Source organism: Pseudomonas sp. OV546, assembly GCF_900116845.1.
Taxonomy (GTDB): Bacteria; Pseudomonadota; Gammaproteobacteria; order Pseudomonadales; family Pseudomonadaceae; genus Aquipseudomonas; species Aquipseudomonas petroselini.
In genome coordinates this window covers 342551-396448 of the sequence record NZ_FPCE01000002.1, presented here as the reverse complement: position 1 = coordinate 396448, position 53898 = coordinate 342551, and the positions used below count along the sequence as shown (strand labels likewise).

Here is a 53898-nt window from a genome sequence, read left to right as displayed (position 1 = left end):
CTTCTGATATACACGTTGTGTAAATGGTTGAAGGATTTACGCATGAGCCCCTCTCGCGCCTCGAAATAATGGTGGTTTGCTGCTGAGTTGTGATTTCGTTACAGAAGGATTTTCAGGGGCGGCAATTATGAAGAAGAGGTGTGGAGTCCCATTTATGCGTAGGAGTCTGTGTAGCGTTGTGTGCGAGGAATACGTGATGGGTGAGATTCCATGGTTATTTCATACGAAATAGGCACAGTTCCGAGTTCAAGTTTTTTTAGTTTGTATTGATGTGTCGAAATGAAGTGCGAGCAACCAGCGCGACTGCTTTATAATCGCAACCCCTGATAACAGGACTTAAGGCTGATACAGCATGCTCGCCATTTTCCTTGCGACGCTCACCATCACCGCGCCGGTGTTTGCCATGCTGTTTCTCGGTGTGTTGCTCAAGCGCCTCAACTGGATCAACGACAACTTTATCCACACCGCCTCGTCCCTGGTGTTCAATGTCACTATGCCGGCGTTGCTGTTCCTCGGCATCCTGCATGCTGACCTGCATTCGGCGCTCAAACCGGGTTTGCTGATCTACTTTGCCGTCGCCACGCTGCTCAGCTTTGCCTTGGCTTGGGGCTGGGCGATTTTCCGTTGCAAGCGTGAAGACCGTGGCATCTATACCCAGGGCGCGTTTCGCGGCAATAACGGCGTGATCGGCCTGGCACTCGCGGCCAGTATGTACGGCGACTACGGTATCTCTCTCGGCGCGATCCTCGCCGCGCTGGTGATCCTGTTCTACAACACGTTGTCCACCATCGTGCTGGCGGTCTACAGCCCAGTCATCAAGTCCGACCCGTGGAGCATCTTCAAAAGTGTGGTGGCCAACCCGCTGATCATCAGCGTGATTGTGGCCGCCCCGTTCGCCTATTTTCAGATCGGCTTGCCGGGTTGGCTGGAAAAATCCTTGGGGTACCTGGCAGACACCACGTTGCCGTTGGCGCTGATCTGCATTGGTGGCACCTTGTCGTTGGCCGCATTGCGCAAGAGCGGCAACATGGCCTTGAGCGCGAGCCTGATGAAAATGGTCTGGCTCCCGGTGGTCGCCACCCTGGGCGCCTGGCTGCTGGGGTTCCGAGGGCCGGAGTTGGGGATTCTGTTCCTGTATTTCGGCGCGCCGACGGCCGCTGCGAGCTTTGTCATGGCCAGGGCGGCCGAGGGCAATCATGAGCTGGCGGCGGCGATTATTGTGATCACCACCCTGATGGCGGCAGTGACCACGAATATCGGGATCTTTGTGTTGCAGGCGGGTGGTTGGATCTGAACGCTCGGGTGCCTGTGAGGGCCAATCGGGGGCAAGCCCCCTCCCACATGTGGATGGGTGAACACATTCATTGTGGGAGGGGCTTGCCCTCGATCGCTATCTGACCGTCACTGCTGATCTGCCTGATACGCCTCGATCACTTCCTGCGCCGCACGAAACGCATCAATCGCCGCCGGCACTCCGGCGTACACCGCGCAATGCAGCAGCGCTTCGCGGATCTCTTCCACGCTGCAACCATTGTTCAGCGCGCCGCGCACATGGCCCTTGAGTTCCTGCGGGCACTTCAGCGCGGTCAGGGCGGCGAGGGTGATCAGGCTGCGGGTTTTCAGCGACAACCCCTCGCGGTTCCACACACTGCCCCAGGCGTGCTCGTTGACGAAGTCCTGCAGCGGCTGGGTGAACTCGGTGGCATTGCCCAAGGCACGGTCGACGAAAACATCCCCCATGACCTGGCGACGCATTTCAACCCCAGGCTTTTTTTGATCGGTCATTGCGATTCCCTCTTGTGTTGGCGGCGCCAGGCTCGCAGCGTGCTGAACAACAGAAACGCCACCAGCACCGGCAAGACGTAATACAGCATCAGTTGTTCAAGCTTGTTGGCCAGGGGCATGCCGGTGGTGAACGTCATTACATGCAGCCCGTACGCCAGGTACAGGCCCAGCAGCACCAAGCCTTCGGCACGGGTCACGCGGTAACCGGTGTAGAACACCGGCAGGCACAGCACCACCACGCCGAGCATCACCGGCAGGTCAAAGTCCAAGGCATTCGGCGAAACCGACAGCGGCGAGGGCGCGAGCAAGGCGGTCAGCCCCAATACGCCGAGCAGGTTGAACAGGTTGCTGCCGATCACGTTGCCCACGGCAATTTCCCGCTCGCCGCGCAGGGCTGCAATCAGCGAGGTGGCCAGGCAGGGCAGCGAGGTGCCGACCCCGATCAGCGTCAGGCCGATGATGCGTTCCGACAGGCCCAGGTCGCTCGCCACGTCCACGGCAGCGCCGAGCAACAGATGCCCGGCCAGCACCAGAATCAGCAGCCCGCCGAGCATCAACAGCACGCTGCTCAGCCATGGCGCCCTGGCCACGGTGTCCAGCGTGCGTGGGCGGCGGGAGTGGCGCGTCTGGTAATGCAGCACGCCGAGGTAGGCGATCAGGGCCACGAGCAACAGCAGGCCGTCGATGTGTGTGAGCTCTTCATTGGCTGCCAGGGTAAACACCAGCAGGCCGGCCAGGATCATCACCGGGATATCCAGGCGTACCAGTTGCCGGGAGACTCGCAGCGGAATGATCAGCGCCGACAGGCCCAGGGTTACAAGGATGTTGAAGATGCTGCTGCCGATCACGCTGCCCACGGCGATATCCGTATTGCCGGCCAGGGTGGCCTGCAGGCTCACGGTCATCTGTGGCGCGCTGCTGCCGAAGGCGACGATGGTCAGGCCAATGATCAACGGCCGCACCTTGAGGCTCGCGGCCAGGCGTACGGCGGCCCGCACCAGGATTTCGGCGCCGACGATCAGCAGCAGGAGGCCGCTGACCAATTCCAGAAGGCTCCAGGGGGAGAGGGCGGTTAGTCCGAAAATGGCCGGGCCTCCATCGTCAGTTGCTCAAGGCTTGTACGCGCACGCGTGCGGTGCCGCTGCTGATCATACCCAGCTGCTCGGCGGCCTTGCGTGAAAGATCAATCAAGCGCCCACGGGTATGCGGGCCGCGATCGTTGATGCGCACAACCACGGATCTGTCGTTGTCGAGGTTGGTGACCTTGACCTGGGTGCCGAAGGGCAATCGCCGATGGGCGGCGCTCAAGGCGTTCTGGTTGAAAGGTTCACCGCTGGCAGTCTTGTTGCCATGGTGTTTGGCGCCGTAATAGGAGGCGGTGCCGGTTTCGTCGTAACCGTTGGGGTTGATGACGCCGCTGGCGCAGCCGGCCAGCAGGGAGGACAGGATCATCAGGCCGAGTAGGCGCTTCATTCAAGGTATCCCCATATCAAAGGTGGAAGGGGCTTACGTGGGAGGGGGCAAGCCCCCTCCCACCTTGGTCCGAGCCGAGCATGAGATCTCAGTCGGCCCCTTCATCGCTATCAGCCTTCAAGCTTGCTTTTCAGCAGCTCGTTCACCTGTTGCGGGTTAGCCTTGCCTTTGGAGGCTTTCATCGCCTGGCCCACAAAGAAGCCGAACATCTTGCCGCGCTTGGCTTCGTCTGCCGCACGGTATTGCTCGACCTGCTCGGCATTGGCCGCGAGCATTTCATCCAGCACGGCCGAGATGGCGCCGCTGTCGGTGACTTGCTTGAGGCCACGCTTCTCGATGATCTCGTCGGCACTGCCTTCACCGCTGGCCATGGCTTCGAACACGGTCTTGGCAATTTTGCCGGAGATGGTGTTGTCCTTGATGCGCAGCAGCATGCCGCCCAGTTGCTCGGCGGTGACGGGGGCTTCGTCGATTTCCAGGCCCTGTTTGTTCAGCAGGCTGCCCAGCTCGACCATCACCCAGTTGGCCGCCAACTTGGCGTCACCGGCGATGCTCACGACTTTTTCGAAGTAGTCGGCTTGTTCGCGGCTGGAAGCCAGCACGCTCGCATCGTAGACCGACAGGCCGAACTGCGCCTGGAAGCGTTCGCGTTTTTGCGGCGGCAATTCCGGCAGGGTAGCGCGGATGTCATTGAGGAACGAATCCTCGATCACCACCGGCAACAGGTCCGGGTCGGGGAAGTAACGGTAGTCGTTGGCTTCCTCTTTGCTGCGCATGGCGCGGGTTTCGTCTTTGTTCGGGTCGTACAGGCGGGTTTGCTGGATCACTTTGCCGCCGTCCTCGATCAGTTCGATCTGGCGACGCACTTCGGTGTTGATCGCCTTCTCGATGAAACGGAACGAGTTGACGTTCTTGATCTCGCAGCGAGTGCCGTACTCGGCCTGGCCTTTGGGGCGTACCGACACGTTGCAGTCGCAGCGCAGCGAGCCTTCGGCCATGTTGCCGTCGCAGATGCCCAGGTAACGCACCAGCGCGTGGATGGTCTTGACGTAGGCCACGGCTTCCTTGGCGCTGCGCATGTCCGGTTCGGAAACGATCTCCAGCAGCGGTGTGCCGGCGCGGTTCAGGTCGATGCCGGTGGCGCCGTTGAATTCTTCATGCAGGCTTTTGCCGGCGTCTTCTTCCAAATGTGCGCGGGTTACGCCGACGCGCTTGATGGTGCCGTCTTCCAGTGGGATGTCCAGGTAACCCTTGCCGACGATCGGCAATTCCATCTGGCTGATCTGGTAGCCCTTGGGCAGGTCCGGGTAGAAGTAGTTCTTGCGCGCGAACACGTTGTGCTGGCCGATCTCGGCGTCAATCGCCAGGCCGAACATCACCGCCATGCGCACCGCTTCCTGGTTCAGCACCGGCAGCACGCCGGGCATGCCCAGGTCTACCAGGCTCGCCTGGGTGTTGGGCTCGGAGCCGAACGTGGTGGCGCTACCGGAGAAAATCTTCGATTGGGTGGCGAGCTGGGTATGAATCTCCAGCCCGATCACAACTTCCCATTGCATAGTGTTCTCCTCAGAAGCCGGTAGGGGTGCGAGTGTGCCAGTCGGTGTTCAACTGGTACTGGTGCGCCACATTGAGCAGGCGGCCTTCCTGGAAATACGGGGCGAGCAATTGCACGCCGACCGGCAGGCCATCGACGAAACCCGCGGGCATGGACAAGCCCGGCAGGCCCGCGAGGTTGGCGGTGATGGTGTAGAGGTCTTCCAGGTACTCGGCAATCGGGTCGCCGGTCTTGGCGCCGATCTTCCAGGCCGGGTTCGGCGTGGTCGGGCCGAGGATCACGTCGACTTCTTCAAAGGCCGCCATGAAGTCGTTCTTGATCAGGCGACGGATTTTCTGCGCCTTGAGGTAGTACGCGTCGTAGTAGCCCGCCGACAGGGCGTAGGCCCCGACCATGATCCGGCGTTGTACTTCGGCGCCGAAGCCTTCGCCACGGGAGCGTTTGTACAGGTCGGTGAGGTCTTTCGGGTTTTCGCAGCGGTAGCCGAAGCGCACGCCGTCGAAACGCGACAGGTTGGAAGAGGCTTCCGCTGGCGCGATCACATAGTAGGCAGGAATCGCGTGCTGGTTGTTCGGCAGGCTGATTTCCTTGATCACTGCACCGAGGCCTTCCAGCGTCTTGACGCTGTTGTGCACCAGCTCGGCGATACGCGGGTCGAGACCGGCGCTGAAGTATTCCTTCGGCACGCCGATGCGCAGGCCCTTGATCGAGGTGTTCAGGCTGGCGCTGTAGTCCGGCACGGGCTCATCGATGCTGGTGGAGTCCTGTTTATCGAACCCGGCCATACCTTGTAACAAAATTGCGCAGTCTTCAGCAGTGCGGGCCAGGGGGCCGCCCTGATCCAGGCTGGAGGCGTAGGCGATCATGCCCCAGCGGGAAACGCGACCGTATGTCGGCTTCAACCCGGTAAGGTTGGTGAACGCCGCCGGCTGGCGGATCGAACCGCCCGTGTCGGTGGCCGTGGCAGCCGGCAGGAAACGCGCGGCAACGGCGGCGGCCGAACCACCGGACGAACCACCGGGCACGTGGTCGAGGTTCCACGGGTTTTTCACCGCGCCGTAGTAGCTCGACTCGTTGGCCGAACCCATGGCGAACTCGTCCATGTTGGTCTTGCCCAGGGTCACAGCCCCGGCGGCAGCCAGCTTGGACACCACGGTGGCGTCGTAGGGGGCCTTGAAGTTGTCGAGCATCTTCGAGCCGCAACTGGTGCGAATGCCCTGGGTGCAGAACAGGTCCTTGTGGGCGATAGGGGCGCCCAGCAGTGCGCCCTGTTCACCGTTGGCGCGACGTGCGTCGGCAGCCTTGGCCTGGCTCAAGGCCAGCTCTTCGGTGAGGCTGATGAAGCTGTTGACCTTCGGATCGTGCTCGGCGATACGCGCCAGCAGGGTCTTGGTCAGCTCTTCGGAAGAAAACTTTTTGTCGGCGAGACCGCGGGCGATCTCGGCCAGAGTCATGTGATGCATTGCAGGCTCTTTCCCTTTAGTCGATGACTTTCGGAACCAGGTACAGGCCGTTTTCGACCGCTGGCGCGATGGACTGGTAGGCCTCGCGATTATTACTTTCGGTCACGACGTCTGCGCGCAGGCGCTGGCTGGCTTCCAGCGGGTGAGCCAGGGGCTCGATGCCGTCGGTATTCACGGCCTGCATTTGGTCGACCAGCCCGAGAATACTGTTCAGGGCTGCGGTGGTCTGTGGAAGATCGTCTTCATTCAGGCCAAGCGAGGCCAAATGCGCGATTTTTTCCACATCGGAGCGTTCAAGCGTCATGGGAATCTCCAGTGGAAAACAGAACGGAGGCTGTCCGTGTGTTAGATTGTCGGAACACTACCGCATTTCTACGGTCTTACGGCCGCGATTGTGGGGGTTGGTGCACAGAAAGTCGGCCAATTTAGCACATTGGCGCCTTGCCCAAAATCCCTGTCGTTGTTAGAGTTTGCCGCACTTTTTTACCCACGCGTTGCCTAGGGTCCCTTTCCCATGTTCAAGAAACTGCGTGGCATGTTTTCCAGCGATCTTTCCATTGACCTGGGCACTGCCAACACCCTTATTTACGTGCGCGAGCGCGGTATCGTCCTGAATGAGCCATCGGTTGTGGCCATTCGGACCCATGGTAATCAGAAAAGTGTCGTTGCCGTCGGCACCGAGGCCAAGCGCATGCTCGGCCGTACACCAGGCAATATTGCTGCCATTCGTCCGATGAAAGACGGCGTGATCGCCGACTTCAGTGTCTGCGAGAAGATGCTGCAGTACTTCATCAACAAGGTTCACGAAAACAGTTTCCTGCAGCCCAGCCCTCGTGTGCTGATCTGCGTTCCATGCAAATCCACCCAGGTTGAGCGTCGTGCCATCCGTGAATCGGCCCTTGGTGCCGGTGCTCGCGAAGTGTTCCTGATCGAAGAGCCGATGGCTGCTGCGATCGGTGCCGGCCTGCCGGTAGAAGAAGCCCGCGGTTCGATGGTGGTGGATATCGGTGGTGGTACCACTGAAATCGCCCTGATTTCCCTGAACGGTGTGGTGTATGCCGAATCCGTACGCGTAGGCGGCGACCGTTTCGACGAAGCGATCATCACTTATGTGCGTCGTAACTACGGCAGCCTGATCGGCGAATCCACCGCCGAGCGCATCAAGCAGGAAATCGGTACCGCTTATCCGGGCGGCGAAGTGCGCGAAGTCGATGTTCGCGGTCGCAACCTGGCCGAAGGCGTTCCACGTGCCTTCACCCTGAACTCCAATGAAGTGCTGGAAGCTCTGCAAGAGTCCCTGGCTACTATCGTTCAGGCCGTGAAGAGCGCCCTGGAGCAATCGCCGCCGGAACTGGCTTCCGATATCGCCGAGCGTGGGCTGGTGCTGACCGGTGGTGGCGCCTTGCTGCGCGACCTCGACAAGCTGCTGGCCCAGGAAACCGGCTTGCCGGTGATCGTCGCCGAAGACCCGCTGACCTGCGTCGCCCGTGGCGGTGGCCGTGCACTGGAAATGATGGATAAACACACCATGGACCTGCTTTCCAGCGAATAAGCATTTGCTGATTAGCCCATGTTTCGCCCGCAGGCAGCACTTTGCAGTGCTGCCTGTTGGCGTTTATCTTCTTCAATCTGCATCCAGGCCGGTTAGATGCCGTATGAATAAAGAGAACATTTGCCTGGGAGGAGCGGCTTATTAAACCGCTTTTCGCCAAAGGCCCCTCATTGGGCGTACGCTTGTTGGTGCTGGTCGTGCTTTCGGTCGCGCTGATGGTGGTCGATGCCCGCTTTGCACTGCTCAAGCCCGTGCGTAGCCAGATGTCGCTGGTGTTGATGCAGACTTACTGGATCACCGACCTGCCACAACGTCTCTACCAGGGCGTGGCCAGCCAATTCGGCAGCCGCACCGAGCTGGTCGCCGAGAACGAAAAACTCAAGACCGAAAACCTGCTGTTGCAGGGGCGCATGCAAAAGCTCGCGGCCCTCACCGAGCAGAACGTTCGGCTGCGCGAGTTGCTCAATTCCTCCGCACTGGTCAACGAAAAGGTCGAAGTGGCCGAGTTGATCGGCATGGACCCCAACCCCTTCACCCATCGCATTATCATCAACAAGGGTGAGCGCGACGGTGTGGTCCTTGGCCAGCCGGTGCTCGATGCCCGTGGCCTGATGGGCCAGGTGGTTGAGCTGATGCCCTACACCTCACGGGTGTTGCTGCTGACGGACACCACCCACAGCATTCCGGTGCAGGTGAACCGCAACGGCCTGCGTGCGATCGCCAGCGGCACCGGTAACCCTGAACGGCTGGAGTTGCGCCATGTGGCCGATACTGCCGACATCAAGGAAGGCGACTTGTTGGTCAGTTCCGGCCTGGGTCAGCGTTTCCCGGCGGGTTACCCGGTGGCGACCGTCAAGGAAGTGATCCACGATTCCGGCCAGCCGTTCGCCATTGTGCGTGCCGTGCCTACCGCCGCCTTGAACCGCAGCCGCTACCTGCTGCTGGTGTTCAGTGACAACCGCACCCCGGAAGAGCGCGCCAACGACGCCGCCCAGGCCCAGGAGGCGGAAGACAAGCAAAACGGTACAGCGCCGATCGTTCCCACAACCGTGCCGAAACCGGCATTCGTGGGGCCGCCCGCGCCTGTCGCTGCTCCGGCAGCGCCGGTGGCCACCCCGGTCAAACCGGCAGCCCACAGCGCCCGCCCGGTTAAACCGACAACGACTAAGCCACCGGCCACCACGCCTGCAGCCAAGCCTCCGGCAAACGCGCCGACCACCACGCGGCAGAGGGAGGAATAATGGCCGGTACTCATTCGCGCAATGGCTGGATCGTCTGGCTGACCTTCGCCATTGGCTTGTTGCTCAGCGTTTCGCCGCTGCCGCAGTTCATGGAAATCCTGCGCCCGCTCTGGCTGGCTTTGCTGCTGGCCTTCTGGTCGCTGAACCTGCCGCACAAAGTGGGTATGGTCACGGCGATGTTCCTGGGCTTGGCCGAGGATGTGCTCTATGGCACCTTGCTGGGCCAGAACGCGTTGATCCTGACCCTGATCACCTTCCTGGTGCTGTCGTTGCAGCAGCGCCTGCGCATGTTCCCGATGTGGCAGCAGTGCCTGGTGATCCTGGTGATCTTCGGCCTGGCGCAGCTTGTTCAACTGTGGCTCAGCGCCTTGACCGGCAATCGCCAGCCAACCCTGGCGCTGGTGCTGCCGGCCCTGGTCAGTGCCTTGCTGTGGCCGTGGATCAGTTTCGGTCTGCGCGGGCTGCGTCGTCGTTATAAAATCAATTGAATGGATTGCGAGGCTCTGCCTGGTTATCGAACCCTACAGGGAGAGTCTGCAATGAATTCGCTTTACTTGGCCTCGGGCTCTCCGAGGCGGCGTGAACTGCTGACCCAGATCGGTGTGCCCTTCACCGTGGTCAGCGCCGCCATTGATGAAACGCCTCTTACAAACGAAACCCCTGTTTCCTACGTCGAGCGCCTTGCGCGCGGCAAGGCAACGACGGGTTTTGCTGCGCTTGAGCACACGACAGGCGCCTGCGTGCTGGGCGCCGATACCGCCGTGATTGTCGATGGCAAGATCCTCGGCAAACCGGTGGATCAGGCCGATGCCCTGGCCATGTTGACGGCCTTGGCGGGACGCGAACATGAAGTCCTTACCGCCATCGCGCTCACTGATGGCCAGCGCTGCGAAACGCGATGTGTCAGCAGTCGAGTGCTTTTCCGTGGGATTTCCGTCGAGGAGGCCACAACCTACTGGCACAGTGGCGAACCCCATGACAAAGCGGGCGGCTATGCTATCCAAGGCCTGGGTTCGGTGTTTGTGGCCGGGCTCAATGGCAGTTATTCCGCTGTGGTAGGCCTGCCGGTGTGTGAAACCGCGCAACTGCTCGATCAATTCGGCATACCCTGTTGGCAAAACATCACCGCGCGCTGAACGCCGTACGCCAGCGCCCAGCCTTAAGCGATCGGTCACTATTGTGAAAACGCCTGAACGAGACCCAGCCATGAGTGAAGAGATTCTGATCAATATCACGCCGATGGAATCGCGCGTGGCGGTGGTAGAGAACGGTGTTCTGCAAGAAGTGCACGTGGAGCGAACCCAGAAGCGCGGAATTGTCGGCAATATCTACAAAGGCAAGGTGGTGCGCGTATTGCCGGGCATGCAGGCGGCATTCGTCGACATCGGCCTGGACCGCGCGGCGTTTATCCATGCTTCGGAAATTTCCCTGCGCGAAGGCCCTGCGGTAGAAAGCATCAGCGCCCTGGTGCATGAAGGGCAAAGCCTGGTGGTACAAGTCACCAAGGACCCCATCGGCTCAAAGGGCGCACGCCTGACCACTCAGCTGTCGATTCCGTCGCGTTACCTGGTTTATATGCCGCGCACTGCCCATGTCGGCATTTCCCTGAAAATCGAAGACGAAGCCGAGCGCGAACGCCTGAAGAAGGTGGTCAGCGACTGCGTGGCGGCCGAAGGCATCAAGGAGGCGGGCGGTTTTATCCTGCGTACCGCCGCCGAAGGTGCCGGTGCCGATGAGATCCTGATGGACATCCGCTACCTGCGACGCCTGTGGGACCAGATCGATGCCCAGATCAAGACCATCAGTGCGCCAAGCGTTATTTATGAAGACCTGGGCCTGGCCCTGCGCACGCTGCGCGATTTGGTCAGCCCCAAGATTGAGAAAATTCGCATCGACTCGCGGGAAACTTTTCAGCGCACCACGCAGTTTGTTGCCGAGCTGATGCCGGAAATTGCCGACCGCCTGGAACATTACCCTGGCGAGCGACCGATCTTCGACCTGTATGGCGTCGAAGACGAAATCCAGAAGGCCCTTGAGCGCAAAGTGCCGCTCAAATCCGGCGGCTACTTGGTGGTCGACCCGGCGGAGGCCATGACCACCATTGACGTCAACACTGGTGCGTTTGTCGGCCATCGCAACCTTGAAGAGACCATCTTCAAGACCAACCTCGAAGCGGCGACCGCGATTGCCCGCCAGCTGCGCCTGCGTAACCTGGGCGGCATCATCATCATCGACTTCATTGACATGGAAGACGAAGAGCACCAGCGCCAAGTGTTGCGTACCCTCGAAAAGCAGCTGGAACGCGACCACGCCAAGACCAATATCATCGGCATCACCGAGCTGGGCCTGGTGCAGATGACCCGCAAGCGCACCCGCGAAAGTCTCGAGCAAGTGCTGTGCGAGCCGTGCAGCAGTTGCCAGGGGCGCGGTAAGTTGAAGACCCCGGAAACGGTTTGCTACGAGATTTTCCGGGAAATCTTACGAGAGGCACGTGCCTACCAGGCCGAAGGTTATAGAGTGCTCGCCAACCAGAAAGTGGTCGACCGGTTGCTGGACGAAGAGTCCGGTAACGTGGCCGAACTGGAGGGGTTTATCGGGCGCACCATTCGTTTCCAGGTTGAAACCATGTATTCACAGGAACAATACGACGTGGTGCTGCTCTGATCCTCATTCGTTTACTTTTCAAGAGACCGGCAGACCTTGATCTGCCGTCCGACTACCGCCTTGAGGGTCGCCTGACATGGAGCGTCTGATACGCTTTTTTGCCGCTTTGACCCGTTGGGGCCTGGGCCTCTGCGCGTTGCTGCTGGTATTGGCGGCGGTGTACGTGAGCCTCGGTCGTGAGTTGACCCCGCTGGTGGCCGAGTACCGTGCCGAAGTCGAGGCCAAGGCCCAGGCTGCGGTGCAGATGCCTTTGCACATCGGCAGCCTCGAAGGCCGCTGGAGCGGCTTCGCGCCGGTATTGCTGGCCCATGATGTGATGGTGGGCGAGGGCAGCAGTGCCTTGCGCCTGGACCAGGTCGAAGTGGTGCCGGATATCTGGGCCAGCCTGATGGCCCGCGAAGTCCGCATTGCGCATCTGCAGGTCAGTGGCCTGCAGCTCAGCGTCAAGGAAGACAAGGACGGGCATTGGGCACTGCAAGGCCTGCCGGTGCAGGACGACCAGCCGCTGGACCCGGAGCAGTTGCTCAAGCGCATGCAAGTGGTCAAGCGCGTGTCCCTGCTCGACAGCCAGGTGACGTTGCAACCGTTTGACCATGCACCGGTGACCCTTACCTATGTCGGCCTGAGCCTGCACACCGGCGCCACCCGCCAACGCCTGGACGCGCGCCTGACCCTGCCCGACGGCCAGCCCCTTGCCGTCAGCCTGCGCACCCGTATTCGCGCCAGCCAGTGGAAGGAGGGTGAAGTCCAGGCCTACCTGAGCCTGCCGCAAAGCGATTGGGCCAAGTGGATTCCGGCCAAGCTGACCCAACAGTGGAAACTCACCCAATTCAAGGCCGGCGGCGAATTCTGGCTGAACTGGGCCAAGGGCACCGTGCAGAGCGCGGTGGTGCGTCTCAACTCGCCGCAGGTGAAGGGCAGCTACGCCGACCGTAAGCCTGTCCATATCGAAAATCTCGCGCTCACCGCTTACCTGCAACGCAGTGACACCGGCCTCAAGGTGCTGTTCGACTCGCTGGCGATGAACCTGGGGGAGACCCGCTGGGAATCTCGCCTGCAAGTGCAACAGCGCCTGGCCACCGACAAGGAGCAGGAAGTCTGGAAGCTCCAGGCTGACCGCCTGGACCTGACGCCGATCACACCACTGCTCAACGCCCTGGCGCCGCTGCCGGAAGGTTTTGCCAAGACGATCCAGCACCTCAAGGCCACAGGCCTGCTACGCAATGTGCTGGTGGATTTTCGGCCTCAAGACACTACCGATCAAAAAGTCAGCTTCGCCGCTAACCTCGAGCGCATCGGTTTTGATGCCTACTTCGGCGCGCCGGCTGCGCGTAACGTGTCCGGCAGCATCAGCGGCGACCTGGGCCATGGCGAGTTGCGCATGGACAGCAAGGACTTTTCCCTGCACCTCGATCCGATCTTTGCCAAGCCCTGGCAGTACATCCAGGCGAATGCGCGCCTGACGTGGAAACTGGACAAAGAGGGGTTCACCCTGATTGCGCCGTATATCAAGGTGCTGGGGGAAGAGGGCAAGATCGCCGCCGATTTCCTGATTCGCCTGCATTTTGATCACAACCAGGAAGACTACATGGACCTGCGGGTCGGCATGGTCGATGGCGATGGGCGCTTCACGCCCAAATACCTGCCGGCGGTGTTGAGTCCTGCGCTGGATGAGTGGCTACGCACCGCGATCCTCAAGGGCGCAGTGGATGAAGGCTTCTTCCAGTATCAAGGTTCGTTGAACCACGATGCGCTGCCGGCCTCGCGCAATATCAGCCTGTTCTTCAAGGTGCATGATGCCGAACTGGCCTTCCAGCCGGGCTGGCCTCATGTCAGCAAGGTCAAGGGCGAGGTGTTCGTCGAGGAAAGTGGTGTGCGTATCCTGGCCAGCAAGGGCCAGTTGCTCGACACCAAGGTCAAGGACATCTACGTCAATATTCCCCACGCACCTGAAGGCAAAGACAGCCATCTGCTGCTCACGGGTGGGTTTGCCGGTGGCTTGGGCGATGGTCTGAAAATCCTCCAGGACGCGCCGATCGGCACGGCATCGACGTTTGCCGGCTGGAAAGGTGAGGGCGACTTGCAAGGCAGCCTTGACCTGGACATTCCGCTGGCCAAGGGTGCAGAGCCGAAAATCGTGGTGGACTTCAAAACGGATAAGGCGCGCCTGCAACTGGCTGAGCCCACCTTGGACCTGACCCAGCTCAAGGGCGACTTCCGTTTCGACAGCGCCAAGGGCCTCAGTGGCCAGAACATCACAGCCCAGGCGTTCGACCGGCCAATCACCGCGCAGATCTTTGCCGACGGCAAACCGGGCAACATCAGCACACGCGTGGTTGCCAAGGGCCAGGTGACGGTCAAGCGGCTGACGGATTGGCTGAAAATTACCCAGCCGTTACCGGTGTCCGGCGATATTCCGTACCAGTTGCAACTGACTCTGGACGGCGCCGACAGCCAGTTGATGGTCAGCTCCAACCTCAAGGGCGTGGTAGTGGACTTGCCGGCGCCGTTCGGCATGCCGGCCAGCCAAGGGCGTGACAGTGTGTTCCGCATGACGTTACAAGGGGCCGAGCGCCGTTATTGGTTCGATTACGGTGAGTTGGCCAACTTTACCTTTGCTGCGCCGCCGGACAAATTCAATGACGGTCGCGGTGAGCTGTTCCTTGGTGATGGCGACGCCGTGCTACCGGGTGCCAAAGGATTGCGCATTCGCGGTGTGTTGTCGGAGCTCGATATCGATCCCTGGAAGAAACTGGTGGAGCGTTATGCCGGCAACGATCCGGGCGGCAGCGCGAAGCAATTGCTCAGCGGCGCCGACTTCAAGGTAGGCAAGCTGACTGGGCTTGGCACCCAGTTCGATCAGGTCACTTTGCAGCTGGACCGCAAACCTGCGGCGTGGGGTTTGCAACTCGACAGCCAGCAGGCCAAGGGTACGGTTAACGTGCCCGACGCCAAAGGCGCGCCGATTGCGATCAACCTGCAATACGTGAAGCTGCCGGCGGTGGACCCAACGGTGCAAGCGGACGAAAACGCGCCGGACCCCTTGGCGAGTATCGATCCCAAGGATATTCCCGCGCTGGATATCGCCATCGACCAGTTGTTCCAAGGCCCGGACCTGATAGGTGCGTGGTCGCTGAAGATTCGCCCGACGGCCAAGGGCCTGGCCTTCAACAACCTGGACCTGGGCCTCAAGGGCATGCAGCTCAAGGGCGCCGGTGGTTGGGAAGGTGCGGCGGGTGACAGCAGCAGTTGGTACAAGGGCCGCTTGGACGGCAAGAACATTGGCGATGTGCTCAAGGGCTGGGGTTATGCGCCCACCGTCACCAGCCAGGACTTCCACCTGGATGTGGACGGACGTTGGCCCGGTTCGCCGGCCTATGTGGGGCCCAAGCGTTTCTCCGGCAGCCTGGATGCGGCATTCCGCAATGGCCAGTTTGTGGAAGTGGAAGGCGGCGCCCAGGCCCTGCGGGTATTCGGCCTGCTGAACTTCAACTCCATCGGGCGCCGGCTGCGCCTGGACTTCTCGGACTTGCTCGGCAAAGGCTTGAGTTATGACCGGGTAAAAGGCTTGTTGGCGGCCAGTAACGGTGTGTTCGTGACCCGTGAGCCGATCACCATGACCGGGCCTTCCACTAATCTGGAACTGAATGGCACCCTGGACCTGGTGGCTGACCGGGTTGATGCCAAGTTGCTGGTAACGCTGCCGGTGACCAACAACCTGCCGATCGCGGCGTTGATCGTTGGCGCGCCCGCGATTGGCGGTGCGTTGTTCCTGATCGACAAGTTGATTGGTGATCGGGTTTCCCGCTTCGCCAGCGTGCAATACAAAGTGGAAGGGCCATGGAAGGACCCGAAAATCACCTTCGACAAGCCATTTGAAAAGCCAAACTGAGAGCCTGTGGAGTAGCATGGCCGTACGCCCCTTACGGAGAGTCGGCCCATGTCCTTTGCGGTAATTCAAATGGTCAGCCAGAGCGATGTGCTGGCCAACCTGGCCCAGGCCCGTCGCTTGCTGGAGCAGGCTGCGGCAGGCGGTGCAAAGCTGGCGGTGCTGCCGGAAAACTTCGCTGCCATGGGCCGCCGCGACGTGGCGGATATCGGTCGCGCCGAGGCGCTGGGCGAAGGCCCGATCCTGCCATGGTTGAAACAGACCGCCCGCGACCTCACCTTATGGATAGTGGCGGGGACTTTGCCGCTGCCGCCGAAGGATCAACCGCACGCCAAGTCCAACGCTTGCTCGCTGCTGGTCGACGATCAGGGCGAAATCGTTGCCCGTTACGACAAGCTGCACCTGTTCGATGTGGATGTCGCCGATGCTCGCGGTCGTTATCGCGAATCCGACGACTATGCTTTCGGGGGCAATGTGGTGGTGGCGGATACGCCCGTCGGTCGCTTGGGCCTGACGGTGTGTTACGACTTGCGCTTCCCCGAGCTGTACAGCGAATTGCGCGCGGCGGGGGCCGAATTGATTACTGCGCCGTCGGCGTTTACGGCAGTGACCGGCGCGGCGCACTGGGATGTGCTAATTCGCGCCCGTGCCATCGAGACCCAGTGCTACCTGCTGGCGGCCGCCCAAGGTGGCGTGCATCCTGGGCCACGGGAAACCTATGGCCATGCAGCGATTGTCGACCCCTGGGGACGCGTGCTGGCACAACAGGATCAAGGCGAAGCGGTGCTGCTGGCCGAACGCGATAGCAGTGAACAGGCGTCGATAAGGGCGCGCATGCCGGTGGTCAACCATCGGCGCTTTTTCTCGCAGGGCGCACAGCGACCTGCTTCGGAACGATGAATTTAAGGCCCTACCTATGAGCGAGTTGTTGTCCTCAGTCAGTGAACACCTCCTGGCACCCGGTGGCGTGACCATCGAAAGTTTGCAAACCGTGCTGGGCGATCTCGCCGGGCCCGGCATCGACGCGGCCGACCTGTATTTCCAGGGCCAGATCTCCGAGTCCTGGGCCCTTGAAGACGGGATCGTCAAGGAAGGCAGCTTCAACTTGGATCAAGGGGTGGGTGTCCGTGCGCAATCCGGTGAAAAAACCGGTTTTGCCTACAGTAACGCAATCACCCTGGAAGCCTTGGGCCTGGCGGCGCGTGCCGCGCGTTCGATCTCCCGTGCCGGGCAAAATGGCACGGTGCAGGCATTCAGCACCCAGGACGTGGCGCAGTTGTACGCGCCGGATAATCCCCTGGAAGTGATCAGCCGTGCGGAAAAGGTCGAGTTGCTCAAGCGTATCGACGCCGCCACCCGTGCCCTTGACCCGCGTATCCAGCAAGTCACCGTCAGCATGGCGGGTGTGTGGGAACGAATCCTGGTGGCGTCCACCGATGGTGGCCTGGCGGCCGATGTGCGGCCGTTGGTGCGTTTCAATGTCAGTGTGATCGTCGAACAGAACGGTCGCCGCGAACGCGGTGGGCATGGCGGCGGCGGGCGTACCGACTACCGTTATTTCCTCACCGACGACCGTGCCATGGGCTACGCCCGTGAAGCGTTGCGCCAAGCATTGGTCAATCTGGAAGCCATTCCGGCGCCGGCCGGTACCTTGCCGGTGGTGCTGGGTTCGGGCTGGTCCGGCGTGCTGCTGCACGAGGCCGTCGGCCATGGCCTGGAAGGTGACTTCAACCGCAAGGGCAGTTCGGCCTACAGCGGGCGCATGGGCGAGATGGTTGCGTCCAAGCTCTGCACGATCGTGGATGACGGCACCCTGGCCGGGCGCCGTGGTTCGCTGAGCGTCGATGACGAGGGCACGCCGACCGAGTGCACCACCTTGATCGAGAACGGTGTGCTCAAGGGCTACATGCAAGACAAACTCAACGCCCGCCTGATGGGCGTGGCACGCACCGGTAACGGTCGTCGTGAATCTTACGCGCACCTGCCGATGCCACGCATGACCAACACCTACATGCTCGGTGGCGAAAGCGATCCTGCGGAAATCATCGCCTCGGTGAAACGCGGCATCTACTGCGCCAACCTCGGTGGCGGCCAGGTGGATATCACCAGCGGCAAGTTCGTGTTTTCCACCAGCGAGGCGTACCTGATCGAAGACGGCAAGATTACCGCGCCGGTCAAGGGCGCAACGTTGATCGGTAATGGTCCGGAAGCCATGAGCAAGGTGTCGATGGTGGGTAACGACCTGTCGCTGGACAGCGGCGTGGGTACGTGCGGGAAAGATGGGCAGTCGGTGCCGGTGGGTGTCGGCCAGCCAACGCTGAAGATTGATGCGATCACCGTGGGTGGCACGGGGTCGTAAGCGGTGGAGCTTCGGGTGGCGAAGACCGCCACCCGGGGAAGGGCATCAACGCAGGCCGCGTTGAGTCTCGTCCAGCTCACGGATGTATTTGAAGATTTTACGGCTGGTGGCCGGCGCCTTGTTATGCGCCTGCTCGTGCTGGGCTTGACGGATCAGGGAACGCAGTTGCTGGCGGTCCGCGTCCGGGTAGTCCAACACGAATTTCTCCAGCACCCCGTCATCGCCCGCGATCAGGCGGTCACGCCAACGCTCCAGGTTATGGAAGCGTTCGTTGTACTGGCGAGTGGAGGCATCGGTTTGATCAAGCAAAGCCAGAATGGCGTCAGTGTCCTGATCGCGCATGAGTTTGCCGATAAACATGATGTGCCGTTTACGCGCGATATTCGCGGTGTGCTTGGGTGCGTCCGCAAGAGCCCGGCGCATTTCGTCGGTCAGTGGCAGTTTTGCAATCAAGTCTTTCTTGAGCGTTGTAAGGCGCTCGCCCAGGTCAACCAGAGCATGCAGCTCACGTTTGACCTGGGTTTTGCTTTTCTCCCCATCGAGGGAGTCGTCGTAAGAATCAACCATGGTGGCAGTCCGCAAAGAAACGCCGCCATGATAACCAGTCGGGGGCCGCTTGTCCGGCCCGGTCGCTCGATGGCCTTAACCGAAAGCAGAATTTGAGTGGAGAAAACCATGAGTGCAGCCCAAAGCGTCGGTCCACAAGCGTTACCGGCACTGCAGGAACAAGTCGAGCAGATCCTTGCCGAGGCCAAGCGCCAGGGGGCCAGTGCCTGTGAAGTGGCGGTATCGCTGGAGCAGGGGTTGTCGACATCGGTTCGTCAGCGGGAAGTGGAGACGGTTGAGTTCAACCGCGACCAAGGCTTTGGCATCACCTTGTATGTCGGACAGCGCAAAGGTTCTGCCAGTACCTCGGCCAGTGGCCCGGAAGCGATTCGCGAGACCGTCGCGGCGGCGTTGGCGATTGCCAAGCACACCTCTGAGGATGAAAGCTCGGGTTTGGCCGACAAGGCACTGATGGCCAAGGACTTGAAGGATTTTGATCTGTTCCACGCCTGGGACATCACGCCCGAGCAGGCCATCGAGCAGGCGCTGACGTGTGAAGCGGCGGCGTTCGATGCCGATGCCCGCATCAAGAACGCTGATGGCACCACGTTGAGCACCCATCAGGGCTGTCGCGTGTATGGCAACAGCCATGGTTTTATCGGCGGTTATGCGTCGACTCGTCATAGCCTGAGCTGCGTGATGATCGCCGAGGCCAACGGCCAGATGCAGCGCGATTACTGGTATGACGTGAACCGCCAGGGCGATTTGCTGGCAGACCCGGTCAGCATCGGCCAGCGTGCTGCACAGCGTGCGGCGAGCCGCCTGGGCGCGCGCCCTGTGCCGACCTGTGAAGTGCCGGTGCTGTTTTCGGCGGAACTGGCCGGTGGCTTATTTGGCAGTTTCCTGGGAGCGATCTCCGGTGGCAACCTGTACCGCAAGTCCTCGTTCCTGGAAGGGGCGATTGGCCAGAAACTGTTTCCCGAGTGGCTGACCATCGATGAACGTCCCCACCTGATGCGTGCTATGGGGAGCACGTCGTTTGATGGCGATGGCTTGGCGACTTATGCCAAGCCGTTCGTCGAAAGCGGCGAGTTGGTCTCCTACGTCCTGGGCACTTATGCCGGGCGCAAACTGGGCCTGCCAAGCACTGCCAACTCCGGCGGGGTGCATAACCTGTTCGTCACCCATGGCGACGAAGACCAGGCGGCGCTGTTGCGGCGGATGGGGCGTGGCCTGCTGGTGACTGAGTTGATGGGGCACGGGCTGAACATGGTCACGGGCGATTATTCCCGTGGCGCGGCGGGTTTCTGGGTGGAAAACGGCGAGATTCAGTTTGCCGTCCAGGAAGTGACAATCGCCGGCAACATGCGCGATATGTTCAAGCAGATCGTTGCCGTCGGAAACGACCTGGAACTGCGCAGCAATATCCGTACGGGTTCGGTGTTGATCGAGCGGATGACCGTCGCCGGTAGCTGATCCTTCCAACACGCTTCAACAAAAAAGGCGCGCCATCTTCAAGATGGCGCGCCTTTTTTTGTGGCCGCGTGTCAGTGGGATTAACGTGCCGCTCTTGTTTTGATTCTCAATATCATTTAATAATAAATATCATTACCGAATGAGTGTGGATCATGAGCTCTGTCCTGCATGAGGATCCTTACCTTGAAAGCTGGCGCTGGATGAGTCGCCAGATTCGCTGCGGCCTCGATCCCAACGAGCCGCGCCTGATCGAACATTACCTCAATGAGGGTCGATACCTGGCGTGCTGCACCGCGACCCATCCGTGGACGATCGCTGAAACCTCATTTCGCCTGTTGCTCGACACCGCCAGCGATATCGCACTGCCCTGGCACTGGCGCTCCGTGTGCCTGGACCAGGCCTGGCGCCCCCTGCGTGACCTGGAAAAACTCTCCCACTGTGCCTGCCGCCTCAAGCGCTGGCAGACCTTTGCCTGGCAATTGGCTACCTGCGAATTGCTGCCGTCTATTTCTGTTTCTGACCTGGTGCAAGGATCTAACGATGAGTAACACCCGTATCGAACGCGACAGCATGGGCGAACTGCAAGTGCCTGCCGAGGCCCTGTATGGTGCGCAAACCCAACGCGCGGTGAACAACTTTCCGATCAGCAACCAACGCATGCCGGCGCAATTCATCCGTGCCCTGATCCTGGCCAAAGCCGCTGCAGCCAAGGTCAACGTCGATCTCAAGCAAATCAGCGAAGGGCAGGGCAAGGCCATTGTCGATGCCGCCCAGGGGTTGCTGGAAGGCGACTTCATGCAGCACTTCCCGGTGGATATCTTCCAGACCGGCTCCGGCACCAGCTCCAATATGAACGCCAACGAAGTGATTGCGACCCTCGCCAGCCGTGTGCTGGGCGAGTCGGTCAACCCGAACGACCACGTGAATTGCGGCCAAAGCAGCAACGACATCATTCCAACCACCATCCACGTCAGCGCCGCGTTGGTCTTGCACGAGCAAACGCTGCCGGCCCTGCTGCACCTGGTGCAGGTGATCGAGCGGAAGGCTGAAGAGGTTCACCCGTTCATCAAGACCGGCCGCACGCACCTGATGGACGCCATGCCGGTGCGCATGAGCCAGGTGCTCAACGGCTGGGCGCAGCAGCTCAAGGCCAATATCGGTCATCTGCAGGACCTTCTGCCGAGTCTTCAGGCGCTTGCCCAGGGCGGCACGGCGGTCGGTACCGGGATCAACGCCCACCCTGAATTTGCTGCGCGTTTCAGCCAGCAACTGAGCAGCCTGACCGGCGTGAAATTCACCCCCGGCAAAAACCTGTTCGCCTTGATTGGCTCCCAGGACACTGCCGTTGCCGTGTCCGGTCAATTGAAGGCCACCGCCGTGTCGCTGATGAAAATCGCCAACGACCTGCGCTGGATGAACTCCGGTCCGCTCGCCGGCTTGGGTGAGATTGAGTTGGAAGGCCTGCAGCCTGGCTCTTCGATCATGCCTGGCAAGGTCAATCCGGTGATTCCTGAAGCGACTGCCATGGTCGCCGCGCAAGTCATCGGGAATGACACGGTGATCACCGTCGCCGGTCAGTCGGGCAATTTCGAGCTGAACGTGATGCTGCCGATCATCGCGCAGAACCTGTTGAGCAGCCTTGAGCTGCTGGCCAACGCCAGCCACCTGCTGGCGGACAAGGCCATCGCCAGTTTCAAGGTCAATGAAGCGAAGCTAAAAGAAGCGCTGTCGCGCAACCCGATCCTGGTCACCGCACTCAACCCGATCATCGGTTATCAAAAAGCTGCTGAAATCGCCAAGAAGGCCTATCAGCAAGGCCGTCCGGTGATTGACGTCGCTCTCGAGCACACCGACTTGCCGCGTAGCCAACTGGAGATCCTGCTGGACCCGGAAAAGCTCACGGCCGGCGGCGTGTAATCACCGACCCTGCTTTGGAGGCTCACCATGGAGCACTGGAAACGCACGATCGAACGGGCCAATCGCTGCTTTATGGCAGGCGAGCTGGTCGACGCTCGCGAGGCCTATTTGCAAGCCCTGGCCCTGGCCCAAGTGTTGTTCGAACGCTGGGCGGATGCCGACGAAGCAGTGGCGGCGTGCGTCATTTCCCATCACAACCTGGCGGACCTGCACCTGCGCCTGAACCAACCGGAGGAGAGCGCGGAATACCTCTGCGCTATCCACCAGCGCCTGCTGCAGACCATGCAGGACCCGCGACTCAGCCCGCAGTTGCGGGAAGCGGCCTTGCGCCAGAGCAGCAAAACCTACGTCGAGCTGTTGAATTTCATCAGCGATCACGGCGAGTACCCGCGTACTCATCGCTTGCTGGGCGGCACTGCGGCACAGCCGACCACTCCTCAATACGGAGCACATTGATATGACTTACACCTTGCCTGCCTTGCCTTACGCGTACGACGCCCTGGAGCCGCATATTGATGCGCAAACCATGGAGATCCACTACAGCAAGCATCACCAGACTTACATCAACAACCTCAACGCTGCGGTAGAGGGCACTGAATTCGCCGGCTGGCCGGTCGAGAAGCTGGTGTCCAGCGTGCAGCAACTGCCGGAAAAACTGCGTGCCGCCGTGATCAACCAAGGCGGCGGCCATGCCAACCACTCGTTGTTCTGGGCGGTGATGTCGCCCAAAGGTGGTGGCAAACCCGAAGGTGCATTGAGCAAAGCCATTGATGAACAGCTTGGCGGTTTTGATAGCTTCAAGGAGGCCTTCACCAAAGCGGCGTTGACGCGTTTCGGCAGCGGTTGGGCGTGGCTGAGTGTCACCCCGCAAAAAACCCTGGTGGTGGAGAGCAGCGGCAACCAGGACAGCCCACTGATGAACGGCAACACGCCGATCCTCGGCCTGGACGTGTGGGAACACGCCTATTACCTGCTGTACCAGAACCGCCGCCCGGAATACATCAACGCCTTCTACAGTGTTATCAACTGGCCAGAAGTTGCAGACCGCTACCAGGCCGCCGTGGCCTGACATCCACCTTCATAACAAGACCTAAGGCCGACTATGGGCACTGAAACACTGGCGATCAGCAGCGGGCGAATGTTTCGTTATGCGTTTGGCTCGCTGCTGCTGCTGGCAGGTACTGCATTGCTGGTGGCCCACGGGCTGGCCTGGCTGGACCTGGAACCGCGGATTCTACGCGCCCTGCAGGGCGGCTCCATTTGCGCGCTCGGCACTGCGCTCGGTGCGGTCCCGGTGCTGGTGATTCGCCATATGCCGGTGGCGTTGAGCGATACATTGCTGGGCTTTGGTGCGGGGGTCATGTTGGCGGCGACGGCGTTTTCGCTGATCGTGCCGGGCATTGCCGCGGCAGAAGGCTTGGGGCTTTCGCCCTGGAGCGCCAGCGGCTTGATCAGCTTCGGCATCATGCTGGGAGCGTTCGGGCTGTATCTGGTTGACCGCAAGGTCTCCGGCGCCAGTCCGGAAATGCTGGTCGGCACGCCGGATAAACCGGTGATCCCGCCGCGTATCTGGCTGTTTGTGTTTGCCATCATCGCCCACAACATTCCCGAAGGCATGGCGGTCGGTGTATCCGCTGGCGGCGGTATGCCGGATGCCGACAGCCTTGCCATGGGGATTGCCCTGCAAGACGTGCCCGAAGGCCTGGTGATTGCGTTGGTCTTGGCCGGGGCAGGCATGTCGCGGGTCAAGGCGTTCCTGATCGGCGCGGCGTCAGGTCTGGTGGAGCCCGTGTTTGCAGTGCTCTGTGCCTGGCTGGTAAGCCTGGCAGAAGTGCTATTACCGTTGGGCCTTGCCCTGGCCGCTGGTGCGATGCTGCTGGTCGTCACTCACGAGGTGATCCCCGAGTCGCGCCGCAATGGTCACGAAAAGCTCGCCAGCCTGGGTTTGTGCATCGGTTTTTGTTTGATGATGGTGATGGACACGGCGCTGGGGTGAGGTCGTTGCGACTTCATCCCGCCTCAAAGGGTGAGTTTACTCACCCTCATCAAAGTAGTTATTGATCAGCGCCACCAGGGCGTCCATCGCTTCCTGCTCTTGCTCACCTTCTGTCTTCAAGTGAATCTTGGTGCCTTTGCCGGCGGCCAGCATCATCATGGCCATGATGCTTTTGCCATCGACCATGGACTCTGGCGTGCGTCCGGCGCGGATCTGGCAAGGGAACTGTCCTGCAACGCCGACGAACTTGGCTGACGCCCGGGCGTGCAAGCCCAGCTTGTTGATGATTTCAATTTCCAGAGCGGGCATCGCGCAGGTGTTCCTTTCAGCTGAGGTCGCGGTGGCGGACCTGGACGTTCTTGAGGGTTTTTTGCAGCACCTGGCCCAGGCGCTCGGTCAGATAGACGGAGCGGTGGTGACCGCCGGTGCAGCCGATGGCAATGGTGACATAGGCCCGATTGCTGGCAGCAAATCGGGGTAACCATTTGAGCAAGTAGCTGGAAATGTCCTGGAACATCTCCTCCACATCCGGTTGTGCAGCCAGGTAATCGGCGACGGGCTGATCCAGTCCGGACTGATCACGCAGTTCCGGCTTCCAATAAGGGTTGGGCAGGCATCGCACATCGAATACCAAGTCGGCGTCCACCGGCATGCCGCGCTTAAAACCAAACGACTCCACCAGAAACGCCGTGCCTGGCTCCGGCTGGTTCAGCAGGCGCAGCTTGATGGCATCGCGCAGTTGGTACAGGTTAAGGCTGGTCGTGTTGATCTTGAGGTCGGCGAGGTCAATGATCGGTCCCAGCAGCTTGGTTTCATCTTCGATGGCTTCTGCCAGCGAGCGATGAGGGCTGCTGAGGGGGTGACGCCGGCGGGTTTCGGAGAAACGCTTGAGCAGTGTCTCTTCGTCGGCATCCAGGTACAGCACATCGCAATGAATGTGCTTGGCCCGCACTTCCTCGAGCAATTGCGGGAATCGCTCCAGGTGGCTGGGCAGGTTGCGGGCATCAATCGAAACGGCGACCAGGGGTTGAGCCAGTTCGGTGTGGATCAACGCGCGTTCTGCCAATTCCGGCAGCAGGCCGGCGGGCAGGTTGTCGATGCAATAGAAACCGTTGTCCTCAAGAACATTGAGGGCGGTACTTTTACCCGAGCCGGAGCGGCCGCTGACGATGATCAAGCGCATGGTTACTGCCCGTTCTGTTCATCCAGGACAACCTGGTACAGCGCCTCATTGCTGCTGGCGCTGCGCAGTTTGTCGCGTACGTCCTTGCGGTCGAGCATGCTGGCGATCTGCCGGAGCAGTTCCAGGTGCGCATCGGTGGCAGCTTCCGGGACCAGCAGAACGAACAGCAGGTCGACCGGGGCACCGTCGATGGCGTCGAAATCGATAGGGGCGTCCAGGTGCAGCAGGGCGCTGACAGGTGTCTCGCAGCCTTTGAGGCGGCAGTGGGGAATGGCGATGCCGTTGCCAAAACCGGTCGAGCCAAGTTTTTCACGGGCAATCAGTGCCTCATACACAGCTTGCGTATCCAGTTCGGGCACTTCACGGCCGATCAGGTTGGCAATTTGTTCGAGGGCGCGTTTTTTACTGCCGCCCGGCACGTTCACGAGGGAACGGCCGGGGGTCAGGATGGTTTCAAGTCGGATCATGGGGGGAGAGTTAACGACCTGTACCTTGCATCAGGTGCAGATTCTTTTCCTTATGCTTTATGAGTTGGCGGTCCAGCTTGTCGTAGAGCGAGTCGATCGCCGCGTACATGTCTTCATGTTCCGCATTGGCGACGAGCTTGGCATTCGGAACATGCAGGGTGGCCTCGATTTTCTGCTTGAGCTTGTCGACCTCCATGATGACCTGCACGTTGGTGATCTTGTCAAAATGCCCCGCAAGCTTGTTCAACTTGCTTTCGGTGTACTCACGCAGGGGCTTGGTAACTTCCAGTTGGTGTCCACTGATGTTGACTTGCATACAGCTTCTCCTTCGTTGCCAGTGCATAACGCGACGGGTAGGAATACCCGCCACTGGTCTGCATTTTAAAACTGCCTGCGCGTCGATCTTGCCTGATCGCCGCTCGGCGAGTTTCAAAACGCATCCCGGAACGCTGTGGCCCGCCCGTCACATCAAACGCTTACGCTCGCTGGAAGGCGCGATCCCAAGGGATTCGCGGTACTTGGCGACGGTTCGACGGGCGACCTGAATGCCTTGTGCCTCCAGTAAACCAGCGATCTTACTGTCACTCAATGGCTTTTTCTGATTTTCAGCAGCAACCAGTTTTTTGATGATCGCGCGGATCGCCGTGGACGAGCATTCACCGCCTTCGGAGGTGCTGACGTGGCTGGAGAAAAAGTATTTCAGTTCATAAATACCCCGAGGGGTATGCATGAATTTTTGCGTGGTCACCCGGGAAATCGTTGATTCATGCATGCCGACCGCTTCGGCGATGTCATGCAGCACCAGCGGTTTCATCGCTTCGTCGCCGTACTCCAGGAAGCCGCGCTGATGCTCGACGATCTGGGTGGCGACTTTCATCAGGGTTTCGTTTCGGCTTTGCAGGCTCTTGATGAACCAGCGCGCTTCCTGCAACTGGTTGCGCATGAAGGTGTTGTCGGCACTGGTATCGGCGCGACGTACGAAGCCGGCGTATTGCGGGTTCACCCGCAGGCGCGGCACCGATTCCTGGTTCAGCTCTACCAGCCAGCGCTCGTTGTCCTTGCGCACGATCACATCGGGAACCACGTATTCGGCTTCGCTCGATTCGATTTGTGAGCCAGGACGCGGGTTGAGGCTCTGTACCAGCTCGATGACCTGGCGCAGGTCGTCTTCCTTGAGCTTCATGCGGCGCATCAACTGGCTGTAGTCGCGGCTGCCCAGCAGGTCGATGTAATCGGTCACCAGGCGCTGGGCTTCGGCGAGCCAGGGGGTCTTGGCCGGTAATTGGCGCAATTGCAGCAACAGGCATTCGCTGAGGGTGCGTGCGCCGATGCCGGCGGGCTCGAACTGTTGGATGCGGTGCAGGACGGCTTCGATCTCGTCCAGCTCGATATCCAGCTCCGGATCGAAGGCTTCAAGAATTTCTTCGAGCGTCTCGTCCAGGTAACCCTGATTGTTGATGCAGTCGATCAGGGTCACGGCGATCAAGCGATCGGTGTCCGACATCGGCGCAAGGTTCAGTTGCCACAGCAGGTGGCTCTGCAGGCTCTCGCCAACGGAGGTGCGGGTGGTGAAGTCCCACTCATCATCGTCATTGCTGGGCAGGCTGCTGGCGCTGGTCTGGTAGACGTCTTCCCAGGCCGTGTCGACCGGAAGCTCGTTGGGAATGCGTTCGTTCCATTCGCCTTCCTCAAGGTTATCCACCGTAGGGGCGGTTTCCTGGTAGGAGGGTTCCTGCACGTCGGGATTGGGTTTTTGCTCGATATTATCGGCCAGCGGGTCTGCATTATCGAAGTCGTCGCCTTCCTCCTGGCGTTCGAGCATCGGATTGGACTCCAGGGCCTCCTGGATTTCCTGTTGCAGGTCCAGGGTCGACAATTGGAGCAGGCGGATGGCCTGTTGCAGCTGCGGTGTCATCGTCAGCTGCTGGCCCATTCTCAGGACTAGCGATGGTTTCATGGCAGGGGCTTAACACCTTATTCGCCGGCGCAATGCGCCATCCACGACAGGGCGCGTGAGCGCCAAACATAAGCAAATTATATGCCTGATGTCGGGGGCTTTGCCTAGAGCGCGGTAACAATAAAAATCCGGAGGTTTTCATTGACTCCCGCGCGCCTTGGCGAACAGCCGTGACACCACGGTGTTTACAGGCGGAACTCGTGACCCAGGTACACTTCCTTGACCAGCTCGTTGGCCAGGATGGTGGCGGAATCACCTTCGGCGATCAGCTGGCCATCGTTGACGATATACGCTGTTTCGCAGATATCGAGGGTCTCACGGACGTTGTGGTCGGTGATCAGCACGCCAATGCCCTTGGCCTTGAGGTGATGGATGATCTGCTTGATGTCGCCCACCGAGATCGGGTCGACGCCCGCAAACGGTTCGTCCAGCAGGATGAACTTGGGCGCAGTGGCCAGGGCGCGGGCGATTTCCACACGGCGACGCTCACCGCCGGACAGGCTCATGCCGAGGTTGTCGCGGATATGGTTGATGTGGAACTCCTGCAGCAGGCTTTCCAGCTCCTTGCGACGGCCGTCACGGTCGAGCTCCTTGCGGGTCTCGAGGATGGCCATGATGTTATCGGCGACCGACAGTTTGCGGAAGATCGACGCTTCCTGCGGGAGATAGCCGATACCGGCGCGGGCGCGGCCGTGCATCGGCTGGTGGCTCACGTCCAGGTCGTCGATCAGTACGCGGCCCTGATCCGCCTGGACCAGACCGACGATCATGTAGAAGCAGGTGGTCTTGCCGGCGCCGTTAGGGCCGAGCAAGCCGACGATCTGGCCGCTGTCGATCGACAGGCTGACGTCGCGCACGACCTGACGGCTTTTATAGGCCTTGGCCAGATGCTGGGCTTTCAGGGTTGCCATTACTCGGCCTTCTTCTTCGGCTGGATGACCATGTCGATCCGTGGACGAGGTGCAGTGACCTTGTTGCCATTGGCGCGACCGGCGTTAGCGATCTGTTTCACGGTGTCATAGGTGATCTTTTCACCTTCCGTGGAGTTGCCGTCCGGGCTGAGTACTTTCGCCTGGTCGATCAGTACGATGCGGTTCTGCTGGGCGTGATACTGGATGGTCTTGCCGTAGCCCTTCATCGGACCGGTATCGGCAGCGGACTGCTTCTGTTCGAAGTAAGCCAGGTTGCCGACCGAGGTCACCACATCAATGTCGCCAGCCGGGGTGCGAGTCAGGGTCACGGTATTACCAGTGATCTTCATCGAGCCTTGGGTGATGATCACGCCGCCGGTATAGGTGGCGACGCCTTGTTTATCATCCAACTGCGCATCGTCAGCCGAGATGTGGATCGGTTGCTGGCTATCGTTCGGCAGAGCCCAGGCGCTCACGCTTCCCAGTGCTGCGCCCAGACCGAGCAAAATAGGGAGAGTTTTAACGAGCCTCATACTGTCCTCTTACGTTCGATAGCAGGTGTATCCTGCTTTCTTTCAAATACGCTTTCATTCCCTTGCCAGTCGATACACCGCCAGCGCCGTCGATTCTAACGTCTTGCTCGGTCTGCGCATATTGCTTCTGCGGGAATACGGTCATGCGACTGCTGGTAATCACGGTCTCACGTTTTTTATCGTCAGTGCGCGCAACGCGCACCGAGTCGATCAGTTCCACCTCGGTACCGTCCGGGTTGACCTCGCCACGTTTGCTGGTGACGTGCCATGGGAACTCGGTACCGCGGTAAATGTTCATGTCGGGGTTGGTCAGCAGGGTGACTTCGCTGGCCTTGACGTGTTCGACCTTGTCCGAGGTCATCTCGTACTGCACTTTGCCGTCGGGCAGGAACTGCACGCTCTTGGCATTGGTGGCGTAATAGTCGATAGCGCCTTCGTCAACCTGCGCGGCAGGCTGGTCGAGAAAGCGCTCCGGGCTGATATTCCAGTAGCCCACCGCCAGGAACAGCGCGGCGATGACCCCGAATAACAGGAAGTTGCGAATCTTTTTGCTCAGCATAAAACGCTCTATAAGTAGGCGGCGTGGGCCGCTTCAAGGCTACCCTGGGCTCGCAGGATCAGCTCGCAGAATTCGCGTGCGGCGCCTTCACCGCCACGGGCGGTGGTGATGCCATGGGCGTGCTCGCGAACAAAGGCTGCCGCGTTGGCGACCGCCATGCCCAGGCCCACTCTGCGGATCACCGGCAAGTCGGGCAAGTCATCGCCCAAGTAGGCGACCTGCTCATAGCTTAGGTTGAGTTGGCCAAGAAGCTCGTCCAGAACCACCAGTTTATCCTCGCGGCCCTGATACAGGTGAGGAATCCCCAGGTTTTGTGCGCGACGTTCCACAACGGGGGTTTTTCTGCCGCTGATAATCGCCGTTTGCACGCCCGACGCCATCAGCATCTTGATGCCCTGGCCGTCGAGGGTGTTAAAAGTCTTGAATTCACTGCCGTCTTCGAGGAAGTACAAGCGGCCATCGGTCAGCACGCCGTCAACGTCGAAAATCGCCAGCTTGATGTTTTTACCGCGTTGCAACAGGTCGCTGGTCATTTACATCACTCCCGCACGCAGCAAGTCGTGCATGTTCAGGGCGCCAATCGGGCGGTCGTCGCCATCGACCACCACCAGTGCGCCGATCTTGTGGTCTTCCATGATTTTCAAGGCCTCGGCTGCCAGCATTTCGGGGCGCGCGGTCTTGCCGTGAGGTGTCATCACTGCGTCGATGCTGGCGGTGTGGATATCGATGGTGCGGTCCAGGGTGCGGCGCAAGTCACCGTCGGTGAAGACCCCGGCCAGGCGGCCATCGGCTTCCAGGATCACCGTCATGCCCAAACCCTTGCGAGTCATTTCCATCAGCGCGTCCTTCAGCAGGGTGCCGCGCTGGACGTGGGGCAGCTCATCACCCGAGTGCATGACGTTTTCCACTTTCAGCAGCAGGCGGCGGCCCAGGGCGCCCCCCGGGTGCGAAAACGCAAAGTCCTCGGCGGTAAATCCACGCGCCTCCAGCAGTGCCACGGCCAGGGCATCACCCATCACCAGGGCGGCGGTGGTGGACGAAGTCGGCGCCAGGTTCAGCGGGCAGGCTTCGTGGTCCACGTGAACGTTGAGGTTGACTTCGGCGGCCTTGGCCAGCGTCGATTCCGGGTTGCCGGTGATGCTGATCATCTGGATGCCCAGGCGCTTGATCAGCGGCAACAGGGTCACGATTTCGTTGGTGCTGCCGGAGTTGGACAACGCCAGGATGATGTCATCCTTGGTGATCATGCCCATGTCGCCGTGACTGGCTTCGGCGGGGTGCACGAAAAACGCGGTGGTCCCGGTGCTGGCCAGGGTGGCGGCGATCTTGTTGCCAACGTGGCCTGACTTGCCCATGCCGACCACGACAACGCGGCCCTTGCTGGCCAGAATCATCTCGCAGGCGCGTACGAAATCTGCGTCGATATGCGCCAGCAAGCCTTCTACGGCTTCAAGCTCGAGGCGGATGGTGCGTTGTGCGGATTGAATAAGGTCGCTGGATTGGCTCATGTCTGAAATCGTATAGCCTGACGAAAAGTCGGCGATTATAGCGGTAATGATCAATTCCCTCACGCAAGTTCGTCAGGGTTTGTTCGCGGTGCGCTTGGGATTCCCTCCTTAGTAACATAGCTGGCAACGTTTTTTCCCTGTCCTGGATCTGAACAAGCACTGTTCCGGCCTTGGGCGCCCTGTACCAGCAGTGATATAGTTCGCCGCCAGTTCGGTCCGCTCTGCCCATGTGGCCATCGATTGCGCAACTATTGTGCGGCTGATGCAAACGTTTGTCGCAAGCGTGATGTCTGAGTGAGAGGCTGCATCCCAAGGAGTTTAGATGAGTGCCGATAACGCCTACGCGGTCGAGCTGAAGGGACTGACCTTCAAGCGCGGGACGCGCAGCATCTTCAATAACGTCGATATCCGCATTCCGCGCGGCAAGGTCACGGGCATCATGGGGCCTTCCGGTAGTGGCAAGACCACCCTGTTGCGCCTGATGGGCATGCAATTGCGGCCCAGTGCCGGCGAAGTGTGGGTAAACGGCCAGAACCTGCCGACGCTGTCGCGCAGCGATCTGTTCGACGCGCGTAAGCACATGGGTGTGCTGTTCCAGAGCGGTGCGCTGTTTACCGACCTTGATGTGTTCGAGAACGTGGCGTTTCCGCTGCGTGTGCATACCCAACTGTCTGACGAAATGATTCGTGACATTGTGTTGCTGAAACTGCAGGCCGTAGGCCTGCGCGGTGCCATCGACCTGATGCCCGACGAACTGTCCGGCGGTATGAAGCGTCGCGTGGCCCTGGCCCGCGCCATTGCCCTCGACCCGCAGATCCTCATGTATGACGAGCCCTTCGTCGGTCAGGACCCGATCGCCATGGGCGTGTTGGTGCGCCTGATCCGCTTGCTCAACGATGCACTGGGCATCACCAGCATCGTGGTCTCCCATGATCTTGCAGAAACCGCGAGCATTGCCGATTACCTCTATGTCGTCGGCGATGGCCAGGTGCTGGGGCAGGGCACGCCCGAAGAACTGATGAACGCTGATAACCCGCGCATTCGCCAATTCATGACCGGCGATCCTGATGGCCCCGTGCCTTTTCACTTTCCGGCAGCGGATTACCGCTCAGATCTTCTGGGGAAGCGCTGATGCGCAAGACATCTCTTATCGAAAAGGTTCGCCTTTTCGGTCGCTCGGGCATCGACATCGTCGAAGTGCTGGGCCGTTCGACGATTTTCCTGTTTCACGCCTTGCTCGGCCGCGGCGGCATAGGTGGCGGCTTCGGCCTACTGGTCAAGCAGTTGCATGCTGTGGGTGTGATGTCCCTGGTGATCATCGTGGTCTCCGGGGTGTTCATCGGCATGGTGCTGGCGCTGCAGGGCTTCAATATTCTGTCCAGCTATGGTTCGGAGCAGGCGGTGGGGCAGATGGTCGCCCTGACGTTGTTGCGAGAGCTGGGGCCGGTGGTGACCGCTTTGCTGTTCGCCGGGCGTGCGGGTTCTGCGCTGACCGCCGAAATCGGCAACATGAAGTCCACCGAGCAGCTGTCCAGCCTGGAAATGATCGGCGTGGACCCGCTCAAGTACATTGTTGCCCCGCGTCTGTGGGCCGGCTTCATTTCCCTGCCACTGCTGACGATCATCTTCAGCGTGGTGGGTATCTGGGGTGGTTCGTGGGTGGCGGTGGACTGGCTGGGCGTCTACGACGGCTCTTACTGGGCCAACATGCAAAACAGCGTGACGTTCACGGGCGACGTGCTCAACGGCATCATAAAAAGCATCGTCTTCGCCTTTGTAGTGACCTGGATCGCCGTATTCCAAGGCTACGACTGTGAGCCCACTTCAGAAGGGATCAGTCGTGCCACCACCAAGACCGTTGTGTACGCCTCGCTGGCGGTACTGGGCCTTGACTTCATTTTGACCGCCTTGATGTTTGGAGATTTCTGATGCAAAACCGCACTGTGGAAATCGGTGTCGGCCTTTTCTTGCTGGCTGGCATCCTGGCTTTACTGTTGTTGGCCCTGCGAGTCAGCGGTCTTTCGGCCAGCCCCACCGCCGATACTTATAAACTTTACGCGTACTTCGACAATATCGCCGGTTTGACTGTCAGAGCTAAAGTGACCATGGCCGGTGTGACGATCGGCAAGGTCACTGCAATCGATCTGGACCGCGACAGCTTCACCGGTCGAGTGACAATGCAGCTGGATAAGAAGGTTGATAATCTGCCGACCGACTCCACTGCATCTATCCTCACTGCGGGGCTGCTGGGCGAGAAGTACATCGGTGTCAGCGTGGGCGGGGAATCAGCCCTGCTCAAGGATGGCTCGACAATCCACGACACACAGTCGTCGCTGGTGCTTGAAGACCTGATCGGTAAATTCCTGCTTAATACGGTCAATAAAGACGCCAAATGAGGAATCTGTACATGATCTCTACCTTGCGACGTGGCCTTCTGGTACTGCTTGCAGCGCTGCCGTTGATGGCCAACGCAGCGGGTTCTGCCCACGATCTGGTGCAGGACACGACCAACAAGATGTTGGCTGACCTGTCGGCCAACAAAGAAAAGTACAAACAAGACCCGAGTCAGTTCTACAACGCGCTCAATACCATTGTGGGGCCGGTGGTGGATGCTGAAGGCATCTCCAAAAGCATTATGACGGTCAAGTATTCGCGCAAGGCTACGCCGGCGCAGATGCAGACCTTCCAGGAAAACTTCAAGAAAGGCCTGTTCCAGTTCTACGGCAACGCTCTTCTTGAATACAACAACCAGGGCATTACCGTCGCTCCCGCCGGGGATGAGTCGGGTGATCGCACCAGCGTCAACATGAGCGTCAAGGGCAACAATGGCGCGGTCTACCCGGTGCAGTACACGCTGGAGAAGGTCAACGGCGAGTGGAAGCTGCGTAACGTGATCATCAACGGCATCAACATTGGCAAGCTGTTCCGTGACCAGTTCGCGGATGCGATGCAGCGCAATGGCAACGACCTGGACAAAACCATCAATGGTTGGGCCGGTGAAGTCGCCAAGGCCAAGGAAGAGACCGATAAAGCTGCTGGGAAGCCCGCGCAATGATCGAGTCGGCTGTTCGTCTCGGCGACGCCGGCGAGCTGTTCATCAGTGGCGTGCTGGATTACCGCACCGGGCCTGACCTGCGCAAGCAGGGTCAGGCACTGATCAAGACCAGCACTGCGCCTGCGTTGGTGCTGGACTGTTCGGCCGTGACCAAGTCCAGCAGCGTCGGCTTATCGCTGTTGCTGTGCTTCATGCGCGATGCCGAAGCGGCCAAAAAAGCGGTCAGCGTTCGGGCGTTGCCCGAAGACATGCGCGAAATTGCCGAAGTTTCCGGTCTGACCGAGCTGCTGGCGCACCCCTAATACACATTATTAAAGAGGCCCCCCGTCAGAGTCCTGCTATGCGGGGTTCGCAGGCGCGGGGCTTTTTTGTATGATGTGCGACCCGCGCGCACTGGGCGCCGATAGAGGTTGAGCATGCAGGCCCTAGAAGTTAAGAGCTTTCTTGAAGGAAAGCTGCCGGAAACGACCGTAGAAGTTGAAGGCGAAGGCTGCAACTTCCAGCTGAACGTGATTAGCGATGAACTGGCGGCACTCAGCCCGGTCAAGCGTCAGCAGCAGATCTATGCCCATTTGAACCCGTGGATCACCGATGGCAGCATCCATGCGGTCACTATGAAATTTTTCAGCCGCGCGGCCTGGGCCGAGCGCACCTGAGCCCCCAAGGCGTCGAGATTCTTATGGATAAATTGATTATTACCGGCGGTGCCCGCCTTGATGGCGAGATTCGCATCTCCGGTGCAAAAAACTCCGCCTTGCCGATCCTGGCAGCGACCCTGCTGTGCGATGGCCCGGTCACCGTGGCCAACTTGCCGCACCTGCACGACATCACCACCATGATCGAGTTGTTCGGTCGCATGGGTATCGAGCCGGTTATCGACGAGAAATTGTCGGTTGAAATCGACCCGCGCACCATCAAGACCCTGATCGCTCCGTACGAACTGGTGAAAACCATGCGTGCGTCGATCCTGGTGCTGGGCCCGATGGTTGCCCGTTTTGGTGAAGCCGAAGTGGCCCTGCCTGGTGGTTGCGCCATCGGCTCGCGTCCGGTGGACCTGCACATCCGTGGCCTCGAAGCCATGGGCGCGACCATCGACGTCGAAGGCGGCTACATCAAGGCCAAGGCGCCGGAAGGCGGCCTGCGTGGCGCCAACTTCTTCTTTGATACCGTCAGCGTGACCGGTACCGAGAACATCATGATGGCCGCTGCCCTGGCCAACGGCCGCAGCGTCCTGCAAAACGCCGCGCGCGAGCCGGAAGTGGTCGACCTGGCCAACTTCCTGATCGCCATGGGGGCCAACATCACCGGCGCCGGCACCGACACTATCACCATCGACGGCGTAAAACGTCTGCACCCGGCCACCTACAAGGTGATGCCGGACCGCATCGAGACCGGTACCTACCTGGTTGCCGCCGCCGTTACCGGTGGCCGCGTCAAGGTCAAGGACACCGATCCGACGATCCTGGAAGCGGTCCTGGAAAAGCTGCGCGAAGCGGGTGCCGAAATCACCACCGGCGAAGACTGGATCGAGCTGAACATGCACGGCAAGCGTCCTAAAGCCGTCAACGTGCGTACCGCTCCGTACCCGGCGTTCCCGACCGACATGCAAGCGCAGTTCATTTCCTTGAACGCCATTGCCGAAGGCACCGGTGCCGTGATCGAGACCATCTTCGAAAACCGTTTCATGCACGTGTACGAACTGCACCGCATGGGCGCGAAGATCCAGGTTGAAGGCAACACCGCCATCGTCACCGGCACCGAGAAGCTCAAGGGCGCGCCAGTCATGGCCACCGACCTGCGGGCTTCGGCCAGCCTGGTGATCTCTGCGCTGATCGCCGAAGGCGACACCCTGATCGACCGCATCTACCACATAGACCGTGGCTACGAGTGCATCGAAGAAAAACTGCAGATGCTCGGCGCGAAAATCCGCCGCGTACCGGGCTAGTCCCCGGCGCTGCAAACACCTTAACCGTGGCGAGGGAGCTTGCTCCCGCTGGACTGCGCAGCAGTCCTGCTTTTGAGGGCCGCTTCGCGACCCAGCGGGAGCAAGCTCCCTCGCCACAGGAAGGTGTTTGTTGTTAAATGGTTTGTTTCAAATCGGGGCTGTAATGGCCTCGATCTGTGTCTGGCGCCGTTCGCGACCGGACAGCAATAGCCTGATGAAGGACTGACGTTTCCCATGTTGACCATCGCACTGTCCAAGGGCCGCATCCTTGACGACACGTTGCCGCTTCTGGCTGAAGCGGGCATCGTGCCGACCGAGAATCCGGACAAGAGCCGCAAGCTGATCATCCCCACGACCCAGGACGACGTTCGCCTGTTGATCGTGCGGGCTACCGACGTGCCGACCTACGTTGAACATGGCGCGGCCGACCTCGGTGTCGCGGGTAAAGACGTGCTGATGGAATACGGCGGCCAGGGCTTGTACGAGCCATTGGACCTGCGTATCGCCCTGTGCAAGCTGATGACCGCCGGCCGTGTCGGTGATGTCGAGCCCAAGGGCCGCCTGCGCGTGGCGACCAAGTTCGTCAACGTCGCCAAGCGCTACTACGCCGAGCAAGGTCGTCAGGTCGACATTATCAAGCTGTACGGCTCGATGGAGCTGGCGCCGCTGATCGGCCTGGCCGACAAGATCATCGACGTGGTCGACACCGGCAACACCCTGCGTGCCAACGGTTTGGAGCCGCAGGATTTCATTGCCGATATCAGCTCTCGCCTGATCGTCAACAAAGCATCGATGAAGATGCAGCACGCCCGTATCCAGGCGTTGATCGACACCCTGCGCAAGGCAGTGGAGTCGCGACACCGCGGTTGACCTACCTGCGTAGCTGAAAAGCTACGCCCGTCTATCCGCCTCATAGCCAGAATTCTCAGGTGCCCAAGCGGAAACGACTGCTGGAAAGGTGCGCTGACGTTCAATAACGAAGCGCGCCTTACCCCAAAAGGCAACTTATGTTAGTAGAAGATTCTTTTTCAATAATTAGCGACGCGTAGCAGCCTGCCTTTTGAGGTAAGGCCCTGCGGGTTGGCACTGTGGCCGCGCCATGCTGCGTTGCGGGACTTGGTAAGGAAACAACCCTTACCAGCGTCCCGCGCCTTGCCTGGCACAACCACAGTACCAACGCGCTTCGTTATTGAACGTCAGCGCACCTTCGGGCGCCTGAGTTTTTGCCAATTCTATTGAGGCCCTCGCTATGACCACGTCCACTGCAATTGCCCGACTCAACGCTGCCGACCCGGATTTCGCCCATCATCTGGATCATCTGCTGAGCTGGGAAAGCGTGTCCGACGACTCGGTCAACCAGCGGGTGCTCGACATCATCAAGGCCGTGCGCGAGCGCGGTGATGCGGCGCTGGTGGACTTCACCCGCCAGTTCGACGGCCTGGACGTCAAGTCCATGTCTGACCTGATCCTGCCCCGCGAACGCCTTGAGCTGGCCCTGACACGCATCACCGCACCGCAGCGCGAGGCCCTGGAAGTGGCGGCGTCTCGCGTGCGCAGCTACCACGAAAAGCAGAAACAGGACTCCTGGAGCTACACCGAAGCTGACGGCACGGTGCTGGGCCAGAAGGTCACGCCGCTGGACCGTGCCGGTTTGTACGTGCCTGGCGGTAAAGCGTCGTATCCGTCATCGGTGTTGATGAACGCAATCCCGGCCAAAGTGGCGGGCGTGACCGAAGTGGTCATGGTGGTACCGACCCCGCGCGGTGAAATCAACGAGCTGGTGCTGGCTGCCGCTTGCATCGCGGGTGTCGACCGCGTGTTCACCATCGGTGGCGCCCAAGCCGTCGCCGCCCTGGCCTATGGCACCGAAAGCGTACCGAAAGTCGATAAAGTGGTCGGTCCCGGCAACATCTACGTCGCCACTGCCAAGCGCCACGTGTTTGGCCAGGTCGGTATCGACATGATCGCCGGCCCTTCGGAAATCCTCGTGGTATGCGACGGCCAGACCGATCCGGACTGGATCGCCATGGACCTGTTCTCCCAGGCCGAGCACGATGAAGACGCCCAGGCGATCCTGGTCAGCCCGGACGCCGAGTTCCTCGACCAAGTGGCGGCCAGCATCAATAAGCTGCTGCCGACCATGGAGCGCGCCGAGATCATCGAGAAGTCGATCAATGGCCGTGGCGCATTGATCCTGGTGCGCGACATGGACCAGGCCATCGAAGTGGCCAACCGCATCGCGCCGGAGCACTTGGAGTTGTCCGTAGCCGACCCACAAGCCTGGCTGCCGTCGATTCGCCACGCCGGTGCGATCTTCATGGGCCGCCACACCAGCGAAGCCCTGGGTGACTACTGTGCGGGCCCGAACCACGTGCTGCCGACCTCCGGCACCGCGCGTTTCTCGTCGCCGCTGGGCGTGTATGACTTCCAGAAGCGTTCGTCGATCATCTTCTGCTCGCCGCAAGGCGCCTCCGAGCTGGGCAAGACCGCTTCCGTGCTGGCCCGAGGTGAATCCCTGAGTGCCCACGCCCGCAGCGCCGAATACCGCATCCTTGAAGAGAAGGGGAACTGAAACATGAGTAAATTCTGGAGCCCTTTCGTCAAGGACTTGGTGCCTTACGTACCCGGCGAACAACCCAAGCTGACCAAGCTGGTCAAGCTCAACACCAACGAAAACCCCTACGGCCCATCGCCCAAGGCGTTGGCGGCGATGAAGGCCGAGTTGAACGACAACCTGCGCCTGTACCCGGACCCCAACAGTGACCTGCTCAAGCAGGCGGTGGCCAAGTATTACGGGATCGACGCCGGTAAAGTTTTCCTCGGCAACGGTTCCGATGAAGTCCTTGCACACATCTTCCACGGTCTGTTCCAGCACGATTTGCCGCTGCTGTTCCCGGACATCAGCTACAGCTTCTACCCGGTTTACTGCGGTCTTTATGGCATCAAGTCCGACCCGGTGCCGCTGGACGAGCAGTTCCAGATCCGCGTGGCGGACTACGCCAAGCCCAACGGTGGGATCATCTTCCCCAACCCGAACGCGCCCACTGGCTGTGTGCTGGCGCTGGACGCGGTGGAGCAGATCCTCAAGGCCAGTCCGGATTCGGTGGTGGTGGTCGATGAAGCCTATATCGACTTCGGCGGCGAAACCGCGATCAGCCTGGTAGACCGCTATCCGAACCTGCTGGTGACCCAGACCCTGTCCAAATCGCGCTCACTCGCCGGTCTGCGCGTGGGCCTGGCCGTGGGCCACCCGGACCTGATCGAAGCGCTGGAGCGGGTCAAGAACAGCTTCAACTCTTACCCACTGGATCGCCTGGCGATTGTCGGTGCAGCGGCGGCGTTCGAAGACCGTGAGTATTTTGAGAAGACGTGCCGGTTGGTCATCGATAGCCGTGACAAGCTGGTCGCTCAATTGGAGGAGAAGGGTTTTGAGGTGTTGCCATCGGCAGCCAACTTCATCTTTGCCCGCCACCCTGAGCACGACGCTGCCAGCCTGGCGGCCAAGTTGCGGGAGCAAGGGGTGATCGTACGGCACTTCAAGCAGGCGCGGATTGCCCAGTTCCTGCGGATCAGCATCGGCACGCCTGAGCAGAACCAGGCGCTGATCGATGGTCTCGGTGAGCTCTAAGCCACACTGAAGAGCAAAATGTGGGAGGGGGCAAGCCCCCTCCCACATTCAGTTTTGCAGTACTGGTTAGATCAGTGGTTCGTCAGGCTTTTTGTTCTTCCAGCCATCATTGCCTGGCAGCAGCAGGTTCAAACCAATCGCCACCACCGCGCACAGGGCGATGCCCTTGAGGCCGAAGTCATCCGGGCCGGTGCCGGTACCCACCAGCACACCGCCAATCCCGAACACCAACGTCACCGACACGATCACCAGGTTGCGTGCCTCGCCCAGGTCGATCTTGTGGCGGATCAGTGTGTTCATCCCCACCGCAGCAATCGAGCCGAACAGCAGGCACAGAATCCCGCCCATCACCGGCACCGGGATGCTCTGCAGCAGCGCGCCGAACTTACCGATAAACGCCAGGCTGATGGCAAACACCGCCGCCCAGGTCATGATCTTCGGGTTGTAGTTCTTGGTCAGCATCACCGCGCCGGTCACTTCGGCGTAGGTGGTGTTCGGCGGGCCGCCAAACAGGCCGGCGGCCGTGGTGGCAATGCCGTCACCCAGCAAGGTACGGTGCAGGCCGGGCTTCTTCAGGTAGTCGCGACCGGTCACGCTGCCCACTGCAATCACACCGCCGATATGTTCGATCGCCGGGGCCAGGGCCACCGGTACGATAAACAGGATCGCCTGCCAGTTGAATTCCGGCGCGGTGAAGTGGGGCAGGGCGAACCAGGGGGCGGCGGCGATCTTCGCGGTGTCGACCACGCCAAAGTAGAACGACATGGCAAAACCCACCAGCACGCCGGAGATGATCGGCACCAAGCGGAAAATACCCTTGCCGAACACCGCCACGATCAGGGTGGTCAGCAGCGCCGGCATCGAGATCAGCATCGCCGTCTGGTAGTGGATCAGCTCGGCACCGTCGCCGGATTTACCCATCGCCATGTTGGCGGCAATCGGCGCCATGGCCAGGCCGATCGAAATGATCACCGGGCCGATGACCACTGGCGGCAGCAGCCGGTCTATAAACCCGGTGCCCTTGATCTTCACCGCCAGGCCCAGGAAGGTATAAACGAAACCGGCCGCCATCACCCCGCCCATCGTCGCCGCGAGGCCGAACTGGCCCTTGGCGAGAATGATCGGGGTGATGAAGGCAAAGCTCGACGCCAGGAAGACCGGCACCTGTCGCCCTGTCACCACCTGAAACAGCAAGGTACCCAGGCCCGCGGTGAACAGTGCGACGTTTGGATCAAGGCCTGTGATCAGCGGCATCAACACCAGCGCGCCAAATGCTACGAAGAGCATCTGTGCGCCAGACAGGATCTGGCGCCAAAGCGGGTCGTTGAATTCATCCTGCATGCTCACGCGTCCTTCTGCTTGGTGCCGAAGATCTTGTCACCGGCATCGCCCAGGCCTGGGATGATGTAGCCGTGTTCGTTGAGGCGCTCATCGATGGACGCGGTGTAGATCTGCACGTCCGGGTGGGCCTTCTCGACGGCAGCGATGCCTTCGGGCGCGGCAACCAGCACCATGGCGCGGATGTCCTTGCAACCGGCTTTCTTCAGCAGGTCGATGGTGGCAACCATGGAACTGCCGGTGGCGAGCATCGGGTCGATGATCATCGCCAGGCGCTCGTTGATTTCCGGGACCAGTTTTTCCAGGTAGGTATGGGCCTGCAACGTTTCTTCATTGCGGGCCACGCCGACGGCGCTGACCTTGGCGCCCGGGATCAGGCTGAGTACGCCTTCGAGCATGCCGATACCGGCGCGCAGGATCGGCACCACGGTGATTTTCTTACCGGCGATTTTCTCGACTTGGACGGTACCGGCCCAGCCTTCGATATCGTAGGTTTCCAGGGGTAAATCTTTGGTGGCTTCGTAAGTGAGCAACGCTCCGACTTCCTGAGCAAGCTCACGGAAGTTCTTCGTGCTAATGTCGGCGCGGCGCATAAGGCCGAGCTTGTGTCGGATCAGCGGGTGGCGGATCTCGCGAGTGGGCATGGGAAAGGCTCCGGCGGCGGGCAAAAAAACCGGCCTAGATTAATCTATCCGAGGGTGTTGTCCTATAGACATCTAGTACGTTAGTCCATTAAGGCTTGCTCGGAGCGCATGAGAAGCGTACCTTCGCCCGCTTTTCTTGCCACAGCACCCCCTTGGAGAGCGCCATGTCCGCTGATCTCGAGCATATCCGTCAAATCATGCGCGAGGCTGACTGCCTGTACACCGAAGCGCAAGTCGAAGAGGCGATCGCCAAGGTTGGCGCGCACATCACCCGCGAGATGGCCGACACTAACCCGGTGGTCTTCTGCGTGATGAACGGTGGCCTGATCTTCGCCGGCAAATTGCTCACCCACCTGCAATTTCCGCTTGAAGCGTCCTACCTGCACGCCACCCGCTATCGCAACGAAACCAGCGGCGGCGACCTGTTCTGGAAAGCCAAGCCGGAAGTCTCCTTCATTGATCGCGACGTGCTGATCATCGATGACATTCTCGACGAGGGGCACACCCTGGGCGCGATCATCGACTTCTGCAAACACGCCGGCGCGCGCAAAGTGCACACCGCCGTGCTGATCGACAAAGACCACGACCGCAAGGCCCGCCCTGAGCTCAAAGCCGATTTCGTCGGCCTGCCGTGCATCGACCGTTACATCTTCGGCTATGGCATGGACTACAAGGGCTACTGGCGCAACGCCAATGGCATTTACGCCGTCAAAGGGATGTAAGCCATGACCCGTTTTCTTGATCAGACGCTGTTTGCCGAACTGGCCGAGAAAGCGGGCGCCAGCCCTCGTGGCCGGCACCACCACAACTTCCACCAGATGGAAGAACCCTGTCATCGCCTGGCCGTGGGCCTGCAACCTGACACCTATGTCCCGCCCCATCGGCACCTGAGCGCTGATAAGGCCGAAACCTTGTTGGTGCTGCAGGGCCGTTTGGGCTTGCTGGTTTTCAGCGACACCGGCGAAGTGCTCGCCAAGCGCGTCATGCAGGCGGGTGGTGAATGCTCGGGCGTTGATCTGCCGCCGGGTGTATTCCATGGCCTGGTGGTGCTGGCGCCCGACACGGTGATGTTCGAGTGCAAGGCCGGGCCTTATCGTCCGGTGGGCGAGGGTGAGCTGGCCGACTGGGCGCCCCGCGAAGGCGAGGCCGGCGTGGCCGAGTATCAACGCTGGATGCTTGCCCAGTTCAGTTGAGCTACAGTGCTGGGCTACCTCGCACGGAGCGGCCCATGAGCCTGTTGATTCGCACCTGCGCCGCCTTGGCGCTGACCCTCAGCTTACCCCTGGCAGCGGCGCCTGCGCCGATGCACAGCCAATTCCTGCCGGCGGACGACCTCACCCTGCGTGCCGAAATCCCTGACCAGCAGCAACTGCTGCAAGTCACTGAGTACGCAGTGGTGGTGGGCAACCAGCGCCAATCCAACCAGCAACCGATCCCGGTGACCTCGCCGCTGATGATCCGCCTCAAGGGCAAGTCCTTGAACAAAGGCGCGACAATCAGCCAAGTGGTGCTCAATTTTGATGCTGAAAGCAAAAGCCTGAAAAAACCGGTGTATGACGACTCCAGCAAAACCCTGACGCTGTCTTACCCCTTGGCCCAATACCGGGTGATTGTCGACCTGCTGCGCAATGACACGGTGTATGTGCAGTTCCTCAGTTATGCCAATGGGCATATCTGGGCGGATTTGCATACCGGTGCGGTGCGTACCCAATAGCAAGAACACTGAAAAGCTAATGTGGGAGGGGGCAAGCCCCCGCCGACATTGAATCTCCAGCGCTTTCGAAGCCTGCGTCGCACAGGTAGACTTCAAACCCCGTGTAAATGTCTGCAGGCTGGAGTCGGTAATGCGTAAAGATAAGAAACAGGTGATTGGTGACGAGATCGGTGACGATCAGATCAAGTTGTTCCTGGACTTCGAGCCGGTCGACGCGACTTCACCGTCCCTGCACAAACTGATCAAGGCCTACCGTGGCCTGCGTATCGACGACTTCGAACGGTTCCTGGGCTTCTTCAAGGAAGCTGGCCTGGACCTCGACGGCAAGGATGAGCATGGCCAGACCTTCGTCGATCTGATCAAGGATCAGCGTCACGCGGACGAGTACATCGAACTGATCGAAAACGCTCGCGGCTGATTATCCGAGACATAAAAAAACGCCCCGTTCTCATCACGAGAGCGGGGCGTTTTTTATGGCGTCACGGCCTCAAGCGTAGCTCTCGGTCTCGGCGGCAGGTGCAACCAGCTCCAGGCTGATGTTGTTCTGCATGTTGATCTTGCGATACAGCTCGGCGTCGGTCTCCAGGACTTTCTCCCGCGCCGGGAAGATTTCCTGCAACTTGGTCGCCCATTCCCCGGCGGTTTTTTCAGGGAAGCAGCGTTCGATCAGTTCCAGCATGATCGAAACCGTCACCGAAGCGCCTGGGGATGCGCCCAAGAGTGCTGCCAGCGAACCATCTTTGGCCGCGACCAGCTCGGTACCAAATTGCAGCACGCCGCCTTTCTTCGGGTCTTTCTTGATGATCTGCACCCGTTGGCCGGCCACTTCCAGGCGCCAGTCTTCGGCTTTCGCTTCCGGGTAGAAGCGGCGCAGGGATTCCAGGCGCTGCTCCATGGACTGCATCACTTCGCTGACCAAGTATTTGGTCAGGTCCATGTTGTCCCGGGCCACGGCCAGCATCGGGCCGATGTTGCCGGCGCGAACCGACAGAGGCAGGTCAAGGAATGAGCCGTGCTTGAGGAACTTGGTGGTGAACCCGGCATATGGCCCGAACAGCAGGGACTTCTTGCCATCCACCACGCGGGTGTCCAAGTGCGGCACGGACATCGGTGGCGAACCCACCGCCGCCTGGCTGTAGACCTTGGCCTGGTGATGCTTGACCACTTCCGGGTTGTCGCAACGCAGCCATTGGCCGCTGACCGGGAAGCCGCCAAAGCCTTTGCTTTCTTCGATGCCCGAGGCTTGCAGCAGCGGCAGGGCCGCGCCACCGGCGCCGAGGAACACGAACTTGGCATCGACTTCACGGCTGTTGCCGCTGTTGACGTCCTTGATGCTCACGGTCCAGCCCGCGCCATTGCGCTTGAGGCCGGTGACACGCTTGCTGTACTTGACCTGGGCATCCGGCGAGCTGGAGAGGTGGCTGAGCAGTTGGTTGGTCAGCGCGCCGAAGTTGACGTCGGTACCGTTCATCACGCGGGTGGCCGCGATTTTTTCGTCGAGCGGGCGCCCCGGCATCATCAGCGGCATCCACTCGGCCATCTCGTTGCGGTCTTCGGTGTAGTGCATGTCCGAAAACGCGTGATGCTGGCTGAGGGTTTCAAAGCGCTGCTTGAGGAAAGACACACCTTTTTCGCCCTGCACAAAGCTCAGGTGCGGCACCGGGCTGATAAAGGACTTGGACGAGCCAAAGGTGCCCTTTTGGGTCAGGTACGCCCAGAACTGCTTCGACACCTCGAACTGGGTGTTGATGTGCACGGCTTTCTTGATGTCGATGGAGCCATCCGCGGCCTGCGGCGTGTAGTTCAGCTCACACAGGCCGGCGTGGCCGGTACCGGCGTTGTTCCACGGGTTGGAACTTTCCGCGGCACCCGAATCCATCAGCTCAACGACTTCCAGCTTGAGGCCGGGGTCGAGCTCTTTGAGCAGTACGGCCAGGGTGGCACTCATGATGCCGGCCCCTACCAGTACTACGTCGACTGCTTCGTTATGCGCCATTTAACGCGTCTCCAAAATCTGCAGCACCAAATTGACGGCATGGCTGCCAGGAGTGACGGGGCGGTTCACGTGTTGCCCCAGGTTACCCATGGCCAGGATCGCCATGTCCGATTCGCAATTCTTTGCAACTTCAGCACACGCTTCCTGCCGGGCGAATCTGCCTATGAACGCATTCATGGGCGCCTGTGGCAATTCGACTTATGGTCAAAGCGTGTGATTCGTGCAATCAATCCGTAGCGGACAGGCTCAAGCTCCGGTTGTTGAGGAGTACTCGGTCCTGTGTGGTTGGGCTGTTCCAGACGCTGATGGTGCTTGTACAAACGCCAAACTATTCATTTGCTCGCCACACTCTTGTGAAGTTGTGAAAACCCGTTTTTTCACGCTCTTTTGAAGACGTGAACCTCAAAAAAGGGCTGCCCCAGCCTGGCACCTGGCCCGGATACCTTGCCGACACGCGGCAAAACGGGCAAACAACTCAAGTGGCCGAGCGCAATGGCAGCTCTGGCAGATTCGGTAAAGACGGGTGGTTTGCAAAGAAACAGCAAGCGCGCCAGCTTCACTCGATCTGTGTGGGCGGCTCTCTGTGGGCGATTCTTGGGGTTAATACCGAGGCATTAACGATGCTGCGAGGCCCGATCAGGAGACGTCCTTATAATCGGGGGGAGATTGTAGCGAAGAACGCTAAGGAAATGGGCGTGTTTTATGACTTTTATTAGGCGTTCGGTCAGGCGGCCAACGGCTGGTGTCGGGGTGACTGCGCTGCACGCGGGCTGACACGGGCGCGGGCCGGCAGCGGGTGGTGCATCCAGCTCAGGCGGATTTCGTCGATTTCCACCCAGCCGTCACCTACAGGAGGCTGGCTGCACTCCTTGAAGGCCTGGCAACGACCTTGCGCATCGAGCAGGGCATACTGGCGAAGGGCGGTCTTGCGCGTGAACAGTGACCAGAAAAAATGCATGGCGATCAACCTCCTGAGATTGGGGCCAAGCTTGCCTGTCGGGCATGACGGGTCTGTGTATCGGTCATGACATATCAGTGACATCGAACCGCTACAGTCCGCAGGGGTCTCAGGATGTAACTGGCGCTAGTTCCCGGCACTGGCGCACCGCTATACTGCCCGCCTGTCGGTACTCGATTTCTGGAGAGAAGAGCATGTTGCAACGCCTGTTGTTCGGTTTGATCACTGTGACCAGTTTGACCTTGGTTGGCTGCGCCAACAGCCCGCAACAACTGACCCCGGAACCGAAGATCACCACGCAGTTGGCCCCAGTCGGCCACGGCCAGGCGGTATCGGTGCGTGTGGTGGATGGTCGTCCATCGCCGACACTCGGCTCGCGCGGTGGCCTGTACCCGGAAACGGCCCTGGTCTCGGTGAACGCTCAAGACGTACTGCCCAAGCTGCAAGCCCAGGCTGAAGCCGCCGTGCGCCTGCTGGGTTTCACCCCGAGCCCCAACGCACCGGGTGCTCCGCAGTTGACCATCACCCTGGCCGAATTGAAATATCAGTCGCCTAAAGACGGCCTGTACGTGACCGAGGCGTCCATCGGCGCGACCTTCAAGTCCGACGTCAGCGCCGGTACCCGTCGCTACAGCGGTCGCTACGGTGCGTCCCTGAACCAGCGGTTCGGTATGTCGCCGAACCAGGAAACCAACACCAAGTTGGTCAGCGATGTCCTGAGTGACGCCTTGACTCGACTGTTCAAGGACCCAAGCATCGGTTCATTGCTCAGCTCGCAATAACCGCTTCCCAAAAAAACCGGACGCTGCGAGGCGTCCGGTTTTTTTTCGCCTTCAGTTTCATGCGGCGGTGTCGATACAGAAGTCCAGCAGGCTCACCCCCGTCAACAGATCGGTCTCCGGCAAGTCCGCATGCTGGTGCCCGCCAAGCGCGCAATACACCAGCCAGTGGCGGTCCTGGACGTTGAAGGCCAGGCCGCCGATCAGCGCCTCTTGCTCTTCGCTTTGGGCGATCAGGTACAGCCGATCCTGGTTTTGCGCGTGCAACATGACAAGCTCCTAAAGCGTCGAAGGGCAACAGAGTGGCCTGTTAAGGTGACGTTCAGGTGACGACGTAAATTACTGGATACATTAGCCGTCAATGGGGGAGGGAGCATTTGCGGCGCTGGAGGCCACTATCGTTCAGGTTTGTATCTGAATTGATACCAAGACACTGTCTACTGAGGTTTGCGATGGCGCTGCCCGCACTATTGATCAATGTTGTGGCTTTACTGGTGGCCTGCCCGGGTGCCGCGCTGCTGTTCATCACCCGCCTGCACGAACAGCGCGCGATGGCCGAACTGACCGCACAACGCGAAGACCGCGCGATCGACCAGCCGATGTTGTTTCTGGATGTGCGCACCGAGCGGGCGCATCGCCTGGCTTACCGCGTCGGGTTCGCCTGCCTGGGGTTGGCGCTGGCCCTCTCCTGGCTCAGCACCCGTCTTTAAACACGCCATAAAGCAAATGTGGGAGGGGGCTTGCCCCCGATAGCGGTATGCCAGTCAATCAGATGTCGACTGACACTCCGTGATCGGGGCAAGCCCCCTCCCACATTTGGATCGGTGTTTTACAGCGGAATGCCCGCTTTGACCCGATACTGATTACGCACCGGGGTTGCATATTGCACCACCAGGAACGGCCGGTGCTCGGCCGGGCATTCGTTCAGGCGGCGCTCCCATTCAGCCTTGGCCTTGGCCAGTTCGTCCGCAGGGAACACTTCGGCCGCCGTCGGCACCTGCAATTGCGGGTCGGCGTCGCTCCACTGCTGGTACGCCAGGTAGTGCACCGGGAACAGCCTGTAACCGCCCAAAATCTGCCGGTCCATTTCCACCGCCAGCAGCTTGGTGTCTTCGAAGCGTTCGGTAATCGGCGGTGCGAAGTTGATATGCACCCGGCCCTTGTAGCCCGTGATGCCAAGGGCGATGCTCACGTCATCCTCACCCGGTGCCTTGCAGTAGGTACCCGTCGTGGCGCGGATATACAGCTCGCGAGCCTTGGCGGTATCGCAAGGGTCGTACTCGTAGCTGATCGATACCGGCGTCAGGTTCAACGACTGGATCACCTCGGCAAACGGCTCGTCCTTGCGGCTGACGTGGAACATCTTGAGGATCGCCGACTCGGTGCGATCATCCCCATCCTTGGCGCGCCCTTCGGCCTGGGCGATCCAGATCGACTGGCAGTCGTTGCGGATCGAGTGGTTGATGTAGGCCGACAGCAGGTTGTAGGCCGCCATCTTCTCCTTTCGCCCGGTGATCGAGCGGTGCACGATAAAGCTCTTGTTCAGGCGCATCAGGTCGCTGACAAACGGCTTTTGCAGCAGGTTGTCGCCGATGGCGATGCGGGGCGTCGGCAGGCCGGCGTGGTATACGGCATAGTTGACGAAGGCCGGGTCCATTACGATATCGCGGTGGTTGGCCAGGAATACGTAGGCGGTGCCAGACTTGAGTTGCTCTACACCGGTATAAGTGACGCCGTCGGTCGCTCGATCAATGGTGTGATCGACGTAATACTCGACTTTGTCCTGCAGCGTGGCCACGGTGGTGACACCGGCGAATTCACGGCGCAGCTTGCGGGCGATCATTGGCTTGAGCAGCCAGCCCAGGGCGCCGGCAAAACGCGGGAAGCGAAAGTGGGTCAGGATGTCCAGAAAGGCCTTGTCACTGAACAGCCGGTCCAGTACTGCCGGGACTTCGCTGTCGTTGTAAGGTCGGATGGTATCGAATTGGCCCATCATGCTCTCTTGTTAGAAACGGCTAGGGTAAGTAAAGGAAATACCAGGGCGCGGCCTGAGTAATGGGCTCAGCCGAACGATAACCCTGTAAATAGACCGGCGATTATACGCACAAGTCACCTTGGAGGCTGCGATGCTGGAAAGCGCGACGTACGATTGTCCTTATTGTGGTGAAGTGGTCGAGACAACGGTGGATTTGTCGGGTGGTGACCAGACCTATATAGAAGACTGCCAGGTGTGTTGCCGACCGATTATTTTCGATCTGCAGGTCCATGGTGAAGAATGGATGCTTGAAACCCGCAGCGAGAACGAATAACGGGGACGCCCATGCAGCGAATCTACGAACCGGAAAACCTGATGGAAGGCGAGCTGCTGCAACAGATGCTCGCCAGCGAGGGCATCGAGGCGCACCTGGTGGGTCGCCATTTGCTGGGCGGCACTGGCGAATTGCCGATCTTCGGCCTATTGGGGCTGGAGGTGGACAACGACCGGGCCGTTGACGCCCGCGAGCTGATCACTGCCTACATTGGCGCGCAACCCTTGCCCGGCGACGAACCGGACAGCTTCCCCGACGTGCTGGTCTGTTAGGCTGTCGGTCGGTTTACCCAAGAGTCGTGTTGCCCCATGTGTGGACGTTATGCCCTGTTTCGCTGGAACCCTGCTTTTGCTGCCTTGCCGGGCTTCCCGGCCGACCAGCAGGCCCAGTGGAACATCTCCCCGAATGATTCGGTGCTGATCCAGCGCGCCACCGACGGCCAGCGCACCCTGGCGCGAGCCCGCTGGGGGCTTACACCGCCCTGGCTGACCGACCTGTCCCGCACGCCTGCGCATGCGCGAGCCGAAACCTTGGCCGAACAACCGATGTTCCGCGAAGCGTTCCGCCAGCGTCGCTGCCTGCTGCCCGCCAACGGTTTCTACGAATGGCGCGGTACCCAGCGCAAACGCCCGTACTGGTTGACGCCGGGGGAGGGCTCCACGCTGTTTTTCGCCGCGATCTGGGAAGCTTACCCCGTGCAGGAGCAGGTGTGGCTGAGCACGGCGGTGGTGACCCAGGCCGCACAGGCTCAGCGCCGGCCGTTAATCCTGGATGCAGCAGGGCAGGAAGCCTGGCTTGATCCCGAGACGCCGTTGCCTGTGTTGCAAGGCTTGTTGGCCAGTGAGCCGACCGCGTTGCGCGAGCGGGTTTTGGCCAACATGGTCAATGATCCGAAGCTCAATGGGCCGGAGTGCCTGACGCCGGCGTGAGTCAGTAAGTGTTGGGTTAGGTTGACTGGCCCCTTCGCGGGCTTGCTCGCGAAGGCGGCCTGAAGCCACCGAAAATCCCTAGACTTTGAACTGATTGATCAGCCGCCGTTGCTGCTCCGCCAATTTGGTCAGGTCCGCACTGGCCGCGCTGGACTCATCCGCGCCGCCCGCCACTTCATTGGCCACCTGGCCAATATTGATCACGTTGCGGTTGATATCCTCGGCCACAGCGCTCTGCTCCTCGGCCGCGCTGGCGATCTGGGTGTTCATGTCGTTGATCACCGACACGGCCTGGCTGATGGTTTCCAGTGCTTCGGCCGCCTTGGCCGCGTGCTGCACGCTTTCATCGGTACGGCTCTGGCTGTCTTCCATCACCCGCACCACATCCCGCGTGCCTTGTTGCAACTGCTGGATCATGGCCTGGATTTCTTCGGTGGCCTTCTGGGTTTTCTGCGCCAGGTTGCGCACTTCGTCGGCGACCACGGCAAAGCCACGCCCTTGCTCGCCGGCACGCGCCGCCTCGATGGCTGCGTTGAGGGCCAACAGGTTGGTCTGCTCAGCGATCCCGCGAATGGCTGTGAGGATGGCGTTGATGTTCTCGCTGTCCTTGGCCAGGGTTTGCACCACGCCCACCGCCTTGCCGATTTCCTCGGCCAGTGCGCCGATGGACGTCGACGTGTCGCGCACAATGCGCATGCCCTGGCTCGCGGCCTGGTCGGCATGGCTGGCGGCTTGCGCGGCCTGGGTGGCGTTACGCGCAACGTCTTGCGCCGTGGCGGTCATCTCATGCACCGCAGTCGCGACCTGATCGATTTCCACCATCTGTTTATGCACGCCCTGATTGGTGCGGATCGCGATGTCGGCGGTGTGCTCCGACGAGTCGCTGACCTTCTGCACTGAGCTGACCACTTGGGTGATCATGCCCTGTAGTTTGATCAGGAAGGTGTTGAAGCCGTTGGCAATAGCACCCAGCTCATCGGCGCGATCACTGGTCAGGCGCCGCGTCAGGTCGCCTTCGCCCTGGGCGATGTCATTGAGCATGGCCACCATTTGCTTGAGTGGGCGTGCGATGCCGTGGCCGACCAGCCAGATCACCAACAGGCCGATGCCGGCAATCAACAGGCCTGCAATGGCCATACCGACGATGTCGGCCTTGCGTTGTGCGTCCAAGTCGCTTTGCAGTGTGTGCAAGTCTGCCATCACCGCGTTCAGCGGCAGTTGCATCATCAAGGTCCAGCGCGCATCGGTCTGGCCAATATTGAAGGGCAGGAACAGCTCGATATGCCCGTGTTCCCTGTCGATGTCGTAACGCACTTCGCCGGCTTTCAGTTGGGCGAGGTTGGCCTGTTCGTTGGTGTCGAGCAGGTCGCTGGATTTTTCGCCAAGCTTGCTGGCGTCCTTGGTGTAGGCCACCAGGCGGCCGTTGCTGGAGATCAGCGCCAATTCACCGGCCCCGTTGTAGAGGTTTTGATCGGCGCTGGTGAGCATGTCCTGGATGAAGTTCACCGAGAGGTCCGCCCCGACAATGCCCTGGAAGGTGCCATCGATCATGATCGGTTCGATAAACGAGGCCAGCATCACCATCGCGTTGCCGACCTTGTAAGGGGCAGGGTCGATGGCGCAGGCTTTTTTGCTTTCCTTGGAGCACAGGTAGTACTCGCTGGCGCGCACGCCGGTGGAGAGGATTTTCTGGTCGGCCACATCCGCGAGTTTATCCAGGCCCAGGCTGCCATCCGCGTTGCGGTACCACCACGGCAGGAAACGCCCGTCGGTGCCCATGCCCACTATCGGGCTGTCCACGTAGGCGGCGTCGTTGTGTTCGATCGCATTGGGTTCCCAGCCAATGTAGGCGCCGAGGATTTTCGGGTTGCGCACCACGGTTTCGTGCAGCAGGTTGATCAGTTGTTCGCGACCGATCTGCAGGGCCGGTTGGCCCTTGGCGTCTTTCATGCCGAGCAAGGCGTTGGTGGTGGCCAGGGCCTTGGCACTCACCAGCGGCGCTTCCAATTCGCGCTGGATCATGGTGGCCTGGGTTTGCGCCAGGGTCGTAAGGCGCTGCTCGATGATCTGCTCGAATTGAGCCTGGGTGCGCGCCTGCACCCTCTCCTGAGTCCGTGCGCCGGCAAACAAGGCATACAGCACCAGCACCGCGATCACACTGAGGACGATGGCGCCGGCCAGTGCCGCGACAGAAAATTGAATCGACTTGAATTTCATGAACGCTCCGGGCGCAAACGAAGAGGGCTGCCTTTTTGTATCGGCCACGGGCCCAATGGGCATGAGGGGGTGCCCGGTAAAATAGTGGGGTGTGTCGCAAATGGAATGGTCGCTGCCGCTGGCAAACTGTGCGATGTATCCGAAATTCAGCGGTTACACGTCTGGTGTATCTGGCGCCGATACACATGAGCGCCTACGATACGCGCCATGTTTTCAGGCGTCTTTTCAGGGAGAGTGTGTTGATGAAGAAATCAATGGCGATAAGTGGATTGGTTGCAGCGATGTTGCTGGCCGGTTGTCAGTCGGTCAACACCACCAGCGGCGGTGCCGTTGGGGTCGAGCGTAAGCAGTACATGTTCAGCATGCTGTCGAGCCAGGAAGTCGACCAGATGTATGCCCAGTCCTACCAGCAGACACTGGGCGAAGCCAGCAGCAAGGGCCAGTTGGACAAGACCAGCGCCAACGCCAAGCGCGTGCAGGCCATTGCCAAGCGCCTGATCGCCCAGGCGCCGACCTTCCGCCCGGATGCGGCGCAGTGGAAGTGGGAAGTGAACCTGATCAAGAGCGACGAGATGAACGCCAACTGCGGGCCTGGCGGCAAGATCTTCGTGTACAGCGCGTTGATCGATAACCTCAAGCTCACCGATGACGAACTGGCCGCGGTCATGGGCCATGAAATTGCGCATGCCTTGCGTGAGCATGGTCGTGAAGCCATGTCCAAGGCCTACGGGATCGAGATGGCCAAGCAGGGGGCCGGTGCACTCTTTGGCCTTGGCCAGGACAGCCTGGCATTGGCCGATACCGTGGCCAACTACGGCATGACCTTGCCCAACAGCCGCAGCAATGAAAACGAAGCAGACCTGATCGGCCTGGAACTGTCGGCTCGCGCGGGCTACAACCCGAATGCGGCGATCACGCTGTGGAATAAGATGGCCAAGGCTTCGGAAGGCTCGCCGCCTGAGTTCATGAGCACTCACCCGGCGTCCGACAGCCGAATTGCCTCGTTGCAGGCGGCGATTCCGAAAGTGATGCCGCTGTACCAGCAGGCCAAAAAATCCTGATCCACCGATAAGCACATGGCTGGATTTTTGTAGTGAGCGAGCTTGCCTCGCGCGGGGCAAGCCCGCTCACTACAGAACTGTGCTCATGAGCGCCCTAGATCCAGCCGCTGCTCTGCATGGCCTTGTACACCGCCACAATCGCCAGGACGAAAAACGCTGTCGCCGCCAGTCGACGAATCAAGGTCAATGGCAGTTTTTCCGCCGCAAAATTCCCCGCCAATACCACCGGCACGTTGGCAATCAGCATGCCCACGGTGGTGCCGATAATCACCAGCCACAGTTCCGGGTACT

General features: G+C 60.3%; 62 protein-coding genes and 1 pseudogene (2 of these 63 only partly in view). 36 read left to right on the top strand and 27 right to left on the bottom strand.

Annotation, left to right across the window (positions count from 1 at the left end):
• Positions 1–44, bottom strand: partial view of a GNAT family N-acetyltransferase gene (locus BM403_RS07035; RefSeq protein WP_012722216.1) — the beginning only. 556 nt of this gene lie to the left of the window's left edge; the window shows 44 of its 600 coding nt (coding positions 1–44); it begins with the start codon at positions 42–44; the stop codon falls past the left edge of the window.
• Between the two features lie 308 nt (positions 45–352).
• Between BM403_RS07035 and BM403_RS07030 the strand changes: the two genes are divergently transcribed.
• Positions 353–1294 carry an AEC family transporter gene (locus BM403_RS07030; protein WP_012722217.1) on the top strand — a complete coding sequence of 314 codons (942 nt, stop codon included), beginning with the start codon at positions 353–355 and terminating at the stop codon, positions 1292–1294.
• Between the two features lie 107 nt (positions 1295–1401).
• Here BM403_RS07030 and BM403_RS07025 read toward each other — a convergent pair whose 3' ends face one another.
• The 6 genes from BM403_RS07025 to gatC all read right to left on the bottom strand — a co-directional run bounded on the left by BM403_RS07025 (position 1402) and on the right by gatC (position 6580).
• The gene (locus tag BM403_RS07025; protein WP_012722218.1) at positions 1402–1785 is read right to left on the bottom strand and encodes a carboxymuconolactone decarboxylase family protein; all 384 of its coding nucleotides are present in this window, start codon (positions 1783–1785) and stop codon (positions 1402–1404) included.
• Positions 1782–2828 carry a calcium/sodium antiporter gene (locus BM403_RS07020; protein ID WP_093542188.1) on the bottom strand — a complete coding sequence of 349 codons (1047 nt, stop codon included), beginning with the start codon at positions 2826–2828 and terminating at the stop codon, positions 1782–1784. Before BM403_RS07020 ends, BM403_RS07025 begins: the two co-directional genes overlap by 4 nt.
• 58 nt (positions 2829–2886) lie before the next feature.
• Positions 2887–3258, bottom strand: coding sequence for a septal ring lytic transglycosylase RlpA family protein (locus tag BM403_RS07015; protein WP_093542186.1), 372 nt, complete (start codon positions 3256–3258; stop codon positions 2887–2889).
• Positions 3259–3368: 110 nt separating this feature from the next.
• Positions 3369–4814 carry an Asp-tRNA(Asn)/Glu-tRNA(Gln) amidotransferase subunit GatB gene (gatB, locus tag BM403_RS07010; protein ID WP_046034322.1) on the bottom strand — a complete coding sequence of 482 codons (1446 nt, stop codon included), beginning with the start codon at positions 4812–4814 and terminating at the stop codon, positions 3369–3371.
• Positions 4815–4824: 10 nt separating this feature from the next.
• Positions 4825–6276: an Asp-tRNA(Asn)/Glu-tRNA(Gln) amidotransferase subunit GatA gene (gene gatA / locus BM403_RS07005; protein ID WP_012722222.1), complete on the bottom strand. Its 1452-nt coding sequence runs from the start codon at positions 6274–6276 to the stop codon at positions 4825–4827.
• Between the two features lie 16 nt (positions 6277–6292).
• Positions 6293–6580, bottom strand: a complete 288-nt coding sequence (gatC, locus tag BM403_RS07000; RefSeq protein ID WP_012722223.1) for an Asp-tRNA(Asn)/Glu-tRNA(Gln) amidotransferase subunit GatC — start codon at positions 6578–6580, stop codon at positions 6293–6295.
• A 210-nt stretch (positions 6581–6790) separates the two neighbouring features.
• Between gatC and mreB the strand changes: the two genes are divergently transcribed.
• The 8 genes from mreB to tldD all read left to right on the top strand — a co-directional run bounded on the left by mreB (position 6791) and on the right by tldD (position 17981).
• Complete coding sequence (gene mreB / locus BM403_RS06995; protein WP_002555108.1) at positions 6791–7828, top strand: rod shape-determining protein MreB; 1038 nt, start codon at positions 6791–6793, stop codon at positions 7826–7828.
• A 140-nt stretch (positions 7829–7968) separates the two neighbouring features.
• A complete protein-coding gene (mreC, locus tag BM403_RS06990) occupies positions 7969–9069 on the top strand; it encodes a rod shape-determining protein MreC (protein ID WP_093542184.1) in 1101 nt (366 codons plus the stop codon).
• Positions 9069–9557 carry a rod shape-determining protein MreD gene (gene mreD / locus BM403_RS06985; RefSeq protein ID WP_003171788.1) on the top strand — a complete coding sequence of 163 codons (489 nt, stop codon included), beginning with the start codon at positions 9069–9071 and terminating at the stop codon, positions 9555–9557. The genes mreC and mreD overlap by 1 nt, the downstream gene beginning before the upstream one ends.
• A gap of 51 nt (positions 9558–9608) precedes the next feature.
• Positions 9609–10205: a Maf family protein gene (locus BM403_RS06980; RefSeq protein ID WP_093542182.1), complete on the top strand. Its 597-nt coding sequence runs from the start codon at positions 9609–9611 to the stop codon at positions 10203–10205.
• A 70-nt stretch (positions 10206–10275) separates the two neighbouring features.
• Positions 10276–11733: a ribonuclease G gene (gene rng / locus BM403_RS06975; RefSeq protein WP_012722226.1), complete on the top strand. Its 1458-nt coding sequence runs from the start codon at positions 10276–10278 to the stop codon at positions 11731–11733.
• A gap of 76 nt (positions 11734–11809) precedes the next feature.
• A complete protein-coding gene (locus tag BM403_RS06970; RefSeq protein ID WP_093542180.1) occupies positions 11810–15625 on the top strand; it encodes a YhdP family protein in 3816 nt (1271 codons plus the stop codon).
• Between the two features lie 48 nt (positions 15626–15673).
• Positions 15674–16522: a carbon-nitrogen hydrolase family protein gene (locus BM403_RS06965; protein ID WP_012722228.1), complete on the top strand. Its 849-nt coding sequence runs from the start codon at positions 15674–15676 to the stop codon at positions 16520–16522.
• 16 nt (positions 16523–16538) lie between these two features.
• Positions 16539–17981: a metalloprotease TldD gene (gene tldD, locus BM403_RS06960; RefSeq protein ID WP_012722229.1), complete on the top strand. Its 1443-nt coding sequence runs from the start codon at positions 16539–16541 to the stop codon at positions 17979–17981.
• 45 nt (positions 17982–18026) lie between these two features.
• On the opposite strand, the gene yjgA is transcribed toward tldD, so the two are convergent.
• Positions 18027–18548, bottom strand: coding sequence for a ribosome biogenesis factor YjgA (gene yjgA, locus BM403_RS06955; RefSeq protein WP_043204785.1), 522 nt, complete (start codon positions 18546–18548; stop codon positions 18027–18029).
• Positions 18549–18656: 108 nt separating this feature from the next.
• On the opposite strand from yjgA, the gene pmbA reads away from it, so the two are divergent.
• The 6 genes from pmbA to BM403_RS06925 all read left to right on the top strand — a co-directional run bounded on the left by pmbA (position 18657) and on the right by BM403_RS06925 (position 23916).
• Entirely contained in the window at positions 18657–20003 is a 1347-nt protein-coding gene (gene pmbA / locus BM403_RS06950; protein WP_043204787.1) for a metalloprotease PmbA, read from the top strand.
• A 152-nt stretch (positions 20004–20155) separates the two neighbouring features.
• Entirely contained in the window at positions 20156–20551 is a 396-nt protein-coding gene (locus tag BM403_RS06945) for a hypothetical protein (RefSeq protein ID WP_012722232.1), read from the top strand.
• Positions 20544–21920, top strand: a complete 1377-nt coding sequence (locus BM403_RS06940; protein WP_012722233.1) for a class II fumarate hydratase — start codon at positions 20544–20546, stop codon at positions 21918–21920. The genes BM403_RS06945 and BM403_RS06940 overlap by 8 nt, the downstream gene beginning before the upstream one ends.
• 27 nt (positions 21921–21947) lie before the next feature.
• A complete protein-coding gene (locus BM403_RS06935) occupies positions 21948–22376 on the top strand; it encodes a hypothetical protein (RefSeq protein ID WP_012722234.1) in 429 nt (142 codons plus the stop codon).
• Position 22377: 1 nt separating this feature from the next.
• The gene (locus tag BM403_RS06930) at positions 22378–22989 is read left to right on the top strand and encodes a superoxide dismutase (protein ID WP_012722235.1); all 612 of its coding nucleotides are present in this window, start codon (positions 22378–22380) and stop codon (positions 22987–22989) included.
• A 33-nt stretch (positions 22990–23022) separates the two neighbouring features.
• Positions 23023–23916 (top strand): ZIP family metal transporter, encoded by an 894-nt coding sequence (locus BM403_RS06925; protein WP_012722236.1) that lies wholly within the window; start codon positions 23023–23025, stop codon positions 23914–23916.
• A gap of 36 nt (positions 23917–23952) precedes the next feature.
• Here BM403_RS06925 and BM403_RS06920 read toward each other — a convergent pair whose 3' ends face one another.
• The 10 genes from BM403_RS06920 to BM403_RS06875 form a co-directional block, all read right to left on the bottom strand.
• A complete protein-coding gene (locus BM403_RS06920; RefSeq protein WP_012722237.1) occupies positions 23953–24225 on the bottom strand; it encodes an HPr family phosphocarrier protein in 273 nt (90 codons plus the stop codon).
• Positions 24226–24241: 16 nt separating this feature from the next.
• The gene (gene rapZ, locus BM403_RS06915; RefSeq protein ID WP_012722238.1) at positions 24242–25099 is read right to left on the bottom strand and encodes an RNase adapter RapZ; all 858 of its coding nucleotides are present in this window, start codon (positions 25097–25099) and stop codon (positions 24242–24244) included.
• Between the two features lie 2 nt (positions 25100–25101).
• Positions 25102–25566 (bottom strand): PTS IIA-like nitrogen regulatory protein PtsN, encoded by a 465-nt coding sequence (gene ptsN, locus BM403_RS06910; protein WP_012722239.1) that lies wholly within the window; start codon positions 25564–25566, stop codon positions 25102–25104.
• Positions 25567–25576: 10 nt separating this feature from the next.
• A complete protein-coding gene (gene hpf / locus BM403_RS06905) occupies positions 25577–25882 on the bottom strand; it encodes a ribosome hibernation-promoting factor, HPF/YfiA family (protein ID WP_003171804.1) in 306 nt (101 codons plus the stop codon).
• A 147-nt stretch (positions 25883–26029) separates the two neighbouring features.
• Positions 26030–27523 (bottom strand): RNA polymerase factor sigma-54, encoded by a 1494-nt coding sequence (locus BM403_RS06900; protein ID WP_012722240.1) that lies wholly within the window; start codon positions 27521–27523, stop codon positions 26030–26032.
• Positions 27524–27708: 185 nt separating this feature from the next.
• Entirely contained in the window at positions 27709–28434 is a 726-nt protein-coding gene (gene lptB / locus BM403_RS06895; RefSeq protein ID WP_003171806.1) for an LPS export ABC transporter ATP-binding protein, read from the bottom strand.
• A complete protein-coding gene (gene lptA / locus BM403_RS06890) occupies positions 28434–28967 on the bottom strand; it encodes a lipopolysaccharide transport periplasmic protein LptA (protein WP_012722241.1) in 534 nt (177 codons plus the stop codon). Before lptA ends, lptB begins: the two co-directional genes overlap by 1 nt.
• The gene (gene lptC / locus BM403_RS06885; protein WP_012722242.1) at positions 28954–29526 is read right to left on the bottom strand and encodes an LPS export ABC transporter periplasmic protein LptC; all 573 of its coding nucleotides are present in this window, start codon (positions 29524–29526) and stop codon (positions 28954–28956) included. The genes lptA and lptC overlap by 14 nt, the downstream gene beginning before the upstream one ends.
• A gap of 8 nt (positions 29527–29534) precedes the next feature.
• Complete coding sequence (locus BM403_RS06880) at positions 29535–30059, bottom strand: KdsC family phosphatase (protein ID WP_010213109.1); 525 nt, start codon at positions 30057–30059, stop codon at positions 29535–29537.
• Positions 30060–31034: a KpsF/GutQ family sugar-phosphate isomerase gene (locus tag BM403_RS06875; protein WP_012722243.1), complete on the bottom strand. Its 975-nt coding sequence runs from the start codon at positions 31032–31034 to the stop codon at positions 30060–30062.
• A gap of 322 nt (positions 31035–31356) precedes the next feature.
• Here BM403_RS06875 and BM403_RS06870 point away from each other — a divergent pair, with 322 nt between their 5' ends.
• The 10 genes from BM403_RS06870 (at position 31357) to hisC (ending at position 39662) form a co-directional block, all read left to right on the top strand.
• Positions 31357–32166: an ATP-binding cassette domain-containing protein gene (locus tag BM403_RS06870; protein ID WP_012722244.1), complete on the top strand. Its 810-nt coding sequence runs from the start codon at positions 31357–31359 to the stop codon at positions 32164–32166.
• Positions 32166–32963: a lipid asymmetry maintenance ABC transporter permease subunit MlaE gene (gene mlaE, locus BM403_RS06865; RefSeq protein ID WP_012722245.1), complete on the top strand. Its 798-nt coding sequence runs from the start codon at positions 32166–32168 to the stop codon at positions 32961–32963. The genes BM403_RS06870 and mlaE overlap by 1 nt, the downstream gene beginning before the upstream one ends.
• The gene (gene mlaD / locus BM403_RS06860; protein ID WP_012722246.1) at positions 32963–33430 is read left to right on the top strand and encodes an outer membrane lipid asymmetry maintenance protein MlaD; all 468 of its coding nucleotides are present in this window, start codon (positions 32963–32965) and stop codon (positions 33428–33430) included. The genes mlaE and mlaD overlap by 1 nt, the downstream gene beginning before the upstream one ends.
• A gap of 11 nt (positions 33431–33441) precedes the next feature.
• Positions 33442–34089: an MlaC/ttg2D family ABC transporter substrate-binding protein gene (locus BM403_RS06855; RefSeq protein WP_012722247.1), complete on the top strand. Its 648-nt coding sequence runs from the start codon at positions 33442–33444 to the stop codon at positions 34087–34089.
• Positions 34086–34391, top strand: coding sequence for an STAS domain-containing protein (locus BM403_RS06850; RefSeq protein WP_012722248.1), 306 nt, complete (start codon positions 34086–34088; stop codon positions 34389–34391). The genes BM403_RS06855 and BM403_RS06850 overlap by 4 nt, the downstream gene beginning before the upstream one ends.
• 114 nt (positions 34392–34505) lie before the next feature.
• Complete coding sequence (locus BM403_RS06845; protein ID WP_003188597.1) at positions 34506–34745, top strand: BolA family protein; 240 nt, start codon at positions 34506–34508, stop codon at positions 34743–34745.
• A 23-nt stretch (positions 34746–34768) separates the two neighbouring features.
• Positions 34769–36034, top strand: coding sequence for a UDP-N-acetylglucosamine 1-carboxyvinyltransferase (gene murA / locus BM403_RS06840; protein ID WP_024073479.1), 1266 nt, complete (start codon positions 34769–34771; stop codon positions 36032–36034).
• 234 nt (positions 36035–36268) lie between these two features.
• The gene (gene hisG, locus BM403_RS06835) at positions 36269–36904 is read left to right on the top strand and encodes an ATP phosphoribosyltransferase (protein ID WP_003188599.1); all 636 of its coding nucleotides are present in this window, start codon (positions 36269–36271) and stop codon (positions 36902–36904) included.
• Between the two features lie 379 nt (positions 36905–37283).
• A complete protein-coding gene (gene hisD, locus BM403_RS06830; protein ID WP_012722250.1) occupies positions 37284–38606 on the top strand; it encodes a histidinol dehydrogenase in 1323 nt (440 codons plus the stop codon).
• Positions 38607–38609: 3 nt separating this feature from the next.
• The gene (gene hisC / locus BM403_RS06825) at positions 38610–39662 is read left to right on the top strand and encodes a histidinol-phosphate transaminase (protein WP_093542178.1); all 1053 of its coding nucleotides are present in this window, start codon (positions 38610–38612) and stop codon (positions 39660–39662) included.
• Positions 39663–39728: 66 nt separating this feature from the next.
• On the opposite strand, the gene BM403_RS06820 is transcribed toward hisC, so the two are convergent.
• Positions 39729–41003 (bottom strand): uracil-xanthine permease family protein, encoded by a 1275-nt coding sequence (locus tag BM403_RS06820; RefSeq protein WP_012722252.1) that lies wholly within the window; start codon positions 41001–41003, stop codon positions 39729–39731.
• 2 nt (positions 41004–41005) lie between these two features.
• Positions 41006–41644: a uracil phosphoribosyltransferase gene (upp, locus tag BM403_RS06815; protein WP_012722253.1), complete on the bottom strand. Its 639-nt coding sequence runs from the start codon at positions 41642–41644 to the stop codon at positions 41006–41008.
• Between the two features lie 164 nt (positions 41645–41808).
• Between upp and BM403_RS06810 the strand changes: the two genes are divergently transcribed.
• The 4 genes from BM403_RS06810 (at position 41809) to BM403_RS06795 (ending at position 43776) form a co-directional block, all read left to right on the top strand.
• Complete coding sequence (locus tag BM403_RS06810; RefSeq protein ID WP_012722254.1) at positions 41809–42366, top strand: hypoxanthine-guanine phosphoribosyltransferase; 558 nt, start codon at positions 41809–41811, stop codon at positions 42364–42366.
• Positions 42367–42369: 3 nt separating this feature from the next.
• Positions 42370–42837, top strand: coding sequence for a WbuC family cupin fold metalloprotein (locus tag BM403_RS06805; RefSeq protein WP_093542176.1), 468 nt, complete (start codon positions 42370–42372; stop codon positions 42835–42837).
• Positions 42838–42872: 35 nt separating this feature from the next.
• Positions 42873–43358: a hypothetical protein gene (locus BM403_RS06800; protein WP_093542174.1), complete on the top strand. Its 486-nt coding sequence runs from the start codon at positions 42873–42875 to the stop codon at positions 43356–43358.
• Positions 43359–43488: 130 nt separating this feature from the next.
• Positions 43489–43776, top strand: a complete 288-nt coding sequence (locus BM403_RS06795) for a PA4642 family protein (RefSeq protein WP_012722257.1) — start codon at positions 43489–43491, stop codon at positions 43774–43776.
• A 69-nt stretch (positions 43777–43845) separates the two neighbouring features.
• Here BM403_RS06795 and mqo read toward each other — a convergent pair whose 3' ends face one another.
• A complete protein-coding gene (gene mqo / locus BM403_RS06790; protein WP_012722258.1) occupies positions 43846–45354 on the bottom strand; it encodes a malate dehydrogenase (quinone) in 1509 nt (502 codons plus the stop codon).
• 395 nt (positions 45355–45749) lie between these two features.
• Between mqo and BM403_RS31365 the strand changes: the two genes are divergently transcribed.
• Positions 45750–46070, top strand: a complete 321-nt coding sequence (locus BM403_RS31365; RefSeq protein WP_139237946.1) for a hypothetical protein — start codon at positions 45750–45752, stop codon at positions 46068–46070.
• 8 nt (positions 46071–46078) lie between these two features.
• On the opposite strand, the gene BM403_RS06785 is transcribed toward BM403_RS31365, so the two are convergent.
• Complete coding sequence (locus tag BM403_RS06785; RefSeq protein WP_043204801.1) at positions 46079–46312, bottom strand: hypothetical protein; 234 nt, start codon at positions 46310–46312, stop codon at positions 46079–46081.
• A gap of 194 nt (positions 46313–46506) precedes the next feature.
• Here BM403_RS06785 and BM403_RS06780 point away from each other — a divergent pair, with 194 nt between their 5' ends.
• Positions 46507–47094 carry a YajG family lipoprotein gene (locus BM403_RS06780; RefSeq protein WP_012722262.1) on the top strand — a complete coding sequence of 196 codons (588 nt, stop codon included), beginning with the start codon at positions 46507–46509 and terminating at the stop codon, positions 47092–47094.
• Between the two features lie 57 nt (positions 47095–47151).
• On the opposite strand, the gene BM403_RS06775 is transcribed toward BM403_RS06780, so the two are convergent.
• Positions 47152–47361 carry a hypothetical protein gene (locus BM403_RS06775; RefSeq protein WP_012722263.1) on the bottom strand — a complete coding sequence of 70 codons (210 nt, stop codon included), beginning with the start codon at positions 47359–47361 and terminating at the stop codon, positions 47152–47154.
• Positions 47362–47543: 182 nt separating this feature from the next.
• Between BM403_RS06775 and BM403_RS06770 the strand changes: the two genes are divergently transcribed.
• Complete coding sequence (locus BM403_RS06770; protein WP_012722264.1) at positions 47544–47801, top strand: hypothetical protein; 258 nt, start codon at positions 47544–47546, stop codon at positions 47799–47801.
• A 119-nt stretch (positions 47802–47920) separates the two neighbouring features.
• Here BM403_RS06770 and BM403_RS06765 read toward each other — a convergent pair whose 3' ends face one another.
• Complete coding sequence (locus tag BM403_RS06765; RefSeq protein ID WP_173390377.1) at positions 47921–49084, bottom strand: 1-acyl-sn-glycerol-3-phosphate acyltransferase; 1164 nt, start codon at positions 49082–49084, stop codon at positions 47921–47923.
• A gap of 133 nt (positions 49085–49217) precedes the next feature.
• On the opposite strand from BM403_RS06765, the gene BM403_RS06760 reads away from it, so the two are divergent.
• From BM403_RS06760 to BM403_RS06750, 3 genes are read left to right on the top strand one after another with little or no spacing between them, the layout of a single operon-like run.
• On the top strand, positions 49218–49400 hold the full coding sequence (locus tag BM403_RS06760) for a CPXCG motif-containing cysteine-rich protein (protein WP_012722266.1): 183 nt from the start codon (positions 49218–49220) through the stop codon (positions 49398–49400).
• Between the two features lie 11 nt (positions 49401–49411).
• Positions 49412–49672 (top strand): putative signal transducing protein, encoded by a 261-nt coding sequence (locus BM403_RS06755; RefSeq protein ID WP_003171843.1) that lies wholly within the window; start codon positions 49412–49414, stop codon positions 49670–49672.
• Positions 49673–49708: 36 nt separating this feature from the next.
• Entirely contained in the window at positions 49709–50329 is a 621-nt protein-coding gene (locus BM403_RS06750) for an SOS response-associated peptidase (protein ID WP_012722267.1), read from the top strand.
• A 78-nt stretch (positions 50330–50407) separates the two neighbouring features.
• Here BM403_RS06750 and BM403_RS32460 read toward each other — a convergent pair whose 3' ends face one another.
• Positions 50408–51151, bottom strand: a complete 744-nt coding sequence (locus BM403_RS32460; RefSeq protein WP_371914008.1) for a methyl-accepting chemotaxis protein — start codon at positions 51149–51151, stop codon at positions 50408–50410.
• A gap of 114 nt (positions 51152–51265) precedes the next feature.
• Positions 51266–51466 (bottom strand): annotated as a pseudogene (locus BM403_RS32455) (HAMP domain-containing protein); the annotation flags it as partial.
• A gap of 1322 nt (positions 51467–52788) precedes the next feature.
• Between BM403_RS32455 and BM403_RS06740 the strand changes: the two are divergent.
• Complete coding sequence (locus tag BM403_RS06740; RefSeq protein WP_043204803.1) at positions 52789–53607, top strand: M48 family metallopeptidase; 819 nt, start codon at positions 52789–52791, stop codon at positions 53605–53607.
• 94 nt (positions 53608–53701) lie between these two features.
• Here BM403_RS06740 and BM403_RS06735 read toward each other — a convergent pair whose 3' ends face one another.
• On the bottom strand, positions 53702–53898 hold the 3' portion of the coding sequence (locus BM403_RS06735; RefSeq protein ID WP_012722270.1) for a TMEM165/GDT1 family protein. The gene runs 388 nt beyond the window's last position; 197 of the gene's 585 nt are visible here — the last part of the coding sequence; the start codon falls outside the window, past its right edge — the gene reads right to left on this strand; the stop codon is at positions 53702–53704.

Coding starts and splice junctions, on each gene's coding strand:
- ptsN (WP_012722239.1), bottom strand. CDS start 25,566: ATGATCCGACTTGAAACCATCCTGACCCCCGGCCGTTCCCTCGTGAAC.
- BM403_RS06800 (WP_093542174.1), top strand. CDS start 42,873: ATGAGCCTGTTGATTCGCACCTGCGCCGCCTTGGCGCTGACCCTCAGC.
- murA (WP_024073479.1), top strand. CDS start 34,769: ATGGATAAATTGATTATTACCGGCGGTGCCCGCCTTGATGGCGAGATT.
- BM403_RS06785 (WP_043204801.1), bottom strand. CDS start 46,312: ATGCATTTTTTCTGGTCACTGTTCACGCGCAAGACCGCCCTTCGCCAG.
- lptA (WP_012722241.1), bottom strand. CDS start 28,967: ATGAGGCTCGTTAAAACTCTCCCTATTTTGCTCGGTCTGGGCGCAGCA.
- BM403_RS06810 (WP_012722254.1), top strand. CDS start 41,809: ATGTCCGCTGATCTCGAGCATATCCGTCAAATCATGCGCGAGGCTGAC.
- BM403_RS06970 (WP_093542180.1), top strand. CDS start 11,810: ATGGAGCGTCTGATACGCTTTTTTGCCGCTTTGACCCGTTGGGGCCTG.
- BM403_RS06945 (WP_012722232.1), top strand. CDS start 20,156: ATGAGCTCTGTCCTGCATGAGGATCCTTACCTTGAAAGCTGGCGCTGG.
- gatB (WP_046034322.1), bottom strand. CDS start 4,814: ATGCAATGGGAAGTTGTGATCGGGCTGGAGATTCATACCCAGCTCGCC.
- BM403_RS06930 (WP_012722235.1), top strand. CDS start 22,378: ATGACTTACACCTTGCCTGCCTTGCCTTACGCGTACGACGCCCTGGAG.
- BM403_RS06760 (WP_012722266.1), top strand. CDS start 49,218: ATGCTGGAAAGCGCGACGTACGATTGTCCTTATTGTGGTGAAGTGGTC.
- upp (WP_012722253.1), bottom strand. CDS start 41,644: ATGCCCACTCGCGAGATCCGCCACCCGCTGATCCGACACAAGCTCGGC.
- BM403_RS06845 (WP_003188597.1), top strand. CDS start 34,506: ATGCAGGCCCTAGAAGTTAAGAGCTTTCTTGAAGGAAAGCTGCCGGAA.
- BM403_RS06805 (WP_093542176.1), top strand. CDS start 42,370: ATGACCCGTTTTCTTGATCAGACGCTGTTTGCCGAACTGGCCGAGAAA.
- BM403_RS06980 (WP_093542182.1), top strand. CDS start 9,609: ATGAATTCGCTTTACTTGGCCTCGGGCTCTCCGAGGCGGCGTGAACTG.
- BM403_RS06780 (WP_012722262.1), top strand. CDS start 46,507: ATGTTGCAACGCCTGTTGTTCGGTTTGATCACTGTGACCAGTTTGACC.
- lptC (WP_012722242.1), bottom strand. CDS start 29,526: ATGCTGAGCAAAAAGATTCGCAACTTCCTGTTATTCGGGGTCATCGCC.
- pmbA (WP_043204787.1), top strand. CDS start 18,657: ATGAGTGCAGCCCAAAGCGTCGGTCCACAAGCGTTACCGGCACTGCAG.
- BM403_RS07025 (WP_012722218.1), bottom strand. CDS start 1,785: ATGACCGATCAAAAAAAGCCTGGGGTTGAAATGCGTCGCCAGGTCATG.
- BM403_RS06880 (WP_010213109.1), bottom strand. CDS start 30,059: ATGACCAGCGACCTGTTGCAACGCGGTAAAAACATCAAGCTGGCGATT.
- BM403_RS06965 (WP_012722228.1), top strand. CDS start 15,674: ATGTCCTTTGCGGTAATTCAAATGGTCAGCCAGAGCGATGTGCTGGCC.
- BM403_RS06770 (WP_012722264.1), top strand. CDS start 47,544: ATGGCGCTGCCCGCACTATTGATCAATGTTGTGGCTTTACTGGTGGCC.
- tldD (WP_012722229.1), top strand. CDS start 16,539: ATGAGCGAGTTGTTGTCCTCAGTCAGTGAACACCTCCTGGCACCCGGT.
- BM403_RS06820 (WP_012722252.1), bottom strand. CDS start 41,003: ATGCAGGATGAATTCAACGACCCGCTTTGGCGCCAGATCCTGTCTGGC.
- hisD (WP_012722250.1), top strand. CDS start 37,284: ATGACCACGTCCACTGCAATTGCCCGACTCAACGCTGCCGACCCGGAT.
- BM403_RS06750 (WP_012722267.1), top strand. CDS start 49,709: ATGTGTGGACGTTATGCCCTGTTTCGCTGGAACCCTGCTTTTGCTGCC.
- yjgA (WP_043204785.1), bottom strand. CDS start 18,548: ATGGTTGATTCTTACGACGACTCCCTCGATGGGGAGAAAAGCAAAACC.
- BM403_RS06875 (WP_012722243.1), bottom strand. CDS start 31,034: ATGAGCCAATCCAGCGACCTTATTCAATCCGCACAACGCACCATCCGC.
- hpf (WP_003171804.1), bottom strand. CDS start 25,882: ATGCAAGTCAACATCAGTGGACACCAACTGGAAGTTACCAAGCCCCTG.
- BM403_RS06850 (WP_012722248.1), top strand. CDS start 34,086: ATGATCGAGTCGGCTGTTCGTCTCGGCGACGCCGGCGAGCTGTTCATC.
- mqo (WP_012722258.1), bottom strand. CDS start 45,354: ATGGCGCATAACGAAGCAGTCGACGTAGTACTGGTAGGGGCCGGCATC.
- hisG (WP_003188599.1), top strand. CDS start 36,269: ATGTTGACCATCGCACTGTCCAAGGGCCGCATCCTTGACGACACGTTG.
- BM403_RS06755 (WP_003171843.1), top strand. CDS start 49,412: ATGCAGCGAATCTACGAACCGGAAAACCTGATGGAAGGCGAGCTGCTG.
- gatA (WP_012722222.1), bottom strand. CDS start 6,276: ATGCATCACATGACTCTGGCCGAGATCGCCCGCGGTCTCGCCGACAAA.
- gatC (WP_012722223.1), bottom strand. CDS start 6,580: ATGACGCTTGAACGCTCCGATGTGGAAAAAATCGCGCATTTGGCCTCG.
- BM403_RS07015 (WP_093542186.1), bottom strand. CDS start 3,258: ATGAAGCGCCTACTCGGCCTGATGATCCTGTCCTCCCTGCTGGCCGGC.
- BM403_RS06925 (WP_012722236.1), top strand. CDS start 23,023: ATGGGCACTGAAACACTGGCGATCAGCAGCGGGCGAATGTTTCGTTAT.
- BM403_RS06935 (WP_012722234.1), top strand. CDS start 21,948: ATGGAGCACTGGAAACGCACGATCGAACGGGCCAATCGCTGCTTTATG.
- mreB (WP_002555108.1), top strand. CDS start 6,791: ATGTTCAAGAAACTGCGTGGCATGTTTTCCAGCGATCTTTCCATTGAC.
- BM403_RS06855 (WP_012722247.1), top strand. CDS start 33,442: ATGATCTCTACCTTGCGACGTGGCCTTCTGGTACTGCTTGCAGCGCTG.
- hisC (WP_093542178.1), top strand. CDS start 38,610: ATGAGTAAATTCTGGAGCCCTTTCGTCAAGGACTTGGTGCCTTACGTA.
- BM403_RS06900 (WP_012722240.1), bottom strand. CDS start 27,523: ATGAAACCATCGCTAGTCCTGAGAATGGGCCAGCAGCTGACGATGACA.
- BM403_RS06740 (WP_043204803.1), top strand. CDS start 52,789: ATGAAGAAATCAATGGCGATAAGTGGATTGGTTGCAGCGATGTTGCTG.
- BM403_RS06795 (WP_012722257.1), top strand. CDS start 43,489: ATGCGTAAAGATAAGAAACAGGTGATTGGTGACGAGATCGGTGACGAT.
- rapZ (WP_012722238.1), bottom strand. CDS start 25,099: ATGCGCTTGATCATCGTCAGCGGCCGCTCCGGCTCGGGTAAAAGTACC.
- BM403_RS32460 (WP_371914008.1), bottom strand. CDS start 51,151: ATGGTGGAAATCGATCAGGTCGCGACTGCGGTGCATGAGATGACCGCC.
- mreD (WP_003171788.1), top strand. CDS start 9,069: ATGGCCGGTACTCATTCGCGCAATGGCTGGATCGTCTGGCTGACCTTC.
- BM403_RS07030 (WP_012722217.1), top strand. CDS start 353: ATGCTCGCCATTTTCCTTGCGACGCTCACCATCACCGCGCCGGTGTTT.
- BM403_RS06920 (WP_012722237.1), bottom strand. CDS start 24,225: ATGCCCGCTCTGGAAATTGAAATCATCAACAAGCTGGGCTTGCACGCC.
- mlaD (WP_012722246.1), top strand. CDS start 32,963: ATGCAAAACCGCACTGTGGAAATCGGTGTCGGCCTTTTCTTGCTGGCT.
- rng (WP_012722226.1), top strand. CDS start 10,276: ATGAGTGAAGAGATTCTGATCAATATCACGCCGATGGAATCGCGCGTG.
- mlaE (WP_012722245.1), top strand. CDS start 32,166: ATGCGCAAGACATCTCTTATCGAAAAGGTTCGCCTTTTCGGTCGCTCG.
- BM403_RS06870 (WP_012722244.1), top strand. CDS start 31,357: ATGAGTGCCGATAACGCCTACGCGGTCGAGCTGAAGGGACTGACCTTC.
- lptB (WP_003171806.1), bottom strand. CDS start 28,434: ATGGCAACCCTGAAAGCCCAGCATCTGGCCAAGGCCTATAAAAGCCGT.
- BM403_RS06775 (WP_012722263.1), bottom strand. CDS start 47,361: ATGTTGCACGCGCAAAACCAGGATCGGCTGTACCTGATCGCCCAAAGC.
- BM403_RS06765 (WP_173390377.1), bottom strand. CDS start 49,084: ATGGGCCAATTCGATACCATCCGACCTTACAACGACAGCGAAGTCCCG.
- BM403_RS06940 (WP_012722233.1), top strand. CDS start 20,544: ATGAGTAACACCCGTATCGAACGCGACAGCATGGGCGAACTGCAAGTG.